This is a genomic window from Nocardia sp. NPDC051321, from assembly GCF_044455225.1.
Classification (GTDB): domain Bacteria; phylum Actinomycetota; class Actinomycetes; order Mycobacteriales; family Mycobacteriaceae; genus Nocardia.
Genome location: NZ_JBITEM010000012.1, coordinates 226,094 through 281,960, shown reverse-complemented (window position 1 = coordinate 281,960; position 55,867 = coordinate 226,094). Strand labels below are relative to the sequence as shown.

The following is a 55,867-nucleotide window of genomic DNA, read 5'->3' as shown; positions in this document are numbered from 1 at the left end:
GGCGGCCACGCCATCCCGCGCAGCGGGGTGCTGCCTACCGCCGTCAACGGGACACGATGGCACGGGTGCCAGCGCGTCCCCGCCACCATGTCCCGTCGGCGAACCGCTCTCCGTCGCCCAGCGGGACGTGAGGGCGGGGCGATCGGCGTGTCCCCGCCGCTATGTCCCGTTCGACGACCCGAATCCCTTGGCGGCCACGCCATCCCGCGCAGCGGGGTGCTGCCTACCGCCGTCAACGGGACACGATGGCACGGGTGCCAGCGCATCCCGCCACCATGTCCCTTCGGCGAACCGCTCTCCGTCGCCCAGCGGGACGTGAGGGCGGGGCGATCGGCGTGTCGGCGCCACCATGTCCCGTTCGATGGCGGTCAGCGGGAGAGGGAGTCGTTGTTGTCCTGGTCGGGGGCGGGCAGGAGGTCGGCGGCGGGCTTGTCGATGCGACCGCCCATCAGCGCGGCATCGAATTCGGCTCGGGACAACAGGGAGTCATCGAGCGGACAGTGCACACTGTCCGGATTTCCTTGCCGGAGAGCAGCTCAGAACAGATTTGCCGACCGGGACACAGTCGCGGTTCATTGCAGCCAAGTCCTCGTTCGGCGTAGACGTCGGATAGACGGCTCGGCACACGCCCTCGTCAGCTGAACGCCGGGGTGCTGCCTGCCATTGGGGTTGGGGCGGTGCGTTTTTCGTCGGCGGTGGCGAGCCAGAGGTAGATCGGTGGGAGGGCGACCTCGATGGCGGTGAGGGCGATCTGGAACCAGTGCGGCCAGCCGTAGACGGCGACGGAGATGAAACGGCCGAGGGCGCCGAGCAGCAATATGCCCGCGAGCCAGCGGATGACGGTGGACGGGATCGGGGTCTGGCGCGCGGCCCAGATCCAGACGACGCCGTAGCCGAGGAAGATCGCGCCGAAGAACCTGGTCTGGCTGTCGGCGGTGGCGCCGTCGTCGCCCATGTCGGGGATGCCGTCGATGCCTGCGGCCAGGTGGAAGATGCCGATCGCGACGCAGGCGACGCCCATCGTCATCGAAAGCCATTTGAGTGCGGTTGCCATGGTGCCCCTCCACGGGTTTGCGACGAATCCTGCTGGCAGACAGTGGATTCCCACTCTCACCACCGGCCGCGCGCAAGTTGACGTTTGTCTACTATCAGACCCTACGATGCTTAGTAGACAGACGTCAACTAGAGTTTTCGATATGAGTATCCGCCGCCGCCTATCCCCAGACGAGCGCCGTCAGGTGCTGCTGGAAGCGGGCGCGCGACTGTTCGCCGAGCGCGCCTACGACGCGGTACTGATGGAGGACGTCGCGACGGCCGCCGGGGTCTCCCGTGCCCTGCTCTATCGCCATTTCCCGAGCAAGCGCGACCTCTTCGCCGGGGTCTACGAGCAGGCGGCGGACCAGCTACTGGTCGCCACGCCCCTCGACGACGGAAGGCCGCTCGCCGAGCAGCTGACCGCCGGACTCAACACCCACTTCGACTACTTCGAGGCCAACGCCAACAGCGTGCTCGCGGCGAATCGCGTCCTCGCGGGGGACCCCACCATCCAGGCCATCATCGCGGGCGAACTCGGCGAACTGCGCCGTCGACTCCTGGACGCGCTCGGCGTCGAAGGAGGCACCCGAACCCAGGTGTCCTCGGTGCTGATGAGCTGGCTCGCCTTCGTGCGGGTATTGACGGTCGAATGGTTGGAGAACCGCCATTTCACCCGCGCCGAACTGCTCGACATCAGCGTCGGCTCACTCCTCGGCGCCCTGCAGCCGATCCTCGGACCCGATATTCAAGCAGTCGAGGCGAAGCAGACATGATCCAGAGCCTCGCCAGGTAGCGGACATCGGGATTACAGATTGGACGGGCGGACAACCATCACAGACGCCGCGCGCTTCCCGCTCTCCTGAAGCAGCGCGATCGCGCGACCTTCCGGATCGATCGCGGCGTAGACGCCGGGCAGTCCGATGGGTTCCAGCCAGCGGCCGTTGCGGAGGTCGTCGGTTTGCGCGGCGTCGATCTCTCTGTGCGGGAACGCGGTTCGCACCGCCTCGTCCATGTCGAGGCTGAGCATGGCGGCCTCGGATTCGGCGGCTGTCGCCAAATCGGCCAGGGTGCGGGCGTGTTCGAGGGTGAAGGGGCCAACCCTGGTGCGGCGCAGGGCCGTCAGGTGGCCGCCGACGCCGAGTGCGGCGCCGAGGTCGCGGGCCAGGGCGCGCACATAGGTGCCGGAGGTGCATTCGACGATCACGTCGAGGTCGACAAACGCGCCGTCCTCGACGTCGCGGCGGGTGCGGATGTCGAAGCGGGACACGGTAACCGGGCGGGCCGCCAGCTGCACTTCTTCGCCCGCGCGGTGCCGGGCGTAGGCGCGTTCGCCATTCACCTTGATCGCGCTTACCGTGGCGGGTACCTGTTCGATGTCGCCGGTGAGCTTCGCTGTGTGCGTGGCGATTTCGTCATCGGAGAGATGCAGCGCCGGGGCGGTGGAGAGCACCTCACCCTCGGCGTCGTCGGTGGTGGTGGCCTGGCCGAGGCGGATGGTCGCGGTGTACGCCTTGGTGGTCAGGGTGAGCAGGCCGAGCAGTTTCGTGGCCCGTTCCACGCCGAGCACGAGCACGCCGGTCGCCATCGGGTCGAGCGTGCCCGCGTGCCCGACCTTCTTGGTGTGCAACAGCTTCCGGCATTTCGCGACGACGTCGTGGCTGGTCATGCCGCTGTCCTTGTCGACGATAAGCAACCCGCCGAGACCGTCCATCAGGCGTGCACGATCGCGGTGAGGATGAACCCGTCGGCGATCAGCCACCGGCCGTCGAACGAAATCAACGGCACCCCACCATCGTTGGTCTGTCCCGGCACCAGCAGCTCGCTGCGGAAGGTGCCGTGGCCGGAATCCTCGGAGCTGTCCTGGATCTCGAAGGTGATGTGCGCGTCCTCGAAACCGAGCCAGCGATCGGTCAACGGCCACCACGCCTTGAACGTCGCTTCCTTGGCGCAGAACAGCAACCGGTCCAGGTGCAGCCCGGAATAGGTGGTGTTCAACCACTCTCGTTCCGGCGGCAAACTCACCGAATCCAGCACCCCCTCCGGCAGCGCCGCATGCGGCTCGGCGTCGATGCCGATGGAACGGAAGCGCATCTTGTGCGCCAGCGCCGCGGCCCGATACCCGTCGCAGTGCGTCATGCTGCCGACGATGCCGCGCGGCCAGATCGGCGCGCCCCGCTCGCCCTTGCCGATGGCCACCGGCGGCTCGCCGAGCTCGGCCAGCGCCAGCCGCGCACAGTGCCTGGCCCCGATGAAGTCCCGGCGCCGCTTCTCCACCGCCTTCGCGATGAGATGCTCCTCCGCCGGATGCGCCTTCAGGTCCTCCGGATACTCCAGCAGCTCAGCCGACGCGACACCCGCGGGCAATATGTTCTCGATCAACTCGTCCGCCTCCCCGAAACTTCAGGCCGAACTCGTGAGCCGCACACGTACGAATGGCGTCCGGCGGTCAACGAGTGGCTGAGTGTGCCCGCACCCGACGAGTTACCCATATACCCACCAAATCAGTAGTCGCGTTGGGAATCAAATTGTCATGCGTGAGCTGGCAACCGGTCACCCAGCGAGCTGCCAGGTCGACCGGCTGCACGACTCCCGCCACTGCTCACACCCCGCGGCGACGCTCGGCTTTGGCGCGCATCTCCGCGGCGGCGGCTTCCATCTCCGGGGTGACCTTGAAGTGTCCGCCCCAGTCGTTCAGCGAGCCCGGCGGGTATTCCGGGGCGGGGAGGATCTGCCGGAGCAGGCGTTCGGGGAGGCCACGGCGCTGCCATTCGCGGGGGTAGCCGAGGGACACCTCTTCGAAGCGGACGCCGTCGTAGTGCGAGGTGCGCGGGATGTGCAGGTGGCCGTAGACCGAACAGAGCACGTTGTAGCGGGTGTGCCAGTCGGCGGTCAGTTCGGTGCCGCACCAGAGCGCGAACTCGGGGTAAAACAGCACGTCGGTCGGCTGGCGGACCATCGGGAAGTGATTGACCAACACCAGCGGTGTGCCTTCGGGCAACGCGTCCAGCTTGCGCTTGGTGACCTGCACGCGGGCATGACACCACGCGTCACGGGTGAGGTAGGGGTCGGAGGAGAGCAGGTATTCGTCGGTGGCCACCACGTTGCGGTCCCGCGCGATGGCGAGCCCCTCCGCCTTGGTGGTGGCGCCCTTCGGCAGGAACGAGTAGTCGTACAGGAGAAACAGCGGGGCCACCGTCACCGCGCCGCCGTGCTGTTCGGCACCAGCACCCTCCCAGACCGGGAAGGGATCCTCCGGGGTCAGCACGTCCAGATCCCGGCAGATCGACACGAGGTAGTCGTAGCGTGCGACGCCGGTCATCTGCACCGGGTCCTTCGCCGTCGTCCACAGCTCGTGGTTGCCGGGCACCCAGATCACCTTGGCGAACCGGCCGCGCAGCAGCTGGAGCGCCCACCGGATGTCGTCGGTCTTCTCCCCCACGTCCCCGGCCACGATCAGCCAGTCTTCCGGCGAGTCGGCTTGAATCTGCTCGACCACCGGCCGATTCCCCTGGTGCCCGACGTGAATGTCGCTCACCGCCATCAACTTGGGTATCACCATATCTACCTTGGCACACCCGCCCCGATCTTCGCCTGCCACCCCGCCGCACGTCCGCCGAGTGGCACGTCGAGGCGAGCTGTGCGCCATTCGGGATGGACCGTCGAGAGCCCGGTCAAACCGAAATGAGGCATTTGTCTCGGAACCCGCTACCTCGCGGATATCGGCGAACGACCCGGTAGGTTGTCCGAACATGATCGCACGCAACACTTTCCGAGGGATTGTCGTGGCATCATCGGCCGCGGCCGCCATTGTCCTCGCCGTTCCCGCCCTGGCCGCGGCGACCGTCACGCCACCGAGCAGCGCGAAGCTGGAACTGGCCGGCGAGACCGTCGCCGCGACGCTGAGCCAGATCAGCACCGACGTCGCCGACGGCACGGTCCAGTGCACGCTGCTGATCGACGGCGATCCGCGGCAGAACGCGCTGTCCGAGCGCAGGCCAGCCCCGGCGGACTTCACACTCACCCGCCCGCTCGCCGCGGGCGAGCACCTGGCCCTCACCTACTGTGCCGACTTCCCGGCCGACAGTGATACGCCGAACTCGTACCCAACCCTCGCCTGCGCCAAAATAACGGTGCCCGCCGCAACGGTCGAGGCACTGCCGAACGACCAGTGCTTCCTGACCAACAGTTAACGGCGGAATCCGCACCCACACTCGGACCCGGACCGACTTCAGGGCCCTAGTGCGAATGCCGAGTCAGGGTGCGGATCCTCAGCAATACGCGAAACCTCGGGCGTTGTCCGGGGTTTCGTCAATTATCCGGCGTTGTGGACGGGACTTGGGACTTCGGCACCGACGCGAGCCCACTGGCCGGACCAGGCCCGCCAGGAGACGGCGACCAGACGCAGCAGCATGAAAGCGACCAGGCCGGACCAGATTCCGGCGATACCCCAGTCGAAGACCAGGGACAACCAGATCGCGGGCAGGAAGCCGAGCAAGGCCGAGCCGAGGGTCGTGGTGCGCAGGTAGGCGGCGTCGCCTGCGCCGAGCAGGACGCCGTCGAGGGCGAACACGATGCCCGCCACCGGAATGATGCACACGAAGAACCACCACGTGACGTAGGTGCGGTCCAGCACGGCGGGATCGTCGGTGAACAGTTTCGGGATCAGACCGGCTCCCGCGGCGAAACACGCGGCGAGCCCGAGCGCGAAGATTTCCGACCAGCCGGTGACGCGCCGGGCCAGCGCGCGGGCACCGGGCGCGTCGCCCGCGCCGAGCGCCGCGCCGACCAGCGTCTGCGCGGCGATGGCGAGCGCGTCCAGGGTCAGCGCAAGGAAATTCCAGAGTTGCAGCACCAGCTGATGCGCGGCGACCGAGGCGGCACCGAAGCGGGCGGCAACAGCGGCGGCGGAGACGAAGCAGGCCTGGAAGGCGAGGCTGCGGACGATCAGGTCCCGGCCGAGGACCAGCTGCGCACGCATCACCGACCAGTGCGGCGCGAGCGAAACCCGTTCCCGGACAAGGGCATTCAGAAACAACCCGGCCATCACCAGCTGACCGGCCACGTTCGCGACGGCGGAGCCGGGTAGCTCCAGCCGTGGCGCGCCGAGCAGCCCGTGCACGAGCACCGGACACAGCACACCCGAAACACCAAGCCCGGCAACAACATAGATAAGCGGACGGCGGGTCTCCTGCAACCCGCGCAACCATCCGTTGCCCGCCATGGAGATCAGGATCAGCGGCACCCCGAACAATGCGATCCGCACCCAGTCGAGCGCCTCGTCGGCGATATCCCCACCACCGGCGATCGCACTGGTCAGCGGCACCGCGAAAAGCTGAACCAGCACCAGGATCAGCAGGCCGACCGCGATCGCCAGCCAGGTCGCCTGCACGCCTTCGGCTACCGCACCGCGATCGTCACCCGCGCCGTGTTTGCGCGCCGCCCGCGCGGTCGTGCCGTAGGACAGGAACGTCAACTGCGAACTCGTCTGCGCCAGAATCAATCCGCCCACCGCGAGCCCGGCCAGCGCGAGCGCGCCGAGCCGCCCGACCACGGCGAGATCGAACAGCAGATAGATCGGCTCGGCGACGAGCACACCGAGGGTGGGCACCGCGATCCGGAGTATCCGCCCCGGCCCGGCCTCGGCCGCCGGGTCGAGCACGGCCGCACCGGTGGCCACCGCCGACGGCACCGCGCCCGCCGCCGGGTCGCCCTCGGCCGACAACTCGCCGCTCATCAAACCTCCCTCAGCACAACGCATCCAGCGCGCCGGACAGTCCGGGCCCACGATCTTGCGCGCACCCGGCAACGCGGGCCGGGGCAGCGACTACGCCCGTTACCCTGCCATGAGCCACCGACAGACCAGCGACTTCGCGCCTTCATCGCGGCCGGACGCCAGGTATATGCCGCAGCAGCAGCGAAAGGGCAGACGACAACGCGCCGCCGACGCTCACGCCAGCGCGGCAAGCAGCCCGGCGACCAGGTCGTCGGGACTGCCGTAGGCCGTATACCCGGCGGCGAACCGATGCCCACCACCCCCGAGCGCGGACGCTATCTCCGCAACGTCCACCCCATCGTCGGCTCCGGGCTGACTGTCGCGAGCACGCAGCGACACCGTCCATCGGTCCCCGCCGGTACTGGATTCCTTGAACACCGCCGCGATGCCCGCCTCCGAGGTGGTGCGGACGATGTCGATAACGCTCTCCGCCTCTTCCGAACTCACCTCGGCGATATCGGCGAGCCGCACGAACGCGTACACCAGCCCGATGCCACCGTGCACGCCCGGCACGAGCTGCGCGGTGCCGAGCACCCGGGACAGCATGGTCAGCCACCCGAACGGATGGGTGTCCAGCAGCGCCCTGGCGATCTCGGCCCCGTCGATTCCGGTGGCCAACAGCCGCTCGGCCAACTTGTGGGTACCCGGACGAACCCACCGGAACGAGCCGGTATCGGTCACCAGGCCCGCGTAAAGGCAATGCGCCACTTCCGCATCGATCGCCACGCCCCACACATCGAGCAACCGCACGATCAGGCTCGTCGTCGACTCCGCACCCGCGTCGACCACATTGATCGTCCCGAATCGGGCATTGGATCGATGATGGTCGATCACCAAAGTCTGTGCCGCACCGGGCATTCGGTCGGCCAGCGCACCGAGCCGACCGGCACTACCGCAATCGACCGCGATCAGCAGATCGACCTCGGCGGGCACGTCGGCAGGCGCAACCAGGTGCTGCACACCGGGCAGCGACCGCATTGATTCGGGCAGCTCGGCCGGTTCCGCGAACGACACCCACACCGGCAGCCCGCGCCGGTGCAGGACGAGCGCCAGCGCGAGGCCGCTGCCGATGGTGTCGGCGTCCGGTTGTACGTGGCAGACGATGGTGACCGAACGGGCGGCGTTCAACGCCTCGACGGCAGATTCGAGGTCGACCGCGTCCCGCATTATCGTCATCGTCTACCGCAGGTCACTCAGCGTCGTCGCGTTCGACCTTGTACGGGTCGGCGTCGCCCGCGTGCCTGGCGTTGGCGGCCACCTTCGCCACCTCTTCGTCCGCTGCCTTGGCCCTGGCCAGCAGCTCTTCCATGTCCTTGGCGACCTCGGGCACCTTGTCGAGCACGAACGTCAGGGTCGGCGTGAACTTCACGCCGGTGCCCGCGCCCACCTTGGAGCGCAGCACCCCCTTGGCCTTCTCCAGACCCGCTGCCGCGCCCAGATAGTCCGGTTCGGCATCCAAGGTTTCGCCGAGCACCGTGTAGTACACCGTCGCGTCGCGCAGATCGCCGGTGACCTTGGCGTCGGTGACGGTCACGAAACCCAGCCGCGGATCCTTGATCTCGTACTCGATCGCGGTGGCCACGATCGAGGAGATCCGCTTGGCGAGTCGGCGTGCCCTGGCTTGATCCACCATGGCTGAACCTTCCTCACTAGATAGTTAGTCTTCGGGTCCGAAGATCCTGCGGCGCACTGCCAGCAACTGTAACTCCGGACGTGCCGCGACATGCCGCTCACAGCGGTCGAGTACCTCGGTCAGGTGATCCATACCGGAACTGACCAGGGCAACCCCCAGCAATGAGCGACGATGGCGGTCTTGCTCGCCGCCCTCGGCGGCACTCACCCCGAAGCGCTGCAATTCGGCCAGAATCGGCCGGATCACGGAACGCTTCTCTTTCAGCGAGTGCACGTCTCCGAGGAGAAGGTCGAACTCGAGTGCCCCCAGGAACAACTACGCACCTCTTTGTGTCGAAAAGGCCCGAGCTATGCGGAGCTCATCCCGCACGTCACGCCGAGCGGGTGCCCGGCGTGACGTGCGGTGCGTGAACTCAGTCGCGCGGCTTCTCGCGCAGCTCGTAGGCCTCGATGATGTCGCCTTCCTTGATGTCGTTGTAGGTCAACGTCAAACCGCATTCGAAGCCCTCGCGGACCTCGGTGACGTCGTCCTTTTCCCGCTTCAAGGAAGAGATCGTGACCGTTTCGGCGACCACCACGTTGTCGCGGAGCAGGCGCGCCTTGGCGTTGCGCTTGACCGAACCCGAGGTGACCATGCAGCCGGCGATGTTGCCGACCTTCGACGAACGGAAGATCGCGCGGATCTCCGCCCGGCCCAGCTCGACCTCTTCGTAGATCGGCTTGAGCATGCCCTTGAGGGCCTTCTCGATCTCGTCGATGGCCTGGTAGATCACCGAGTAGTACCGGATGTCCACGCCTTCGCGGTTGGCCAGCTCGGTGGCCTTGCCCTCGGCCCGGACGTTGAACCCGATGATGATCGCGTTCGACGCCGACGCCAGGTTGACGTTGGTCTCGGTGACACCACCGACACCGCGGTCGATGACCCGCAGGCGAACCTCGTCGTCGATCTGGATACCGAGCAGCGCCTCTTCGAGGGCCTCGACGGTACCGGAGTTGTCGCCCTTGAGGATCAGGTTGAGCTCCGAAGTCTCCTTCAGCGCGGCATCGAGATCTTCCAGGCTGATCCGCTTGCGGCTGCGTGCGGCCAGCGCGTTGCGCTTGCGCGCATTGCGGCGGTCGGCGATCTGGCGAGCGATCCGGTCCTCGTCGACAACCAGCAGGTTGTCACCGGCACCCGGCACCGACGTGAAGCCGATGACCTGGACCGGCCGCGACGGCAGCGCCGCGATGACATCCTCGCCGTGCTCGTCGACCATGCGCCGGACGCGACCGTAGGCGTCGCCCGCCACGATCGAGTCGCCGACGCGCAGCGTGCCGCGCTGGATGAGCACGGTCGCCACCGGGCCACGGCCGCGGTCGAGGTGCGCCTCGATGGCAACACCCTGCGCGTCCATGTCCGGGTTCGCCCGCAGGTCCAGTGCCGCGTCCGCGGTGAGCAGCACAGCCTCGAGGAGGGCCTCGATGTTGATGTTCTCCCGCGCGGAGATGTCGACGAACATGGTGTCGCCACCGTATTCCTCGGCAACCAGGTTGTATTCGGTCAGCTGCTGCCGGATCTTGTCCGGGTTCGCGCCTTCCTTGTCGATCTTGTTGACCGCCACCACGATCGGCACGTCGGCCGCCTGGGCGTGGTTGATCGCCTCCACCGTCTGCGGCATGACGCCGTCGTCGGCGGCGACCACCAGGATCGCGATATCGGTGGCCTTCGCACCACGGGCACGCATGGCGGTGAACGCCTCGTGACCCGGGGTATCGATGAAGGTGATCAGGCGATCGTTCTCGCCGAGGTGCGTCATCACCTGGTAGGCGCCGATGTGCTGGGTGATGCCACCGGCCTCGCCCTCACGGACGTTGGCCTTACGGATCGTGTCCAGCAGTCGGGTCTTACCGTGGTCGACGTGACCCATCACGGTCACCACCGGCGGACGCTGCTCGAGATCGTCTTCGCCGCCCTCGTCCTCGCCGTAGGTCAGGTCGAACGATTCCAGCAGCTCGCGGTCCTCGTCCTCCGGGCTGACCACGTGCACGACGTAGTTCATCTCGCTGCCGAGCAGCTCGAGGGTCTCGTCGTTCACCGACTGGGTCGCGGTGACCATTTCGCCGAGGTTGAACAAGGCTTGGACCAGTGAGGCCGGGTTGGCGTCGATCTTGTCCGCGAAGTCCGACAGCGACGCGCCGCGGGCGAGACGGATGATCTCGCCGTTACCGCGCGGCAGCCGCACGCCACCAACGGCGGGCGCCTGCATGCTCTCGTACTCGGCGCGCTTCGCCCGCTTCGACTTACGGCCACGGCGAACAGCGCCACCGGGACGACCGAACGCACCGGCCGCGCCGCCACGTCCACCCGGACCACCGGGACGACCGCCGCCGCCACCGGGACGACCACGGAAACCACCGGCCGCGGGAGCACCGGCGCCCGCACCGGGCGCACCCGTGCCGCCACCGCCACCACCGGGACCGCCGCGGTAGCCACCGCCACCGCCGCCGCCACCGGGACGACCGCCCGGTCCACCCGGACGACCACCCGGACCACCGGGACGTCCGCCACCCGCGCCGCCGCCCGGAGCCGGACGAGCCGAACGAGCGGGCATGGCACCGGGGTTGGGCCGCGGCGGCATCGAGCCGGGGCTCGGCCGCGGACCGCCGGGACGGGGACCGCCCTGACCGGGCGCCGGGCGCGAACCCTGCGCCGGAGTACCCGGACGCGAGGAACCCTGTGCCGGGCCGGGACGCGGGCCACCCTGAGCCGGACCCGGACGCGGGCCGCCCTGACCGGGGGCCGGACGCGGCGCGGGACGCTCGGGAGCCGACGAATACGGATTGTTGCCGACCCGGGGGGTCTTCGGACCCGGACGCGGGCCCGAACCACCGGGACGCGGCGAGCCCTGTGCCGGGGCACCGGGACGTTGCTGCTGCTGACCCGGACGCGCGGCGTTCGGCGTCGGGCGCGGCCCGGCCGGTGTCGCGGGCGCGGAGCTCGCGGTCGCCTCGGTGGACGCCGCCGCGGCGGCTGCCGGTGCGACTTCCTGGGCGGGCGCGGGCTTGGCCGCGGGGGCCGGGGTGGGACGTGCCGCGGGTCCCGGCTTCACGGCCGGTCCCTCGCTGGTACGCGGGGTGTCACGGACGGTTTCCTGCTGAGCCGCCGCGGCCGGAGCGGGCGCGGGAGCCGACGGACGCGGGCCCGGACGGGGACCGTTTCCTGCGGGCTTCGCGGCCGGACGGGCCGACGAGGACGGGCCGGGGCGTGATCCCGACTTGGTGCCGTTCGCGGGGGCTGATTTGGATGCGAACGACTCACGCAGCCGGCGCGCGACGGGAGCTTCCACCGTCGAGGACGCCGACTTCACGAACTCGCCCTGCTCCTTGAGCTGTGCGAGTAGTTCCTTGCTGGTGACACCGAGTTCTTTGGCCAACTCGTGCACGCGGGCCTTGCCTGCCACTGCTCTCCTCACTGAGAGGTCGAGCAGGTGCACCCGTTGTTCAGGGACGGGGCCCGCACGACCTCGGGTTATCTCCGATGGACGTTCATCGTTGGTGCTTCACGGTGTGCTCATGAGTGCTCGTGCCTGTTCTCGAGGTACTTCTCCAGGGCTGAGATATCCAGATTTCCGGACACTCTTAGTGCTCTGCCGAATGCTCGGCGCCGTTCTGCCGCGGTCAGACAAGCCGAGACGGGGTGCAACCAGGCACCCCGTCCGGGAAGTCTGCGCCGCGGATCGGGAAGGATCGCGACGGAATTCGGCCCGTTTCCGGTATCCGTTTCCCGTGCCACGATCCGCAACAGATCGGCGGCCAACTCGCGCTTCCGGCATCCGATACAGGTCCGAATCGGTTGCGCGTGCTGAACCTGTGTCCACTCTACCGCCGACCCGGTCGGATCAACGAACCGCTCCCCCGCGGAAGTTACCAACATGTCATCCCGGCGGTCCGATTCGCGACCCGAGATGTCCAACGGACGGTGCGCCGCGTCGGTTCCGGTCAACTCCGGTGCGCCTCCGTCCGCACCGAGCCGCCGCCCATGTCCGGGGCGGCGTCGCTGCGGATATCGATCCGCCAGCCGGTCAGCCTGGCGGCCAGGCGGGCGTTCTGCCCCTCCTTGCCGATGGCGAGCGAGAGCTGGAAGTCCGGCACCACGACCCGCGCGGCACGCGCCTCGGGATCGACAATGGTGACCGACACCACTTTCGACGGCGACAGCGCATTGCCGACGAACGTCGCGGGATCCTCCGCGTAATCGATGATGTCGATCTTCTCGCCGGCCAGCTCGCTCATCACGTTGCGCACCCGCTGCCCCATCGGGCCGATGCAGGCGCCCTTGGCGTTGACCCCGGACACGGTGCTGCGCACCGCGATCTTGGAGCGGTGCCCGGCCTCGCGCGCCACCGCGACGATTTCCACCGAGCCGTCGGCGATTTCGGGCACCTCGAGCGCGAACAGCCGCCGCACCAGATTGGGGTGCGTGCGGGACAGGGTGATCTGCGGGCCGCGCGGGCCGCGCGAGACACCGACGACGTAGCACTTGATCCGGTCGCCGTGCTCATAGGTCTCACCCGGCACCTGCTCGGCGGGCGGAATCAAACCCTCGGCGCCGTTGATCTCGCTGCCGATGCGCACCACGATGGTGCCTCTGGCGTTGGCTCTGGCGTCGCGCTGCACCACACCGCCGACGATGTCGCCCTCGTGCGTGGAGAACTCGCCGAAGGACTTCTCGTTCTCGGCGTCACGCAGCCGCTGCAGCACCACCTGGCGGGCGGTGGTCGCCGCGATGCGGCCGAAACCCTCTGGGGTGTCGTCCCATTCGGAGACCATGTTGCCGTCGGCGTCCAGCTCGCGCGCCATCACCCGGACCGTTCCGGTCTTCTGGTTGATGTCGATGCGCGCGTTGGGCTGGTGGCCCTCGGTGTGCCGGTACGCGGTGAGCAGCGCCGACTCGATCGCGGAGATCACGGTCTCGATCGAGATCCCCTTGTCGGCGACGATCGCGCGCAGGGCTTCGATTTCGATGTTCATTCCACGATCCCTTCGGTCGGCGAATCGGACGCTGTTACTGATTCGGGTAGTAATGGTGTTGATCCTCGAACATCCGCGGCGTCGACCGCCGTCTCATCATCTTCCTGGCCAGGTACCGGGCGACCGGGGATGATGCCCCCGGCGAGTGCCAATTCCTCGGCGCCCGGTTTAGCGAATTCCACCTGCACGACCGCCTCGGCGATATCGGCGAGCGGGACGTGCACCACGTGTGGTTTGTGCTTACCGCCGAGCACCAGCGCCACCGTATCGCCGCTGAGCTCACCCACCCTGGCCTCGAACTTCGCCGATCCGCCCGGCTCGGGTGCCTGCGCACCCTCGCGTAGGTGGACACGCGCCTTGCGTCCGCGCGCGCGACGCCAGTGCCGGTCCGCGGTGAGCGGACGGTCGACGCCAGGGGTGGTGACCTCCAATAAATACGGCGTCTCGCCGAAATCGCCTGCCTCGTCGAACAACTCCGAGAGTTCGGTGCTGAGGGTGGCGATGGTGTCCAAATCGGAAGGGCCATCGCTGTCGACGGTCACCTTCAGTCGAGCCTGCGCGTCCGCATGCTTACCGGTCATCGAAATCTCGACGCCCTCGAGGTCGAATCCTCGGCGTTCGACGAGTCCAGCTATCAGCTGGCTCAGCCTTTCCTCGGTCGGCATCGGCATATGGGGCGGCTCCTGGTTCAGTTGTCACGGTGGTGTCGTTTCTTGCGCGCTGCGAGCAGTCGCAAGCGGTGGGAATTTTCTACCGAGGGTCTAGCGTAACGCGCCCAGAGAGTGTAAAGGACCAATGGGCAGGCACTACGCGCGCCACGTCTATGCCTGGTCCGGTGCGGTCTCGCGAATCTGGCACGATGGTGCCGTGCCTATCCGCCTTCCCGCGCAGCCGATCGTCCTGTGCACCTCCGGCATCCCCTCCGACCGGCACGATTCCCGGTTCGCCATGGACCGCCGCGGCATGTTACGGCTTGCCGGTGGCGGCGCGGTCGGTGTGCTCGCGCTCGGCGCCGTGACCGGCTGTGGCGACGACAAGGTGTACGAACCGGATCCGCTTGCCACCCAAGAGATTCAGGCCCGCACCGATGCCGCCGCGGCGACCGCGGCCATCGCGCTGGCACCGCAGCGGCACAGCGCGTTGACCGCGATCGCGACCGAAAGGACCGCGCACGCAGACGCTTTGAAGGCCGAGATCGATCGGCTGATCGGCGTTTACGGTGACGGCACCAAGCCGGTCCACCGGACCCGCGAGAACGGCCCGGGCCAGTCGTCCGGCCCGTCCGCGGTGTCGTCCGGAACGGCGATACCGCCGAGCCCACCGCCGACGGTCGAGGCGCTACGCGCTCAGCTCACCAAGTCACAGCAGGCGGCCGCCGATCTGGCCCGTGGCCAGTCCGGGTATCGGGCGGGGCTGCTCGCCTCGATCAGCGCGGCTTGCGCCGTGCACGCAGGAGTGTTGCTCGCATGACAGATGCCGAACGCCAAGCACTGCTCGAGGCGCTGCGTGCCGAATACGGGGCGGTCTACGCGTACGGTGTGATCGCCGCGTATGCCTCCACCGAACGCGGCCGCCTCGTCGCCGAGAACACCGCAGCACACCGTGCCCGCCGGGACGCCACCATCGACGCGCTCACCGCGGGCGGTGTCACCGCGCCACCGCCGGACGCCGCCTACACCGTCCCGTTTCCGGTCAACGACCCCATTCCGGCCGCTCACCTGGCCGCGACGGTCGAAACCGACACCGCCGTCGCGTGGCGCTCGGTGGTCGAACGTGGCGACTCCGAACCCATCCGCCGCATGGGCGTCGACGCGTTGACGGAAAGCGCTGTGCGGCTTGCTACTTGGCAGTCGATCCTGGGCACGAACCCGCCGACGATCGCCTTTCCCGGCAAAGCCTGACTCATCGAAAAGGCCGGTCCCGCAGTGGGACCGGCCTTTTCGCGGCAGCGACTACGGGCGCATCGCGTACGCACCGTCATAGGACGCGACCTCGGCCCAGACGCGGTCGAAGCGCGCGCGGTCGGCAACCGGCGGACGCAATGCCGAAGCGGCCCAACCCTGTTGGTCGGGAGTGGCGGACGGCTTGCCGTAGAGCGTTGTTGCGTAGGTGTTGAAGTCGCGGATCTGGAAGTCGAAGATCTGGTCGAGCAGATCGCGGTCCAGGCCGGTGATCGCCGCCTGCTCCAGGATCAGCTGGCCGTACACCACCAAGGAGAACAGGTGGCCGATGGTCAGCATGAAGTCCAGGTCCTGCTGCTGGTCGGCGCTCGGGGCGGCGGTGGACAGCAGCGTGCGCAGCGCCTGGGCCTGCTCGAAGAAGCGGCCGACGTTCGGGATGTCGGCGTGCTTCTCGTAGGCGGGGGTCCAGTCGGCGAACTGCACCTTGCCCGCGCCGCGCGCCGGGCCCTGCCGCCAGAAGAACCCGTCGTCGGCGGCGTCGCGCCGGGTGCCGATCTCCGGGTAGTCCTTCGGGTTGAACAGGTAGTTCGGCATGAACTTCAGGATCTGCCCGACGTTCACGTGCACCGTGCCCTCGAGCCGGGGCAGCGTGTTGATCAGCCGCGCCACTTCGGCGAAGTAGGTGTTCTTCTCGAATCCCTTGGCCGCGAGCACATCCAGCAGCAGCGTCATCACGGTCTCACCCTCGGAGGTCACCTTCGACTTCGTCATCGGGTTGAACAGCAGGTAGCGCCGGTCCTCCAGGCTGGCGCTGCGGAAGTAGTCGACGGCGCGATCGCTGAACAGCTTCATCGCCACGATGCGAGCGTAGGCGTCGACGAAATTCGTTCGCACATGCGGGAACTCGGTGACCGGGTTGCCGTAGAGGATGCGGTTGTTCGCGTGCGTGATCGCCTCGTAGAAGGAGTGCTCGACCATGCCGATGCCGCCGTGGCAGAGGTTGAACTTGCCGACGTTGACGGTGTTCAGTGCCGCGGAGAACGCCTCTGGTCCGGTGTGCAGGATGTCCTGCGCGCGCACCGGGTAGTTGTCCAAACGGAAAGTGCTGACGTACATCTGCTGGTGCACCACGTTGCCGAGCAGCTGATAGTTCTCGTGCCTGCTGTCCGCGGCGAACCACACGTAGCCGTCCGCGCCCTCGATGTCGTCGCGCCGCGAGAAGACCGAAACCATGCTCGCCACATTGCCGTTGCCGATGTAGTACTTCTCACCGTTGGCGCGGAACAGGATTCCGGCCTCGGCGTCGGCGCTGCCCGGCTCGCTCGGGGTCAGCACGAGGTCGGTGTTGTAGATGTCGGCGCCGTGCTCACGCTCGGACAGCCCGAACGCCATCACCTGGCCCTCGGCCAGGTCGGCGGCCGCCCGCCGCTTGGCCGCCTCGTTGTCGCTCTGCCAGATCGGGCCGAGGCCGAGGATGGTCACCTGCTCGGCGTACCAGTACGCCAGACCGTAGAAGCCGAAGATCTCCGACAGTGCCGCGTTGCGGGCCGCGTCCCAGCGCCGGTTCTCGTCACCGTCGGCGTACGCGGCGGGGGTCAGGAAGGTCGCGAACAGCTTTTCCTTCGCGACGAAGTCCAGGAAGTCCGCCGTCCACACCGCGTCCGCGTCGTCGGCCAGCAACTGCTGCTTACCCCGCGACTCGAACCATTCGATGGTCGCGCGCAGCAGCCGCCGAGTCTCGGCGTCGAACTGCTGCGGGTCGTAGGTGGCCGGGTTGAACAACAACGCGTCGGTGCTCGTCATGCCGTTAACTTACCAGCGGGTAATCGCACGCCGGAGCAGGTCTGTCCTACCTCACACTGCAAATCCCGCCTACGCCACCGTAGGTCCCCCGGTCTGTTCCACCAGCGACCAACTTCAAGATCATGAGGAAATGGTCCAGGCATCGCCCGAGAGGCCAACAGCACCAATTCCCCATGATCTTGGTCGACTTGGTCGGGGCCAGACCAGTGCGGCCCCGATGGATAGTCCATCGGGGCCGCATTTGGTTGTTGGTCAGCCGCGGACCTTGGCGACGACGGCGGCGACGGCCGAGTCGGCGGGCAGGTCTTCGGCTTCGCCGGTGAACCGGTCGCGGAGTTCGACCTTGCCCTCGGCCCAGCCGCGGCCGACCACGAGAACCAGTGGCATGCCGAGCAATTCGGCGTCCTTGAACTTCACGCCGGGGGACGCGGTGCGGTCGTCGAACAGGACGTCGAGGCCTTGGGCGTTGAGGCCGGCCACCACTTCCTCGGCGCCCGCGCGGGCGGCCTCGTCCTTGTTCGCGATGACGACGTGCACGTCGTAGGGCGCGACCTCGGCGGGCCAGCGCAGGCCCTTGTCGTCGTGCTGCTGCTCGGCGATCACCGCGACCATCCGGGAGACGCCGACGCCGTAGGAGCCCATGGTCAGGCGCACCGGCTTGCCGTTCTCACCGAGCACGTCGACGTCGAAGGCGTTGGTGTACTTCTGGCCGAGCTGGAAGATGTGGCCGATCTCGATGCCGCGGGAGGCGACCAGGGGGCCGCAGCCGTCGGGCGAGGGATCGCCGTCGCGGACCTCGGCGGCCTCGATGGTGCCGTCGGGGGTGAAGTCACGCCCGGCGACCAGGCCGACGACGTGCTTGCCCTTCGCGTCCGCGCCGGTGATCCAGGCGGTGCCGGTGACCACCCTGGGATCGACCAGGAAGCGAACACCGTTGGCCTGCAATGCCTTCGGGCCAATGTAGCCCTTCACCAGGAACGGGTTGGCGGCGAAATCGGCCTCGGTGAGCAACTCGACCTCGGCGGGTTCGACGGAGGCGCCGAGGCGCTTGTCGTCGACCTCACGGTCGCCGGGGATGCCGATGCCGACGATCTCGGACTTGCCGTCCGGATGGCGCAGCTTCACCATCACGTTCTTCAGGGTGTCCGCCGCGGTGACCGGGCGGCCGAACTGCTCCGCGATCCCGGCGCTGTTGGCCCAGTCGACGAGGGTCGCGATAGTAGGAGCGTCCGGGGTGTCATGCACCACGGCCTCGGCCTGTCCCTCGAGGGGCAGCGGCGCGGGCGCGGGCGTGATCACGGCCTCCACATTGGCCGCGTACCCGGATTCGACACAGCGCACATAGGTGTCCTCGCCGACCGGGCTGTCGGCCAGGAACTCCTCGGACGCACTGCCGCCCATCGCGCCGGACGTGGCCGCCACGATGACGTACTTGACGTGCAGCCGGTCGAAGATCCGCTGGTAGGCCTCGCGGTGCGCGGCGTAGCTGGCCTTGAGTCCGTCCTCGTCCAGGTCGAACGAGTAGGAGTCCTTCATGATGAATTCGCGCCCGCGCAGGATGCCCGCGCGGGGCCGTTCCTCGTCGCGGTACTTGTTCTGGATCTGGTACAGGATGACCGGCAGGTCCTTGTACGAGTTGTATTCGCCCTTCACGGTGAGCGCGAACAGCTCCTCGTGGGTCGGGCCGAGCAGGTAGTCCGCGCCCTTGCGGTCCTGCAGGCGGAACAGGCTGTCGCCGTACTCGGTCCAGCGGTTGGTGGTCTCGTACGGGTCGCGCGGCAGCAGCGCGGGCAGCGAAATCTCCTGGGCGCCGATCGCGTCCATCTCCTCACGCACCACGTTCTCCACGCGGCGCAGCACGCGCAGGCCCAGCGGCAGCCAGGAGTACACGCCCGGCGCGACGCGCCGCACATATCCGGCGCGGACGAGCAGTTTGTGGCTGGGCACCTCGGCGTCGGCGGGATCGTCGCGCAGGGTACGCAGGAAAAGGCGAGAGAGGCGGGTGATCACGGATGCACAGGGTAGTCGCTGGCCGAGCGGTGTTCACAGCGCATTACCGTTATCGCTCGTGCTGGTGCTGCTGCCTCCCTCCGAAACCAAGTCCGACGGTGGTACGGACGTTCCGCTCGACCTCGGCGAGCTGTCGATGCCGCAGCTCACGGCGGTGCGCGACCGGCTCGTCGATGAGCTGACCAAGCTAGCCACCGACCCGGACGCCAGCCGCGCGGTGCTCGGCCTCGGCAAGGGGGCTGACAGCGAGATCGCCCGCAATGCCGCCCTGCGCACCTCCCCCACCCGACCCGCGCTCGAGCGCTATACCGGCGTGCTCTACGACGCGCTGGACGCGAACTCGTTCAGCAAACCCCAGCGCGCCAAGGCGTACGCGCGACTCGGCATCGGCTCCGCCCTGTTCGGCGCGGTGCGCGCGAGCGACCCGATCCCGGCCTACCGGCTCTCCGGCGGCTCGAAACTGCCCGGCCTGCCCACCCTTTCGGCCGTGTGGCGCGACTCCCTCGCCGATGCATTGCTCGCCGAGGCCGCCGGTGACCTCGTTGTCGACCTGCGCTCGGGCACCTATCAGCAGCTCGGCCGGGTTCCCGGGGCCGTCACCGCCAATGTGCTCACCGAGCATGCCGACGGCAGTCGCACCGTGGTGAGTCATTTCAACAAGCATCACAAGGGTCTGCTCGCCCGTGCCCTGGTCCTCACCCGCGCCGAACCCACCGACGTCCGCGGCCTCGCGATGGTCGCGGACAAGGCGGGCCTGCGTACCGAAATCGCCTCGCCCACCGAGCTGTTGATCATCACCTGAGTGGCGTAGCCGGATACCGCCGTCGGCGGGCTCGCCCGAGTCGCGGATACGGCGCGTTCGGCGACCGAGATCGCTTCTCCCACGAAGCAGTCGATTCTCACCCGCTGGACGGCACACGCGGCGAGGGCAATTCGATCGCATCGCCACCGATCGTCGTACCGCGTCAGCCTGTCGATGCTGTGAGTTCCGTCAATTCACGCTCGAGGTTCGCGCGCGCCGCGGCCTCGAATCGCGCTCGGGCGGTGGCGGTTCGGAACAGCCTCGGCTGCCGAGCCAGGCCTTCGAGCACCGCCGCGCGTCCGGTGCGGAACAGATCGTCGGGCACGTCTCGGTACTCCGCCCTGACCGCGGCGGTGTATGCGGCGTAGCCCTGCGCATCGGCGGCGAGCACCGCGAGGTCGGCATCGCACAGCACGCCACCGTTGCGGTCGTCATCGGCCGGGTCGTGGGTGCCGGTGAGGCGCACCAGCCTGACCACCTCGCGGACGAGTTCCGCTGCGGCACCGAGTGATTCGAGAACCTCCTCGGCCAGCACGGCGCTGCGCTCCTCGTTGTCCGCGCGATCGACCGCGTAGATCGCGTCGTGGAAGAACGCCGCGTACCGCACCGCGTCGACGTCCTCGGCGTCCCCGGCCAGCTCGTCGATGACGCCAAGCATCGCGGCCAGGTGATCCACCGTGTGGTACCGCCGATGCGCTTCCTGATAACGCCGGATCAGGTCATCCCCGACCGCCTCGGCTTCCGCCCCCGCGAGTCCTGCCCAACGCGCACGCAGGTCCGTCTCCGTCGATGTCCCCATCCGCACAGTCTGACGAGCCACGCGGCCGCCGACAATGCGCGGACCCTGTGGCCTACGGCACGTGCGCGGAAATAAATGAGATGCGCCGACCCGCGGCGGTTCCGTACAGTGGCATCGGAGCTCGGGGTTGCCGGAACGGGAGGATTCGGCGGCCCCGAGCTGCATGCTGGTGCACCGCGCGGTAATGCGCGGCGAAGGCGCCACTTTCGCGGAAATACCGCTCGGGGCCCACCGCCATCGGCCTTGAGCCCCACAGACTCCCTCGCCGCGCGCGGGGGGAGCGCGGCAGCGCACAACTCGATCTGCGGCCAAAAGCTGAATCACACGGCGTCAGTGGGGGTTCGAGTCCCTCTCCGGGCATCCAGGTCCGGGTAGCCCAACTGGTAGCGGCAACCGTGGTCAACCTCAGACTCTCGCTCCAGCACGAGTATTCGCCGCCGCACACCACGGGACGAGGAAAGGACATCCCGCGACGAGATGCCGGTTCAACTCCGGCCTTCCGCGCCCATGCGGAGGTGGTCTAACCGTAAGACACGTCGCTGACCTCGGGCTCATCCGATCCTGACGCCGGGGTGTGCGATCGGGCGGCATTCTTGAACCCGGGAGCAGGCTGCGCTCCCGGGTTCTTCATATCCGGCGCCCTTGCTCACCCCGAGCCACTGCGCGCCTCGCCCTGCTCGACCACGATGCCCTGCGACACCTCGTCGTCTTGTTCCTCCGTGTTCGCGCCCGCGAGCGACTCCCGTCGATCGATGGCGTATTGCAACGCCAGCGCACCGAATACAATTGCGGCACCGGCAATCTGATGCGCGTAGAGCACATCGCCGCGCACTCCTACCCCGAGTGCCACCGCGACCAGCGGCATCAGATAGAAGGCGAGCCCGGCCTGCAACGGCCCGACCGCGCCGATCAACCAGTAGTTGAGCAGGAACGCCACCGCGGTGCCGATGCCCATCGCGATCAGCGAACCAGTCACCGCGGGAGTCGGATTCATGGTTTCCAGCAATTGCGGCGCGGTGACCACGAGCATCAGCAGACCGGCGACGATCGCCTGACTCGCCGCCAGCGCCACCTTGGAGTAGCCGAGCGTGCTGATCAAATGCTTGGCGTACGCATAGGCGACGGCGTAACAGACAGCACCGCCCAGGCACGCGAGCTGCCCCGGCAACGTCGAGCGGGACTGTTCGCCCCACGGCGCCATCAGCACGATGATCCCACCGAACCCCAGCACGGAGGCGACCACCTCGCCACGACTCCCCTTGTGCCGCAACAGCAGCCAGACAACGGGCAGTGACGCCAACGGCGTCACGCTGTTGTAGATGCCTGCCATGCTCACCGACACGTTCTGCTGCCCCCAGGCGAACAGCATCCACGGCAGCGCCTGCCCGAGCACCCCCATCAGCAACAGCCGCACCCAAATGCCCAAGCCGCGCGGCAGTTGCCGCCGCATCGCCACGCAGATGGCCAGCAGGATGGCGCCACCCAGCCACAGCCGTGCCGCCACGATCTGCGCCGGATCGGCACCATCCAGGGCCACATCGACCAGCAGGAAGTTGGAGCCCCAGATGGCCGCGAGTGCGATCAGAGCAAGGCGGCTAGCGGCGAGCACGTGAGCGCCCTTCCCGTCTCCACTGGATAGTTGTCGGTGAATATGCGCAGCCCGCCGTCGGCGTACCAGGACATGATCTGGCTATCCAGTCGAGCGCGCAGCTCGATGATATCGACGACCGCCTTGGCGCATTCGTTGAGTTCCTCGTGGCCGACGAAGGAGAATTCGGCGAGCAGGTCGAGGGTGACGGCCTCGTGCTCCTCGTCCTCGTTGACGCCGGAATGCGCGGCGATCGGCTTGGCGAATTCCTCGGACAGATCGTGCTCCCGGCAGCGGGTGAGGAACAGTTCGAGGAAATCGGGTTCCGGTTCTTCCATCGGGAACAGCGTGCTGATGATGCCGAGCGGGAACTGGTAGGCGTGCACACCCATTGTCGCCATAATCGACATGGTCGCGGGCAACGGCTGCATCCGCAGCAGCTGATCCCGGGTGATGCCAACGGCTTTCAGTGACTTTTCCAGCATGCGGTCGTGGTTGCGTTCGGCTTGATAGAACGCCATGAACTGCTGCCAGACCTCGATGCCGATATCGTCGCGCGCCAACAGTGGGGCCAGCGCGCGCGGGCACAAATGCGTGACGTGCCAGTATTCGATGGCGTAACCGATGATCTGGTCTCTGCTCAGCTCGCCGGAGACGAGCGCATCGCTGAACGGGCTGTTGATGGTCGCCCGTGCCGCGTCGGCCGCCCGCTTGAGGTGGGCGTAAGCACCGACACCGGTGGTTCCACTGGACCGATCGACCGCGTCCGAGTCGGCCAGCATGCCCTGCTCGTCGAGGGCTTCCAGGACCGCGTCGAACTCTTCCCGGCTGCCGGGGAACTCGGCGGCGAGATCATCGGCCGACCGGGCGCCGGACGCCAACGACAGAAAGAACTTTCGCGATTCGTCCGCGCGACCCTCGAGGTATTCGAGCTCGATCCAATGCTTGTCCGCCAGGTAGGACAGCCGGATGCCGTCGGCCGTCTCGGTCCGCTCGACCTCGCGGCGCAATGTCGGACGCCGCAGCATCTCATGACCGGCCATCTTCAACTCCTGCGGTGGTAGTGACGGCTGACGAGCCGATCGTGCGCACCAGCGGCCGACCCGGATCGCCGTAATATTCGAGAATTCCGTTGAAGAACTCGGCATAGGCCTCGACGAACAGGTGCGCCTTGCCGACCAGGCGCGCTTCGGTGCCGACGGGAAGCGGCGGCAGCGCCGCGAAGAACTCCCGGCTCACACTGCCGTGATCATGGCCGGCATTGACCTTCGCGTGCTGCCGCAGCGGCTCCACGAAATGCGGCGCGATACCCGCGGTAGCGCAGGCGCGCAGGAACGAATCATAGTAGGCGCCTTCGCCTTCGCCCTTTTCCAGCCGCCCTTCGAGAATGCCGATGGTGGCGATGAAGAACAGCGGATCGGTGCGCGCCCACCAGGACAGCAATTTGATCAAGCCCGCGGTGGTGGACAGCGGCCGGGCGGCCACCAGGTCCTGGCGACTGATGCCCAAGCCTTCGAATGCCCGGACCACGATGTCGTCGTGGCGGTGCTCCTCGTGATAGAAGTCGTTCGCCATGACGCGGATCGCGTCGCTGCTCGGATAAGACAGGATCGCGGAGTCGAATTCGCTTTCCCTGGACAGGAAGAACCAGTTCTCCAGTCCGAAACCGTAATACACGTTCGGCTCGACCTGTTCCGGGTGGTCCAGGATCGCGCGCCAGAACGGGCCGTCGTAGATCAGTTCCTCGAGCAGTCGATTCACCACGTGTTCGACGCTGCTCAGCACCGCCATCGGCGATTCGGCCTCGGGCACCGAGCGGTCGGCGAGCAGCCCGGCGATCTGCGCGGGTAGCAGGATCGTCGCGAGCTGGTCGGGCGCGACGCCGGTCTTCGCCGAGATCTCCGCGAGGGAAGTGGAACCATCGGTCGAGCGCAGTACCGCGCCGAGCTGCTCGGCGGTGATGTCACCTTCCGGCTCGACCTCGAATGTCACCTCCCCACTGCGCAATTCGAGAGTGTCGGCGGAGGTGTCCGATACCTCCGCCAAGAGCTGGGGCTTGCCCGGGATTGTTCGAGTCACCGCGCCGTCGACCTTTCCTACCATGGAATTCAAGGGGCGGGTGGGGCGCCCCGATACAGGGCCGCCCCATCCTTACTCTGCTGCTAACTCAGAGGTGAACTGCAGTCAGAGCGACAACCTTCGAAGTACGACGAATTTTCATGACAAAACCTCCCCTCGGAGACCATGCGCTGGTGCGCCGACCGCTGGGTGGGCTGACGCCGAGCGGCTAACGAAATGTCCGATATCGGACGCCCCAAGAATAACAGCGACCCCACAGAAGTGAAGCGAAATCTATTGCCCCCCTTATCGTTTAGAATATCCAACCCCAATTTTCGGGGCATGACACCGCGCATTCTGTCAGCGGTGCAAGCTCAACGCCCCTGTGCTTGCGCGGACTAGACAATCGGCACAGCAAAGGCGACGGAGGTAATTGAGTGGTCACTTACTCGTATCGAACCGAGTTCACCTGCACGGCAACGGATCAGGCGCACAGACGACGCCTGACATGACATCGAAAGGCCAGGTGACCCCGAACAGCACCGAACCCGGGAGCACCGCAACGCTCCCGGGTTCGCGATAGCCGATAGTGGTTGCCGTTACCGCTGGGCCGCGTCCACCAATGCGCGAATCTTCTCGGCGCCGGCAGGCGCGCCCGCGTTCTCCCAGAACGGAAGTGCCGACGAGTACACGTCCCCGTACACCGGCGTGTTCACCTGGAAGCGCCAGCCCTCGCGCAGCGGGCCGACGTCGACGATGTCGTACCCGAGTAGGTCGAGCAGATGTGCCGCAGCGGCTTTGGCCGCCGGGTCATCGCCGGCGATCGGCAGCGCCGTGCGATCCGGCGCGCCGACCGGCCGGGCCAGCTGGCCGAGGTGCGCGAAGTAGATGTTGTTGAACGCCTTCACAACCTTCGAGGTCGGCAGATGCTTCTGCAGCAGCTCGCTGCTCGTAGTCGACCCGTCCTCGATCTCGGCGAACGTGCCGTCCCGATCCGGATAGTAATTGTTGGTGTCGATCACGACCTTGCCCGCCAGCGGCGCCACCGGCACCTGCCGGTAGTTGCGCAGCGGCACGGTCACCACCACGATGTCGCCCGCCGCGCCCGCCTCCTCGGCGGTGGCCGCCCTGGCCCGTGGACCGAGCTCCGCGACCAGATCGGCCAGCGTCTGCGGACCACGCGAATTGCTGAGCACCACATCCAGCCCCGCGACGATGGCGAGCCGCGCCACGGTGCTGCCGATATTTCCGCTACCGATCAATCCAACGGTGGTCATACAGCGTCAAACGACGCCGCGACCTGCGATGTTCCCGCGCGCGGCGCGGGCAGCTCAGCGGCGTGAGCGACGTCACGCGGGGCCGCTACGGTACGTCGGCGGTGGCGGTGAGGTCGCGGATGAGCAGCGCGGCATGCAGCGACGTGCGGGACTCGCCGTCCTCGAGATCGACGGCGAGGATGCGCTCGATGCGGGCCAGCCGGTCGTAGAGGGTGGGTCTGCTGATATTCAGCCTGCGCGCGAGTTCGGTCTTGTTGCCCGCCAGATCCAGGAACTGGCGCAGGGTGCGGGTCAGGTCGGCGGTGTGCCGAATGTCGTAGCGCAGCAACGCACTCAGCTCGGTCTCGGCGAAGCGTTGCACGCCCGGTTCGTTGCGGATCAGCGAGAGCAGGCCGCGCAGCCGTACGTCGCCGCTGCGGTAGAACGGCCGCGGCGCCGAAGTCCGCAGCGAGAGCGCCACTTCCGCGACGTGCGCGGCGTGCGGTAGTTCGTGCGCGGTGTCGAGCAGCGAATCCGATTCCGCGCCAACGCCGATCACCACCCGCTCGACGCCGTCGACCCGGCGCACCTCGCCGGTGATCGCGGTGCAGGCGGCCGTCAGGCTGTGGTCCAGGTCGCCGCTGCGTGGCAGCGCCAGCACCATGCCGACCCGGTCACCCTGGTCGGCGGCGGCGAGCGCGGTCAGCTTCGCCAGCCCGAGGCCGTGCGTGATCGCGTCCAGGATGCCCGCGGCCCGGCGCTGCCGCGCCACCGGATCGGTCTCCGCGACCGCGGCGACATCGATGGCCAGCGGCACGTAGGCGGCGCGGCGGGCCAGTCCGAGCGCGGCAGCCCGCGCCACCGCGTCCCGCTCATCGAGCACCCGGCCGTTGACCATGTCGTCGATCAGGCCGGTCTGCGCCTGCCGATGCAGGCCGAAGCGGTCCTTCTCGATCATCCGATGCAGCGTGAGCGTCTGGGCGGCCCGTTCGAGCACCATTCTGGCGCGGGCGCTCGGCACGTCGGTGGCGGGCAGGATCAGCCGCCCCCACCGCTGGGTGTGCGGACCGACGGCCACCGCGTCCCACCCGTCGGGCAGCAGCCGCGAGGTGGTCTCCCAGTCGTCGAGCAGCGCCGAGGTGGACGCGTGCTTGGCGGTGAGCGTGAGCACCCGATGCGACAGGTCCTCCAGCACCACCGACGAATCGAGCATGTCCGCGGCGGTTTTCACGATCTCGGCGAGGGAAGCGCGGCGCACGCTGAGGTCGGTGAAGGTCTCGTGCACGGTGCGCGCGAATTCGAGCTCGGCGTACTGCTCGGCCACGATGACCCGGTGCACCGCCTCGGTGATCTCGACGAATCGGGTGATCTTGTGCAGCACGATCAGCGGAAGACCGAGCGCGTCGGCGGTCGCGGCGACGACCGGCGGGAGCTCGGGGACGTACCCGCCCAACTCGATGACCAGCCCGGCCACCCCGGCCGCTGCCAGCGCGGTCAGGTAGCCGACCGTGGCGATGTCGCCGTGACTCATGGCCTGCCCGGTGGTGAGAATCAGTTCGCCGCCGACCAGCAGCTGCGCCACATCCGCCACGTCGCTGACGTGCACCCAGCGCACCGGCCGGTCCAGCGATCCGCCCGCCACGACCTCGGGCTCCCCCGCGCACACCACCGGCATCGCCAGCACATCGGCCACGGAGGGAAGCACCGACGAATCGTAATACGAAATCGGAAATCACGTACAGATCGTCGGGCCATCGAGGAAGGTTGATGCCGGAGAGTAGTACCGAGGAGGCGTCCATCCCGCCGACGCACCGCCACGCTCACGGATCGAATCGAGGAGACATGCAGGCCCACCCGTCACCCGACCGCCACCCCCCACGGAATCGCTACGCGATGCAGACGATCGCGCACTGGCTCGACGGCAAGGCTTTCGCAGGCACCAGCGAGGCGACCGCGCCGGTGACCAATCCGGCCACCGGGGTGGTGACCGGACAGGTCGCGCTGGCGAATGTCGCGGACACCCGCGCGGCCGTCGACGCCGCGGCCGATGCCTTCCCGGCCTGGCGGGACACCTCGCTGGCGCGGCGCACCCAGATCCTGTTCCGGTTCCGCGAGCTGCTGAACGAGCGCAAGGACGAGGTGGCGAAGCTGATCACCGCGGAGCACGGCAAGGTGCTCGCCGACGCCATGGGCGAGGTAAGCCGCGGTCTGGAGGTCGTCGAGTTCGCCTGCGGCGTACCGCATCTGCTGAAGGGCGGCTACACCGAGAACGCGTCGACGAAGGTGGACATCTTCTCCATTCGTCAGCCGCTGGGCCCGGTGGCGGTCATCTCGCCGTTCAATTTCCCGGCGATGGTGCCGATGTGGTTCTTCCCGCTGGCGATCGCGGCGGGTAACACGGTGGTGCTCAAGCCGAGCGAGAAGGATCCGTCGCCGTCGCTGTGGCTGGCCGAGCTGTGGGCCGAAGCGGGTTTGCCCGCAGGCGTTTTCAACGTGCTGCAGGGCGACAAGGTCGCGGTCGACGAGTTGCTGGACAACCCGGCGATCAAGGCGGTCTCGTTCGTCGGCTCCACCCCGATCGCGAAGTACGTATATCAGCGTGGCACTACCGCGGGCAAGCGGGTGCAGGCGCTCGGCGGCGCGAAGAACCACATGGTGGTGCTGCCGGACGCCGATCTGGATCTGGCCGCTGATGCCGCGGTGAACGCCGGATTCGGTTCCGCGGGTGAGCGATGCATGGCGATCAGCGTGGTGGTCGCGGTCGGCGACGCGGCCGACGAACTGGTCGGCAAGATCACCGAGCGGGCCACCACCATCAAGACCGGCGACGGCACCCGCGGCACCGACATGGGCCCGCTGGTCACCCGCGCGCACCGCGACAAGGTCGCCGAGTACATCGCGGCGGGCGAATCCGCCGGTGCCAGTGTGGTACTCGACGGGCGCGGGATCGAGGCCGACGGCGCGGCGGACGGGTTCTGGCTCGGGCCAACGATTCTCGATCATGTCGACACGGAGATGAGCGTCTACACCGACGAAATCTTCGGCCCCGTCCTCTCGGTGGTGCGGGTGGACAGCTATGACGACGCGCTCGCGCTGATCAACGCCAACCCCTATGGCAACGGCACCGCCATCTTCACCAACGACGGCGGCGCGGCCCGGCGCTTCCACAACGAGGTGGAGGTCGGCATGGTCGGCATCAACGTGCCGATCCCGGTTCCCATGTCGTACTACAGCTTCGGCGGCTGGAAGAATTCGCTGTTCGGCGATTCGCACGCGCACGGGGCGGACGGGGTGCACTTCTTCACCCGAGGCAAGGCCGTCACCACGCGCTGGCTCGACCCGAGCCATGGTGGCCTCAATCTCGGCTTCCCCGAGAACAAGTAAGACCAAGTAACCGACAACCCCAGCGACGCAGGAGAACTCGCCGATGACGCTCCCGAACGGATTGACACCGGAGTCCGCCCGCGCGGCCGCCGAACATGCGTACGAGCTCGACCGCCGCCACGTCTTCCACTCGTGGTCCGCCCAGGCGCATCTCAACCCGATGACGATCAGTGCCGCCCAGGGCTGTTACGTCTGGGACGGCGAGGGCAATCGGCTGCTCGACTTCTCCTCCCAGATGGTGAACACCAATATCGGCCACCAGCACCCGAAAGTCGTTGCGGCGATCCAGGAGCAGGCGGCCAAGCTGTGCACCGTCGCGCCGCCGCACGTCAACGACGCCCGCTCGGAGGCGGCCAGGCTGATCGCCGAGCGGACGCCGGGCGAGCTGAACCGGATCTTCTTCACCAACGGTGGCGCCGAGGCCGTCGAGCACGCGGTGCGGATGGCCCGGCTGCACACCGGCCGTTACAAGGTGCTGGCGCGCTACCGTTCGTATCACGGTGGCACCGAGACCGCGGTCAACCTGACCGGTGATCCGCGACGCTGGGCCAACGATCACGGCAACGCCGGCGTGGTGCACTTCTTCGGCCCGTTCCTTTACCGCACACAATTCCATTCGACCGACGAAACCGAGGAAACCGAGCGCGCTTTGGCGCATCTCGAGCAGACCATCGCGTTCGAGGGGCCGAACACCATCGCGGCCATCGTGCTCGAATCCATCCCCGGCACAGCGGGAATCATGATCCCACCGCCGGGCTATATGGCGGGTGTCCGCGTGCTGTGCGACAAGTACGGCATCATCTTCATCGCCGACGAGGTGATGTCGGGGTTCGGCCGGACCGGAAAGTGGTTCGCGATAGAGCATTTCGAGGGCGTTGTGCCCGACCTGATCACCTTCGCCAAGGGCGTGAACTCGGGGTACGTGCCGCTCGGCGGGGTGGCGATCAGCCCGGCCATCGCCGCGACGTTCGACGACCGGCCCTACCCCGGCGGTCTCACCTACTCCGGTCATCCGCTGGCCACGGCCGCCGCGGTCGCGACGATCAACGCGATGGCCGACGAACACATCATCGAGAACGCGGCCGACATCGGCGCTCGGGTGCTCGGTCCCGGTTTGCGGGAGATCGCCGAGCGCCACCCGAGCATCGGCGAGGTGCGCGGCACCGGGGTGTTCTGGGCGCTGGAACTGGTCCGCGATCGGGCGACTCGCGAACCACTCGCGCCCTACGGCGGCACGAGTCCGGCGATGAACGAGGTCGTCGCCGCCTGCAAGGCCGCCGGGCTGCTGATGTTCGTCAACTTCAATCGGCTGCATGTGGTACCGCCGTGCATTGTCACCGAGGCCGAGGCGAAAGAGGGTCTGGCCATCCTCGACCAGACGCTGACCGTGGCCGACCGGCACGCTTCCTGACGACATCCTGGCGACGGCCGGGGCCCACGCCATCGTGGGTCCCGGCTTTCGCCGGAATGCCCTTGGCTCCCCGGGTGTTCCCTTTATGCGTGACCGATACCACTGAGCTTTCCGAAGACCTGAAGAAGTATCTGGACGAGTCGAAGGTGTTCGCGACCGCAGCGACCATCGGACCCAATGGGCAACCACATCTGACCGTCATCTGGCTGAAGCGCGATGGCGACGACCTCGTGTTCTCCACCACCACCGATCGCCAGCAGGGCAAAAACCTGGCGCGCGATCCGCGGATCACGGTGATGATCAACCCGCCGGAGGAGCCGTACAAGTACGCGGAGATCCGCGGCACCGCGACGCTGACGGCGGATCCGGACAAGACGCTGCCGGATGAGCTGTCGTCGAAGTACACCGGTCAGAAGTACCTGGACTTCAATCCCGCCTCGGTCAACGACGGCCCGCGGGTGATCGTCCGCGTGACGCCACGCAAGGTCGCGGGTCGCCTCTGAAACCGCAGGCCCGGCAGGTTCAGGCCTGCTGGGTCTCTTCCTGCGCGTGCTGCGCTTGCGCGACCTGCGCCGCCGTGTAGCGGATGGCGAGCGCGATCAGCAGGGTCAGTAGCACTCCGACGCCGCACAGGAACAGCGCGAGGGTGTAGCCACTGCTCAGCGCGTCGAGCTGGGCGGTGTTCATGGCGCTGGGCTTGATGGTGTCGCTGCCGCCCAGCGCCAGGCTGCGCGAGATCACGACCGGGCCGAGGAAACCCAGGGCCAAGGCCGGTCCGAACGCCAGCAACATCTGGCCGACCGCGCTCAGGGGGCCGATCTCGGTGACCTCGACGCCTACGATCAGGCACAGCGGCACGATGACCAGCACTATGCCGACACCGGTGCCGATCACGAGGAACAGCACGAGCAGCGTCGGCAGGTTCGCGGTGCGGTCCAGGGTCGAGCTGAACAGCAGGGCGGCGGCGGCCAGGCCCGCGCCGGCACCGATGAGGATCCGTGGCGCGAACCGCATGACCAGTTTGGAGGTCGACGCGCCGCCGATGCCCATGCCGATGGTGAACGGAATGAAGATCAGACCGGCCTGTAATGCGCTGTAGCCCAGCACATTCTGCACATACTGCGCGCCGAAGACCGAGATGCCGCCCATCACCCCGCTGGCCAGCAGCACCGCGACGAAGGTCGCGACCCGATCCTGGCTGCTGAACAGCGACCAGGGCAGCAGCGGATTGTCCACGTTGCGCTCGGTCAGGACGAAGGTGATCAGCAGGACGCCGCCGGTAACCAGCGAACCGATGATCGCGGGGTGCCCCCAACCCAGTACGGGCCCTTCCATGCCGCCGAACACCAGGGTGGCGACGCCGATCGTGGCCAGCACGGCACCGCGCACGTCGAGGGAGAGGCGATGATGTTCGGTGTCCCGCAGGCAGCGCAGCGCCCCTACGAAAACCAGCAGGCCGATCGGCACGTTGATCAGGAAGATACCGCGCCACCAGACATCGGCCAGCGCACCGCCGACCACCAATCCGCCGACCGAACCGACACCGACCATCGCACCGAAGATCGCGATGGCCTGATTGCGCGCCTTGCCCGGCGCGAAGGTCGTGGCGACCAGGGCCAGGGCCGTGGGTGAGGCGAACGCCGCACCGACGCCCTGCACGGCCCGCATACCGATCAGCATCCCGCCGTTGATCGCCAGACCACACAGCAGCGAGGACACGGTGAACAGGCCGACCCCGAGCAAGAACATCTTCTTGCGCCCGAACGCGTCACCGACCCGCCCGCCGAGCAGCATGAGCCCGGCATAGGTGAGCGCGTAGGACGTGATCACCCAGTTCGCGCTGGACGCGGACATCCCGAAATCCGCCTGCAACCGCGGGACCACCAGAATCATGACCGTGCCGTCCAGCACGCTCATCAGCTGCATCCCGCTGAGTACGAGAATCGCGAGCCCGAAAGCCCGCTCTGTCACTGGATACTGCATCCGCGCAGCGGGATTCTGGAGCACAGTGAGCCACTGTAGAGGATGGGCTACGCCGTTTCCGTGGTGCTTGGCGCGGAAAAGGCTGCGGTGGGGCCGATGACCACGATGGCGGGTGGGCGGATGCCTTCCGCTTTGACGCGGGCGGCGACGGTGCCGAGGGCGGCGCGCACGACGCGTTGGGTGCGCATGGTGCCTTCTTGGATGACCGTGGCCGGGGTGGTTGCCGGGCGGCCGTTCTCGATGAGGACGGTGGCGAATTGTTCGATGCGTTCGACGGCCATCATCAGGACGATGGTGCCGCGCAGGCGCGCCAGGGCGGGCCAGTCGACCAGGGAGTCGGGATGGTCGGGGGCCACGTGGCCGCTGACCACGACGAATTCGTGGGTGACGCCGCGGTGGGTCACCGGGATGCCCGCCGCCGCGGGGACGGAGATCGGGCTGGTGATACCGGGGACGACGGTGACCGGAATGCCCGCCTCGACGCACGCCTCGAGTTCCTCGAAGCCCCGGCCGAATACGTACGGGTCGCCGCCTTTGAGCCGGACCACGAACTTGCCCGCCTTGGCACCCTCGATGAGCGCGGCATTGATCGCGTCCTGGGCCATCGCTCGTCCGTACGGGATCTTCGCCGCGTCGATCACCTCGACGTCGGGACCGAGTTCGGCCAGCAGTTCCGGGGGGGCGAGGCGGTCGGCGACCACCAGATTCGCGCGGCCGAGCAGGCGGCGGCCACGCACCGTGATCAGGTCAGGGTCGCCTGGTCCACCGCCGACCAGTGCTACGCCCGGCGTGATCGGCGTCGAATCATCGGTCACCACACCGGATTGCAGCGCCTCCAGCAGGGCGTTGCGCACAGCGGCCGAGCGCCTGTGCTGGCCGCCCGCCAGCACGCCGAGGGTCATGCCGTCGTAGCGCGCGGTCGCCGGGGTGACCGCGGTGCCGAGCCGTGCGTTGTCGGCGCGCACGCAAAAGATCCGGCGGCGGGTGGCCTCCTCGACGACGGCCGCGTTGGTCTCCGGTTCGTCGGTGCAGGCCATCACGTACCAGGCGCCGTCCAGGTCGCCGTCGGCGTAGGCCCGCAACGCGACGGTGAGCTGCCCGGACGTCGCCATGCCCTCGACCGCGGGGGTGACCTCGCGGCTCACCACATGCACGTCCGCGCCGGAGGCGATCAGCAGCCCGAGCCTGCGCTGCGCGACGGTGCCGCCGCCGACCACGACGACGCGGCGGCCGTCGAGATCGAGCCCGACCAGATAGTTCGGGTCGCCCTCGTTGGGCGAGGCGGTATCGGATACCGCCTGGTCGGCGGTGTGGTCTGACGTGTTCGGCACAATTTTCGAGCCTACGGCCTCGGTTCGGCGCGACGGCAATCGACTCGGTCACCGCTGGTCGGCGGGCGGTGCGGCGGGAAACGGTAGCGGATCCGGTGCGCACCGAATCGGCCATCGGCTGATCGTTCCTATACTCGGGCGGATGAACCGCTCGAGCCGGACAGTACAGCTGGTGGCCGCCTCGATAGCTCTGGCTGTCGTGCCCGCCACAGCCGGTGTGGCGCACGCTGATCCGGCACCCTTTGTGCCGACGCAAGGTGTCGAGTCGAAGTATTTCCAGGCGGGTCCGGCGGCGGTGACCGAGCGGCTCGGGTTCGGGTGCTGTGACAGCACCGGGGCGAAGTTCGATGTCTGGTATCCGACGGATCTGGGTACCGAACGGCATCCGATCGTGCTGTGGGGTGACGGGACCGATGCGGTGCCGAGTCAATACGCCTATCTGCTGCGGCATTTGGCGTCGTGGGGCTTTGTCGTGATCGGCACCGAGAATCAGAAAACCGGGTCCGGGGCCGACATTCGGAAGTCTTTGGAGTACCTGCTCGCGCAGGGCGATGATCCGGCGAGCGTGTTCTACGGGAAGCTGGACAAGGCGGCGGTCGGCGCGATGGGTCATTCGCAAGGAGCCGCCGGAGTGCTGAACGCACTGCGCGATTCGGGCGGGGCGATCAAAACCGCGGTGCCGCTGGAGCTTCCGGCGCAGCACTTCTGTTCCACCGCCGAGACCTGTGCCGATACCCGTTCGCTGACAACGGGTTCGGTGTTCCTGGTGAACGGGACCGCTGATGGACTCATCTCGCCCTCGCAGCAGCTGGTGCCGTGGCAGGCGGAGGGGTTGCAGTCGAATCAGGCGTATTACGAGGCGACTCCGGCGAATCTGGCCAAGGCCTGGGGCACGCTCAACGGGCCGAATCACAACGACGTGCAGGGCCAGCCGGACTGCGCGGCCGCGTCGGTTCCGTGCGGGACAGGGGTGTACGGCTATCTCGGGTATCCGACGGCGTGGCTGATGGCGCAGTTGCGCGGCGATGCCACCGCGGGCGATGCCTTCCGCACCGGCGGCGAGTTCTTCACGCCGACCCCGAATTGGCGCAACCAGGTCGGCGCCGTCACCGGATGAGCCGGCCCGGACGGGCGAACTGTCCACTCCATGGCGCCGACTGGCGTACGGTTCGTCCGTTGCCCACCGGCCCGGGACCGACGAGTGTTCATACATGGCTTTAACCGACGACACGCCCTCGGCGTCCGACTACGCCGACCGCGTCATCGCGGTGGAACCGGGCGGCAACGAATACATCCCCGACGACGCCCGGCACGGCGGCCCGCGCCAGCTGTTCTGGACCTGGATGTCGCCGAACCTGGAATTCGCCACCGTCTTCATCGGCGTGCTGTCGGTCACCGCGTTCGGCATGAACTTCTGGCAGGCGACGCTCGGTCTGGCGGTAGGCGTCGGGCTCGGCGCGGCAGCGCATTACGTGTTGTCCGCGCGTGGGCCCGCCCACGGCGTACCCCAGATGGTGTGGGGCGCTTGGCGTTCGGGTATCGGGGCAACGCGCTGCCCGCGGCGTTCATGTCGATCATGTGCGGGGTCGGCTGGTTCGCCACCAACAGCGTCAGCGGCGCGTTCGCGTTGAGCACGCTGACCGGCGTGCCCAAGCTCACGGCGCTGGTCCTGATCGTGTTGGTGCAGACCGGTTTTGCCGCGTTCGGCCACAACCTGGTGCACGCGTTCGAGCGATTCGTGTTCCCGGTGCTCGCGATCGTGTTCCTGGTGGTGACCATCGTGATCGTCAGCAAGGCCGACCTCGGTGCCGCAGCGCCGTCGGGTGGCGTCGGCGGAATCGGTGGGTTCCTGCTGACGGTCGGCACCGCGTTCGGCTATGCGGGCGGCTGGAATCCATACGCGGCGGACTACTCTCGCTACCTGCCCAAGGCCGTGTCGCGGGTAGCCACCGGTGGCTACGCCGGGGCCGGACTGTTCGTCTCCTGTCTGTGGCTGTCGGCGCTCGGCGCGGCCTCGGCCACCATCGTCGGCTCGGCGCAGGGCAGCCCGACGGATGTGTTCACCGCGAATCTGCCCGGCGTGCTAGCGAAGCTGACCCTGCTTGCCATCGCACTCGGTGCCGTCGCGGCCAATGCACTGAATGTGTATTCGGGCGCCATGGCATTCGTGACGATCGGCCTCGAGCTGCCGGTCCGCACGCAGCGGGCCGTCGTCTCGATCTGCTTCGGCGCCATCGGTTTCCTCGTCGCCTGGTGGGCGCTGCCCGACGCCGCGGCCAGCTACGAGGCGTTCCTGCTGATCGTCGCGTATTGGATCGGCCCGTGGCTCGGCATGATGTTCGTCGACCAATACCTGCGCCGCGGCCGCAAGATCGACGACCTGCTCTACAACCGCGCCTACACCAATTGGCCAGGCATAGCGGCATTCCTACTCGGCCTGGCGATCTCGGTCCTGCTGTTCTCCAACCAGGCCAAGTTCACCGGCTACGTCGTCCGACAACTCCCCGACCTTGGCGACATCACCTTCTTCGCAGGCTTCGTCCTCGCCGCCGCGGCTTATCTCGCCCTCGCCCGCCGCCGTGTCACCGCCTGAGCACACAACAACGGCCACACTGGTCTGCCCAGTTTGCGAGCCCACTGGATCGCAATTGGCCACTGCCGCAACTAAGCGGGGGTAGTCAGGCGGTGGGCGCAGAGGGCGAGCAGGAGGGTACCAGTGAGGGCGGGGGCGGCCGGGTCGTAGCCGAGGAGCTCGCGGATGCGGTCGAGGCGCTGGTAGAGGGATTGGCGGCCGATGTGCAGGGCGGTGGCGCAGCGGGTGGGGCTGGCACCGTGGCGCAGGTAGACCTCGAGGGTGCGGGTCAGCTTGCTGTGATGGGTTGTGTCCCAGGCGATCAGCGGGGCGATGGTGGTGGCGATCAAGCGGGTTCGTTCGCCGGCGGGCATGGCTTCGACGACGAGTTCGGTGGCCAGTTCGCGGCAGGTGGAGACGGGACTGCCCGCCAGCCAGTCGCCGCGGTGGCGGGTGGCCAGGCGCAGCGCGGACCTAGCGGCGTCCAGCGATCCGGTGAGGGCGGCGGAGGTGAACTCGCACGGATCGCCGACCACCAGGGTGACGCCCTCGATGGTGTTGGTGGCGAAGGCGTTTCGGAGCAGGCGGACCGTTTCGCCGACCGGGTCGGCGATTGCCTCGTCCAGTGCGAGCACCCCGTAGGTGGTGGCGTGCACCTCGGCGACCAGACCGGCTCTGCCGAGTTCCTTTGCCGCGGTGTCGATCAGGCGGGTCGCGATGCGGGCATCGGGAGCGTCGACCGCCACCGGCACCAGCGTGCGCCCGGCGAGCGTCGGCACGCCCGCCCCGGCGGCCCGCACCTTCAGGTCGGCCTGCCGAATAGGCTTGCCGTCCAGCAGATCCGCGAGCAACGTGGTCGCCGCGAGTTGCGGGCGACCGGTCGGCGCACCCGAATGCGCCAGCGCTAGACCGAGACTCGGCGCGGATTGGTCGAGGACGGTGGCGAGGGTAGTGCCGTCCAGCGACGAGCCGGGCCCCGCGGTCAGCGTCCCCCAGGTGTTGTCCCTGGCCCGGATCGATGCGGAGGCAGTCGCGGATTCGACCGCGGCCCAGGCGGATCGATCATCATCGACGCCGTGCGCGGCGATCAACGCGCCATTGCCGCTCGTCACGATCAGCGGGCAACCCGTCACCTCGCCGATCCTGGCGAGTAGCTGGGCGAGCCCATTGCCCGCGGCCAGCTCGCCGGTCAGGTCCCGCGCCAGCTCGTTGAGCAGCCGCAGCGTACGCACCTCCCGCGACACGATCTCGGTATTCGCGGCCCGGCACAGATCGATGAACGGCACCACGGCGCGCAACGCGATCAGCGGCAGGCCGTGCCGCGACGCCTCCGCCACCATGTCCGACGGGATGGCGTCGAAGGTGCGGCCCAGCTCGACGGCCACCCCCGCCACCCCGCGACCGGCGATCTCCCGCAGGTAATGCCGCCGCGTCCCGGCGTCCATCCCGGCCAGGCCGAGCCCGGTGGTGAGCAACAGTTCACCACCGGACAGCAACGGGCTGATCTCGTATATCTCGCTCGAATGCACCCAGCGCACCGCCCGCCCAAGCGCGCTGTGACCGGCCAAGACGAGCGGATCGGCCGCGGCGAACTGATCGTCGAGCACTTCGCGCACGGTGGGCAACATACGGTCATCTTGTCATCCGCGCCGCAGGACTGTGCGGACGATCTGTACGTTGCGGTAAGGGCCGTTCCCTTGGAGGCTTGACCCATGACGCAGTCGATACCGGCACGACAACTGCTCCAGGTGGCCTACGACGAGGCGCAGCTCGGGCTCGCCGAGGGCGGCATCCCGATCGGCGCGGCACTGTTCGCCGCCGACGGCACGCTGCTCGGCCGCGGCCACAACCGCCGCGTGCAGTCCGGCGATCCCAGCATCCACGCGGAGACCGACGCCTTCCGCGCCGCGGGCCGCCGCCGTGACTACGGGTCGACGATCATGGTGACCACGCTGTCGCCGTGCTGGTACTGCAGCGGCCTGGTCCGCCAGTTCGGCATCGGCTCGGTGCTCGTCGGCGAATCGCAGACCTTCTACGGCGGCCACGACTGGCTGGCCGAGAACGGTGTCGCGGTAACGGTTCTGGAGGACGATCGGTGCGTCGAGATGATGACCAAGTTCATCACCGAGAACCGTGCGCTCTGGAACGAAGATATCGGCGTCGCCGATGAGGTCGAGGCACCTGACGTGCCGCAGCATGGAGTGAGACGTTGATGAACGCGATCGCATCGATCGATCTGTCCTGGTGGCGAACCGGCGGTGCCGCGGCCGCCGAGGTCGAGCGCGAGGTGGACGAGGGGTTGCGTCGCGCCGGGTTCCTGTTGGTCCACGGGCACGGTGTACCGGAGGGTCTGGCCGGGCAGGTGCGCGCGGCGGCGCGGCGGTTCTTCGCGCTGCCGGATGCGGTGAAGGAAAAGTACGCCGTCACGGTCGGTGGGCGCGGGTGGATCGGGCCGGGCAAGGAGGCCAACGGCTACGCCGAGGGCACCGAGACGCCGCCCGATCTGAAGGAGACCTTCGCCGTCGGCGCGGACACCGCGACCGGCGATCGACGGGTCGACGACGTCTGGTTCCTGCCCAACGTCTGGCCGGACGAGGTGCGCGAGCTGCGTGAATTGGCGACCGCCTACACCGCCGCCGTGCACACCCTTTCCGACGAATTACTCGCCCTGTTCGCGGCCGCACTTCACCTGCCCGCCAACCCATTTCAGGCCTTGGCCGCCCGCCCCACCTGGACCTGCAACATCAACCACTACCCGCCGATGACCGTGGTCGGCGCACCACAGCCCGGCCAGTTCCGGATCGGCCCGCACACCGATTTCGGCACCGTCACCGTGCTGGACCGCGAGCCCGGCGCGGGCGGCCTGCAGGTCTTCACCGAGGCGGAAGGCTGGGCCGACGCACCCTACGACCCCGCCGCCCTGACGGTGAATATCGGTGACCTGCTTGCCTATTGGAGCGGCGAACGCTGGCCGTCCGGGCGGCACCGGGTGCTCCCGCCGCAGGCGCAAGCGCCAGAGGAAGACCTGGTGTCGCTGATCTACTTCTACGAACTCGACCACGACGCCGTCGTCACCCCACTCGAACCACCGATCGGACGAGTAAGCGGCCTACCCCCGGTGGTCTCCGCGGACTTCCTGCGCACCCGCCTCGACGCCATCACGATCGGCTGAACACAACCGCACGCCCGTGGAGAGCGTGCGGCTGCGTTGGTCAGCTGAAGTGGGGGTAGTCCTGGACCCACTTGAACTCGGTGCCGCGCAACGGGAACGACTTCAGGTCCACCTGTTCGAGTGCGAGGGTCACGTGGTGGCCGTTGAGTTGGCCGTCCAGGTGCAACCGGTTCGGCGCGGGTTGGCTGTAGGTGAACGACGCGAGCTGGGTCGGCTGCGCTTGCGCGATACGCCCGGGCAAGGTGTCACCTGCCGCTTGGGACACCGTGAGGGTGTGTGCCTGGCTGTCGACGGCACCGACCACCGGCACCAGCGTGCCGTCCATCTTCTGATAGGTCATGCCGCCGATGTCGAAAACCACCCGCTGCCAACGGTCCTGGTCGGTGGTCAGCGGCGGGAGCGGCTGACCGTCCTGACTGAACTCCGACACCGTCCAGATCCCGTACAGCGCGGGCTTCGCGGCGCCGCCACTTTCGTTCCAGAACTCCATCCCTTGTTGCACTTGGCCGAGCAGCACCCACACGGCGAGCACCGCCTGCACACCGGCCGCGATCAGCCGGACGCGACGCGAACGGAACGGATCAGGCTGGGTGGCAGGATCCGACGACCGTTGCAGCACAAGCACGTTCGCCAGCCGCCCGGCCTGCGGCGCGAGCAGCACCAGCGAGATCAGCATGAGGTGACCGGCCAGGATCTTCACCGGCACATCGAAGGTCATGTTCAGGATGAACACCTGCATCATGCTCACCAGGCTGATCATCGCGCCGAGCGTCGCGGTCCGCGGCAGGAACAGCAGCAGGCCGCCGAGCACTTCCGCGCAGCCGAGCAGGATCTCGTAGACGGGCGAACTACCGACCTGCATCCAGAGGACGGCCGCCGGGGTGAAGTCGCCGTACTGGGTGAGCAGGGTGGCCAGTGGCGGCTGCGGCATCTGGGACGGAATGACCTTGGCCATGCCGTAGAAGAGCATTTGGCCGCCGAGGCACAGTCGCAGGAAGAGCAGGTACCAGGCGAGCAACCGCGGATAGTTCGGGCGATGGCGATCCAGCGCGGTCCACAGCACCGTCGCCAGCACGGCGACTACCAGGATGCTGAACAGGAATACCCAGATGATCGCCTGGTCGCCGCTGCCGGAATCCAGGTGCAGCGCAACGTCCGCGTCGAAGACCTGCCGCCCGACCCATTCCCAGACCGGGCTCAACGGATACAGGAATCCATTGATCGCGCGTTCGGGGAGCTTCGGACCGAGCACCCCGGCGTACACGAACAAGAACTGCGGAAATATCAGGCAGAACAGCCCGAAATAGGTGAAGCAGAACCGGAAGGCGATGCGGGTCAACAGGTTCCACCTCGAGTCCGCACTCTTGAGGTCCGAGGCTGGTGCGGCACTGTGCCGATCGACCGACTCCGTACTGACAGCACTCAAAACGAACCCTCCCGATCCGAACACTCTTGACGAACCGACGGTATCGAGGGTCACGGTGCGCAGACCTCCAGGAAATCCCTGGTCTTTGCCTCCCTCATCAGTCGTACGTGCCAGCCACACCTAGCCGGTGGTGCCAGCAGGCACAGGGCGAGCGCAGGCGCGGTACTCCCATGTCAAGGCCCGGTTCCGGCTAGTGAGCGGGTTCGCCGAACCTCGATCTTTTCCGCCCACGGCCCGACTGGAACGAGTTACTGTCGCGTATCGCGGCGGACCGCCGCCGATGTGGGCTGTGCGCAGGCACGCCCGCGCTTCATGGCGTCAGGAGGACAACGATGGCCGAAGATCCGGATCCCGCCAAGCGGCAGCAGCTGACCGTGAGCGAGCGCGATCTCGACGTGCTCGCCGAGGACTTGGCGCGCTGGCTGGATTCGAGGGTCTCCGCCGATCATCCGCCCAAGGTCGCCAACTTGTCGCGCCCGCAGGCGGGCGGGATGTCGAGCACATCCATCCTTTTCGATGCCGAGTGGAGCGTGGACGGGCGGCACGAGAGCGGGTCGTTCGTCGCCAGGATGGCGCCGGAGACCGGGTCGTTCCCGGTGTTCGAGACCTACGATCTGGCCACCCAGTACCACGTGATGGCAGGCGTCGCCGCGGCCACCGACGTGCCGGTGCCGGGGCTGTGCTGGCTCGAAGAGGACGAGAAGGCACTCGGCACACCGTTTTTCGTGATGAAACGGGTCGACGGACGCGTCCCGACGGACAACCCGCCGTACGTGTTCATCGGCTGGCTGTTCGACGCGACCGCGGCGGAACGCGCGCAGCTCACCGCGAACACCGTCGAGGTGATTGCGAAGGTGCACGCCATTCCGGATCCGGCGGTTCACTTCCCGGCCCTGCGCGGGCCGGGCCAGTCGCTGCGCAGGCACGTCGAGGCCCAGAAGGCTTGGTACCGCTGGGCTTTGGCCGACGACGGTTTCGAGATTCCGCTGCTCGAGCGGGCTTTCGCCTGGCTCGACGAGAACTGGCCCGCCGATCCCGGACCGGACGTGCTCAGCTGGGGTGACGCGCGGCCCGGCAACATCATCTACCGCGACTTCGAGCCCGCGGCGGTGCTGGACTGGGAGATGGCCGCGCTTGGTCCGCGCGAACTCGACGTCGCCTGGGTGATCTTCATCCACCGGTTCTTCCAGGACATCGCCACCCGGTTCGATCAGCCTGGCCTGCCCGACTTCCTGCGCCGCGCCGACGTCGTCGCGAAATACGAAGAGCTGACCGGTCATTCGGTGCGGAACCTGGATTGGCACATCGTCTACGCCGCGCTGCGGCACGGCATCGTGATGGCCAGGGTGAAGCGCCGGATGATCCATTTCGGCGAGGACACCGACACCCCGGACCGGGACGACTATGTGATGCACCGAGCCAGCCTGGAGCGGCTGCTCGATGGAACCTACGAGTGGGATTGAGATAAGCCATGCCAGTTCCGTTGGACGAGTACCCAATTCATCAGACCGGACTATCGCTGGCCCGGGTGGCCAGCAGCGACCGGAACTTCTATGACCGAAGCTATTTCAACGGTCACAATCGCGACGGCGGCACCTTCTTCATCACCGGGTTCGGGGTGTACCCGAACCTCGGCGTGACCGACGCCTACGCCCTCGTCCGCCGCGGCGACGTGCAGCGCAGTGTCCGCTTCTCCGACGCGCTCGGTGAGCGCGGCCTTGAGCAGCGGGTCGGCGGCTATCGCATCGAGGTGGTCGAGCCGCTGCAGCGACTCCGGGTGATTTGCGAGCACGACGAGCTGTCCTTCGATCTCACCTGGGAGGGCGCCTTCCCCACCGTCCAGGAGCAGCCGCACCTGATCTTGTCGGGCAATCGGCCGATCATCGAGGCGAGCCGGTTCGCCCAGGTCGGCTCGTGGGCGGGGACGCTGCACGTCGACGGGGACGACATCACCGTCGACCCGGCCGTGTGGACCGGCACCAGGGATCGGTCGTGGGGCATCCGCCCGGTCGGCGAGAGCGAGCCGCCCGGCCGGATGGCCAGTGAGCCGTCCGGCGGCTTCTGGTGGATGTATGTGCCGCTGCGGTTCGACGATTTCGCGATCGTGATCATCGTGCAGGAGGAGCCGGACGGCAAGCGCACGTTGAACGATGCCGTGCGGATCTGGCCGGACGGGCGCACCGAGCAGCTCGGCTGGCCGCGCATCTCGATCGATTACCGTTCCGGCACCAGGATTCCGGTCGGCGCGCGGCTCGAACTGACCACGCCGGACGGGAAGCCGCTGGAGATCGAGGTGACCACGGGCACCAATGTGCCGCTGCATGTCGGTTGCGGGTACGGCGGCGATCCGGACTGGCTGCACGGCCAGTGGAAGGGGCGCGACTGGTCGTCGTCCAGCACGTACGACCTGACCGACCCGGCCATCGCCGCCCGAATTCCCTACGGCGTCATCGATCACGTGGCCCACGCCCGCTGCGGCGACGCCGAGGGCTGGGGCCTGTTCGAGCACGCCAGCCTCGGACGGCACGATCCCACCGGCTTCGCCGACTGGGGTTCGGTCGCGCCGTAGGTCAGTACGCGGGCCGGGCCAGCTCGGGGCGCTTGAGGTAGTCGGTCAGGCCGATGACATTGCCCCATGGATCGGACACCTCGACACTCCACCCGGTCGCGACTTCGAAGGGCGCGGTGACCATTTCGGCACCGCGCTCTTCGAGCTCCGCCGCGGCCGCCTGCGCGTCGGGCACCTCGAGCCAGACCCGCATGGCGGGGGGAGCCCCCTGGCCTGCGGCCGGGTCGACCATCGCCATGATGCCCGGTGTTTCCGCCGCGACGCCGAACAGGGCGATCCCGCGCTCGGGCACCGTGAATCGCACCGAGAGCCCCAGCTGGTTCGCATAGAACTCCACCGCCGCGGCCAGGTCGCCCACGGGAACCAGCACGTTATCGATCCCTCGGATATCCACTCCGCTATCAAACCACTCGGTGACCGCGGGTTCACCTGATTCAGGGCGGCGGGGTCGCCAGGCATCGCGCTCAGCCCGGGATGCGCTGTGCCGCTGCGATAACCACGCCTTGCACAGTTTGCTTGGGCACAACCAGGGTGCCGCCACCGGCCGCGAGGATGGCCGCTGCCTCGGCGACACTCGCCGTGCCCACCGCGGCGGCGGTTCGCGGATCCGGGTTCGGCACAGGCACTTCGGCCAGTTCCGCGGCGGTGTAGGTCTGTATCGGCACGCCCAGTTCAGCTGCCGCTTCTAGCAGTCCCGGCTCGGCGACGCGTCGATCGATGGTCGCCAGGCAGCTGATCTCGTTGCAGCCCAACACCTTACGTACCCCCGCCAAGATCAGATCAGCGGAAGTGTCCGGGCGTAGGCCCACTCCGACAACGAGGTCAGCCACTGCACACCCTGGCAGCGGCGGCTGCGACGAATCGGGTTGTGGCTTCGGGGTTTCCGGCGGGGTGGGTGTGCAGGTAGGAGGCGTGCACTTGGTGAACTAGTGCGCCCTCCCTCATCCGCGTACCGTCGTTGCCGTGCCAACCCCAGGCGGGGGTGTCCGTGCCGGTGACGACCAGGCGAGTGCGATGGAATTCGTGCCCACGGACGCGTTCCCCGGCGCGCCACAGCGGGGAATCCGCCAGCGCCACCGCGTCTCGGTAGCCGAGGGTCAGGCGTGGGCCGAATTCGGCGTCGGCGTCGATCACCCCGGCCATGGGATGGCCGTCGAGTGAGCGTGTCAGGTACAGCAATCCCGCACATTCCGCATGCACCGGCATCCCCCGCCCGGCCTGCTCCGCCACGGCTCTCAGCAAGGCGGTATTCGCCGCCAGTTCCGCCGCGTGCTCCTCCGGAAAACCGCCGGGGAGCACTAAACCTGCTGTACCGCTCGGCAATTCGTCTCGTAGCGGATCGAACACCGCCACCTGTGCTCCGGCAGCCAGCAATAGCTCGCGGTGCTCCGCATAGCCGAATGTGAAGGCGGGGCCACCGGCCATCGCGATCAACGGGCCCGAGCGGGTGTCGTTCCACCCGGTCGCGCCCCGAGTCGAGTTGTCCGTCTCCGCCTGCGCGGCGACATCGGGACCGTGCGCCTCGGCAACCGGGTCCCAGGCCGGGCCTGCCGCGGTCGAACGCGCCAGCGCGGCAATGGCGGGCAGATCTACATGGGCCGCCACCAGATCCGTCATCGCTGACACGGCGGCGGTCGCGGCGGCCCCGTGCTCCACCGCGGGGATCAGCCCGAGATGCCGCGAGGGCACCTCCAATTCGGCCAGCCGCGGCAGCGAGCCGAGCACCGGCAATCCGACCCGATCGCACGCCGCCCGCAGCACCTGGTCATGCCGTTCGCTGCCAACCCTGTTCAGGATCACCCCGCCGAGCCGAACACTGCTGTCGAAGGTCGCGAAACCATGCAGCAGCGCCGCCAAACTCTGGCTGTGCCCGCGCGCGTCGACCACCAACACGACGGGCGCGCCGAGCAGACTCGCGACCTGCGCGGTGGACCCTTCGGCGACAGGACCGACATGGTTCTCATCGATGCGGCCGTCGAACAGCCCCATCACCCCCTCGACCACCGCCAGGTCACACTCTCGCGCACCGTGCTGATACAGCGGCACCACACGTTCCGCCCCAACGAGCACCGGATCGAGATTGCGTCCCGGCCGCCCCGCCGCCAACCCGTGATACCCCGGATCGATGTAATCCGGCCCCACCTTGAACGGCGCAACCCGATGCCCAACCCGCCTCAACGCCCCGATCAACCCCGTCGCCACCGTGGTCTTCCCACTCCCCGAAGCGGGCGCGGCGATCACCACAGCAGGCACCCCCGCACTCACCGGCCACCCCCCGCCCGACCGCGGCGGAATCCGCACTCCCTCTCGGGATCCGCACCGACCCTAGGGCCCCATACCGGGTGCGGATCCCGAGAAAAGGTGCGGGAGTTCACCATTCGATGCCTCGTTGACCCTTGCGGCCCGCGTCCATGGGGTGCTTGAGTTTGGTCATTTCGGTGACTAGGTCGGCGGCGTCGATGAGGGCCTGGGGGGCGTCGCGGCCGGTGATGACCACGTGTTGGTTGCCGGGGCGGTTGGTGAGGGTGTCCACGACCTCGTCGAGGTCGACCCAGCCCCATTTGAGCGGGTAGGTGAATTCGTCGAGGACATAGAAACGGTGCTGTTCGTCCTTCAGTCTGCGGGCGATCTCCTGCCACCCGGCCAGCGCGGCGGCGGCGTGGTCCTCGTCGGTGCCCGGCTTGCGGGTCCAGGACCAGCCTTCGCCCATCTTGTGCCATTCGACCGCGCCGCCCGCGCCGGTCTGCTCGTGCAGGGTGCCGAGGGTGCGGAAGGCGGCCTCCTCCCCCACCTTCCATTTGGCGCTCTTCACGAACTGGAACACCGCGACATCGAAACCCTGGTTCCAGGCGCGCAGCGCCATCCCGAACGCCGCGGTCGACTTGCCCTTGCCCGGGCCGGTATGGACCGCGAGCACCGGCTGATTCCGTCGCTGGCGCGTGGTGAGTCCGTCGTCGGGCACGGTCTCCGGAACACCCTTAGGCATCGAATCTCCTTGTCAGTCCACGACTCGTCGTCGAGCCGCTTACATCGTCGCGCCGATCCACCGACCGGTCCTCGCCAGCACCCTGACCGAACAGCAAGCGACCCACAACTACTCGAACGGTGCGCCTGACCGCTTCGATGCACGGGTGTCAGCCACCGACGCCGGTCTCGCGGCCGCCGAACTCCCACGTAATGACGCCCGGCCACCAGCCGCGCATCAAGCCGCGCGCACCGACGTCGACCGCCCAGCCCCCGCGCGCACCACGTCGGCGACCGAATCTCCGGTCAGCTCAGCCAACCTCAGGTACCCACCGCGCAGTTCGCGCGCCAGCTCGGCCGCGAGACCGAGCCGGATCATTCCGCGCTCGCAGTCGACCACGATCGAGGTGACTCGATCGTTCGCGAGCCGGGCAGCCGCCGCACGGGCGCGCGGCAGCGGGTCCACCCCGCCCGTGGCACGACCGTCGGTGAGCAGCACCAGCATCGGGCGACGACGCGGGTCGCGGACCCGCTCCCGCAGCACGATCTCGCGTGCCTTCAACAGCCCCGCGGCGAGCGGCGTCTTGCCGCCGGTGCGCATTGCCGACAGCCGGCGCACGGCGATATCGACCGAAGAAGTCGGCGGCAGCACAAGTTCGGCGTCCTGCCCACGCACCGTGATGACCGCGACCTTGTCGCGCCGCTGGTAGGAATCGCGGAGCAATGTGACGACCGCGCCGGTGACGGCGGACAGCCGATCCCTGGACGCCATCGACCCGGAAGCATCGACCACGAAAACGACCAGATTGCCTTCGCGCCCTTCGCGATACGCGCCACGCAGGTCCTCGGCAGCCAACTTCAGCGGGCCATCACCCCGGCCACGCGACCATTGATGCGGCGCGGCGGCGAACACGGTGCCTAGCAGGTGCAGACCGGTAGCGGTATCGGTGCTGGGACGAACGACCCGGCCGTGCCGCGACTCGGCGCGCGAGCGGCGACCGGGAGCTCCTTCACCGATGCCGGGCACTTCCCAGCGCGGCGCCGACGCGGCAGCGGAAGCCGGTGTGCCACTGCGTCCTTCGCGAGCGCTCGGCCGCTGCCCGCTGCCGGGACCGTCGGGCGGGGAGTCCGGGTCATCGTCCGGGTTCTGATCCCCGTCAGCGGCGGACTGATCGGTGCCGAAATCCTCGGACTCCGGCTGATTCGCCCGCTCCGGCCCCTGCTCGCTCGACTCGAATTCGTCTGTGTCGCTGGGCGACTGCGCCTCGCGGTCCACTTCCTCGGCGGCCTCGCGCATCGCGTCGTCGAGCTGGTCCTCGCTGATTCCCGGCTCGTCGAACGGATCACGCCGACGCCGATGCGGCAGCGCGAGTTCGGCGGCGATCCGCACATCCTCCTCGGTGACCGCGTCCGCGCCACGCCACGCGGCGTGTGCCGTCGCGGTCCGCGCGACCACCAGGTCCGCGCGCATGCCGTCGACGTCGAATGCGGCGCACAGCGCGGCAATTCGGCGCAATTCCCCGTCATCCAGCCCGACCTGCGCGACCCGATCCCGCGCACCGAGGATGCGCTCGGCGACCGCCCGGTCCTCGGCGGCGTAGCTCTCGGCGAACCCCGCCGGATCGGCTTCGTAGTCGAGGCGTCGCCGCACCACCGACATCCGGACGTCCACGTTGCGCGAGGCCGCCACGTCGACGGTGAGCCCGAACCGGTCGAGCAGCTGCGGGCGCAGTTCACCCTCTTCCGGATTCATGGTGCCGACGAGCACGAAACGTGCCGGATGCGAATGCGAGACGCCGTCGCGCTCGATGTGCACCCGGCCCATCGCCGCGGCATCGAGCAGCACGTCGACCAGGTGGTCGTGCAGCAGGTTGACCTCGTCGACGTAGAGCACGCCGTGATGCGCGGCCGCCAGCAGGCCGGGCCGGAACGCCTGCTCGCCGTCGCGCAGCACCCGCTCCAGATCGAGCGAGCCGACCACGCGATCCTCGGTGGCGCCGACGGGCAGCTCGACGAGCCGCGCGGGCCGCGCACCGGTCTCGTCCACCACCGGCGGCAGCAACTGTGCCAGCGCGCGCACCACGGTCGACTTCGCGGTGCCCTTCTCGCCGCGCACCAGCACACCGCCGATGCCGGGGTGTACCGCGCACAGGATCAGCGCCAGTTGCAGTCGCTCCTGACCGACCACGGCGGAGAACGGAAAACCGGCTTCCCCGTCGCCCGCCGGACGCGTGCGTGATCCGGTCGGCGAGTGCGGCGACGGCACTGTTTCGGCATGGGACAAAGACACGCCCCAACTCTATGCGCGCTCGCCCCGCCCACCGACGCTGCCCTGCCCCGAACAGCCAACCGCCCTCGTCGCAGGTCTGCAACGAGGGCGGCGGCCGGACGATCACCCTTTGCGCATCGGAATGTGCAGAATCCCGTCTTCGTCGAATTCCTCGCCGTCGGGCTTGAACCCGTGCTTGGCGTACATGTCGACCAGATAGGTCTGCGCGTTCAACCGCACGGTCGCCGAGCCGACCTCGGCGAGCGCGGCCTGCAGCAAGCGGGTGGTGTAGCCGTGGCCACGTGCCGGGACAACGGTGCAGAGGCGGCCGATGCGGAAGGACTTCACCCCGTCCTCGTGCTCCTCCAGCAACCGCAGCGTGGCGATCACCTCACCCTCGTCATCGAGCCAGAAGTGCCGGGTCTCCGGCAACAGGTCGAGCCCGTCCAGTTCCGGATACGCGCACTTCTGCTCCACGACAAAGACTTCTACGCGAAGTTTCAACAGCTGATAGAGGGTGGCGTTGTCGAGATCCAACGCCCATGACCGTTTGAGAGCAACCGTTGACATCATCGCCTGTTGCTATCACACCTAGCGGTTTGCCGCGACCCCCGCGTGCTTGGGCGTGTTATCTGTGCCACCCGTCAGGTTCAGCGTCTTGGACGTCCAATCCCATACTTCGTGGAACAACGCCTGGTCCTCGGACAGCTTGACGCCCAGTGAGGGAATCATCTCCTTGAGCTTCGGCGTCCAAGCCTGGTACTCGGTGGGGAAGCAACGCTGCATCACGTCGAGCATCGCGGTGACACCCGTCGACGCACCCGGCGAGGCGCCGAGCAGACCCGCGATGGAGCCGTCCGCCGCGGCCACGACGGCGGTGCCGAATTCGAGCACGCCGCCCGCGCCCTTGCGCCGGATCACCTGCACGCGCTGGCCTGCGGTGATCAGCTCCCAGTCCCGGCCGTCGGCGCGCGGGATGAACTCCTTGAGCGTGTCCACCTTGCCCGCCTCGGACTTGAGCAGCTCGCTCACCAGGTACTTGGTGAGCCCGAGCTCGGTGACGCCGACGCCGAGCAGCGAGAACAGGTTGTTCGGCTTCACCGACTTGAACAGATCGGTGAGCTTGCCCTCCTTGAGGAACTTCGGTGTCCAGCCCGCGTACGGGCCGAACAGCAGGCCGGGCACGCCCTTGATGACGCGAGTGTCCAAGTGCGGCACCGACATCGGCGGTGCGCCGACGGCGGCCTTGCCGTACACCTTGGCCTCGTGCTGCTGGATCAGGTCTGGGTTGGTGCAGCGGAAGAACTGACCGCTCACCGGGAAGCCGCCGAAGCCGTCGATCTCCTTGATGCCGGACTTCTGCAGCAGCGGCAGCGCGCCACCGCCCGCGCCGACGAAGACGAATTTGCTGATGAGCGTGCGGGTTTCGCGGGTGCGCAGGTTGCGCACCTTGACCAGCCATGACCCGTCGGACTGCTTGGACAGGTCGCGCACCTCGTGGCCGAAGGCCAGATCCGCGCCGCTGGCGCCGAGGTAGGCGAGCAGTTCCTTGGTGAGCGAGCCGAAGTCGATGTCGGTGCCGCCGTCGGTCCAGTTCAGCGCGACCGGATCGGAGTAGTCCCGACCGCGCGCCATCAGCGGGAGCCGACGCGCGAATTCGTCGGGGCTGTCGATGTACTCCATGCCCTCGAACAACGGATGCCGCGACAGCGCCTCGTAGCGCTTGCGCAGGTAGTCGACGTTGTCCGCGCCGTGCACGAAGCTCACGTGCGGAATCGGGTTGATGAACCTGGACGGGTCACCGAGGACGTTGTTCTCCACGGCGTAGGACCAGAACTGGCGCGACACCTGGAACCGCTCGTTGATGTCGATGGCCTTGCTGATGTCCACCGACCCGTCGGGGTTCTGCGGGCTGTAGTTCAGTTCGCACAGCGCGGAGTGTCCGGTGCCCGCGTTGTTCCACGGGTCGCTGCTCTCCGCCGACGCGGCATCGAGCCGCTCGAACAGGGAGATCGACCAATCGGGCTGCAGCTGGCGCAGCAGCGCACCGAGGGTGGCACTCATGATGCCGGCGCCGATGAGTACAACATCGGTCTTTTCAGTCATGGCAGCGTTCGGCACGGCTAGATCGACTTCCTTGTCCTTCTACGCGGGCCCACCGGGCGGGTGGACCTGCCTGGGCACGGTGCTTACGTGTTATTGCCTCGGTTCCGGTTCGTAAACCATGGCGGGAGCTAGGTTACCCGCCGTTCACCTAGCCCCAATTGTGCACCTCACCACGTCGATCCCCCGCGCCGAACCCGCCGAATGTGACCTAGATTGTGTATGTGACAAAGGAAACTTCACTTGCCGCTCCAATAACCGACACCCAGGGCGATGGCCAGTGGAAAGCCGATGTCCTCGGCGAGAAGTACCAGCAGCGCACGCTGAGTTTGGGCCCGGATCCCGACGGCGAAGGCGAGGCCGTTGCCACCCTGGTGCGCTATCTGCCCGGCGGAAAAGTCGAGGCCACCGCGGGGGCCGTGCTGTATGTGCACGGGTTCACCGACTACTTCTTTCAGGAACATCTCGCGGAGCATTTCGCGGCACAGGGGTACCAGTTCTACGCGCTGGATCTGCGAAAGTGCGGACGGTCACTGCGCGACGGGCAGACACCGCATTATGTGACCGATCTCGCACTGTATGACGCCGAGTTGAACGAGGCATTGCGAATCGTGCGCGAAGAGACCGGCGGGCCGATCGTTTTGAACGCGCATTCGACCGGCGGACTGATCCTGCCGCTGTGGCTGGATCGGCTCAACCGGACGGTCGGCACGGCAACGGCCGGTATCTCCGGCGTTGTACTCAACAGTCCCTGGTTCGATCTGCACGGGCCGTCCTACTACCGGACCGTCGGAACGCCGATCATCAAGGGAATCGGGCGTTTTCGGAAGATGTTCGAGCTGCCGAGCGCAAAGGTCAGCACCTACGGCGACAGCCTGCATCAGAGCGTGGCCGGCGAGTGGGACTACAACCTGGACTGGAAACCGTTGCACGGCTTCCCGGTTCGGTTCGGCTGGCTGCGGGCGATCCGCAACGGCCACGCGCAACTGCACGCCGGGCTCGACATCGGCGTTCCGTCGCTGATCCTGCGCTCCCGGATAACGAAGTTTGCCCGCCGCTACGGCCCCGCCGTCGACGTGGCCGACGCGGTGTTGGACGTCAAGCAGATTCAGCGCTGGTCGGGCTGCCTGGGCGACCGCACCAACATCGTGCCGATCGACGGCGCCAAGCACGACGTGTTCCTATCTTCGGCGGAGCCGCTCGCGCACGCCTTCGCCGAACTCGACAGCTGGCTGAAGTGGCTGACGGACTATCGAGCCGAGTCCAGCTCACCAGGTACTGGTGCGTAGCACGATCTCGGTGGCCAGCTCGTGGTCGGCCTCGGTCGCCACGTTGGTGACGTCGATGTCGACCACGCGGAACTCGCCGTAGACGAAGCGTCCGGAGGCGTCGGCCACCGAGCGCGGCAGGTTCTTGGTCACCAGCACCGTGGTCGGCAACTCCACTGGACGGACCGTAGCGTCGGCGACGGTCCCGTCCGGGCCGGGAGCCGCCGGATGGCCGTGATCGGCCACCACGAGGCTGATGAAGCGCCCGAAGCCGGCCGCGCAGGCCCGCCACGCCAGTTCCGCGCCGGTGCCGCGCGCGGCCACGTTCGCCCATGGCACGCCGATCTGGTCCAGGATCGCGGTGACGCCCGCGGCGTCGAGACCGTCGATCGACTCCAGCACGACGGTGCGCAGATCCGAATTGTGCAATCGAGCACATACCTGGTCGTAGACGTCCGCCGGGTCATTCGCGTCGGGCAACAGCAGCACGCTGTGCCGGGATTCCGGGCCGTCTACGCGCACGGTCCATGCCCGGTCGCCCACCGTGATCTGCCGAGATTTCATGCCGAATGACGCTACACGGCTCAGCTGAACGAAGTCCTGTCTTCGTGTCAGGCCAGTAGCCGCATACCGGCGCGTTCACCGGCGTTGTGGTCGAAGGTGACGGTGAGGTCGCAACCCGCCTCCTGGCCGAGTTGCTGGATGAGCGCGTCGGCGAAATCGGCGCCGTCGGCGGCCTGGCGCAGCGCCTGGCGCACGGTGTCGGCGCGTTCGACCACGATCTCGGTCGAGTCGAGCAGGCCGAGCAGCACGTCGGTGACCGCCTCCGGGTCCTGCTTGTAGCCGCGGCGCAGCACCCAGTGGATCTCGGCGAGCACGATCATCGTCACGTAGCCGGGCCTGCTCTCGCTGAGTCCGTCGATCACCTGATTGGCGCGCGCGGACTGCTCCGGATCGTCCTGGGTGAGGTATCGGATCAGCACATTGGCGTCCAGACCGATCATTTCTGCTTGCCTTCCACGACGTTTCCGGTGATCGCCTCGTTCATCTGCTCGAGGCCGATCGGCGAGCCGGACCAGCCGACTATGCCCTTGAGCGACTTGATGGTTCGGGTCTCCGGCACCAATTCGTAGGTGCCGTTGACGGTGGGCACGAAGGCGACCCTGACCCCGGCGCGCAGACCCATCGCGACCCGGACGTCGATCGGAATGGTGATCTGCCCCTTGCTGGTCACGGTCGCGGACACCACGTTTCCCGCCCTGCTGTTGGACTTCTTTTCTGCCACTTCGCTCACCGACCCGTGCTACTCCCACACCCATCGCCCCGTGCGCCTTACCCGGAGCCGAATTCCTTACTGAAAGGTAAGGGGCAGCGTACGTGGCGTCAACAGTTCAGGTACGCGAGATTGCCGAAGTGGGGAGCGCCTGGGTCGCCAGGGTGGGCAGATCGAGGGGCGCGCCGTCGGTGAGCAGGCGGTCGAGCCGGGCTAGATCGAGGTGATTCTCGATCAGGTCGGCAAGTAGATCGAGTTGGGTCGAGCGCACGGTGGCGACGGAAGTGTCTTCGGCGACAACGAAACCCGTGCGTCCGGCGGCCGCGGCCACCGAGCGGAGCCAACTGCGGCGGAATTCGTCCGATTCCAGCAGGCCGTGCAGGTGAGTGCCCCAGAGCGCTTCGCGCACACTGCCTTCCGGTTCCCCAGCGAGGTCGAGCCAGGATGGATCCGCATTCGTGGTTACTCGTCCGTGGTGGATCTCGTAGCCGTGCACCGGAATTCCCGTTGCGTCGTGACCGCTGGTGCGGCGCAGCACTTTCGGGTCGGCGAATTCGATCTCGACGTTGAGCAGGCCGAGTCCGTCGACCGAGCCCGCGCCCGACTCGATCGGGTCGATGATTCGCTTGCCGAGCATCTGGTAGCCACCGCAGATGCCGAGGATCGGCCCACCCGACGATGCCCGTGCGCGCAGGGCATCGGCAATCCCGGTGCGGCGCAACCATTCCAGGTCCGACACGGTCGCCTTGCTGCCGGGCAGCACCACGAGGTCGGCCCCGGCCAGCCGGGACGGCTCGCTCGCCCAGCGCACCGAAACCCCCGGCTCACAGGCCAGCGCCTCGATGTCGGTGGAGTTGGAGATGCGCGGCAGCCGGATGGCGGCGACGGTCAGCCACTCGCCGCCGACCGGCGGGCTCGGGCGACCGACCGGTGCGTCCGCCAGGGTGCTCAGGGAGTCTTCGGCGTCGATCCAGAGGTCCTCGGCGTACGGGAGCACGCCGAGGGTTGGCCGGCCGGTCAGCTCGGTCAGCCGGTCCAGGCCGGGACGCAGCAGTTCGACGTCGCCGCGGAACTTGTTGATCACGAATCCGGAAATAAGTTGCTGGTCTTCGGGTTCCAGGATGGCGACGGTGCCGAAGAGGTGGGCGAGCACACCGCCGCGATCGATATCGCCGACGAGCAGTACCGGAAGCCGGGCGGGTCGCGCGAGCCCCATGTTCGCCAGATCCGTTGCCCGCAGATTGATCTCGGCGGGCGAGCCGGCGCCCTCACAGATCACCACATCGAATTCGGCACGCAGCGAAGCGAGTTCGTCGGCGACCACCTCGCGCAGCCGCTGCCGGTGCTGGAAGTAGTCGCGTGCGCCGACCGTGCCGACCGCCCTACCCCGTACCACCAGCTGCGAGCGCCGATCGCTGCCCGGCTTCAACAGCACCGGGTTGAACCGCACGCTCGGCTCGAGCCCGCACGCCTGCGCCTGCAGTGCCTGCGCCCGCCCGATCTCGCCGCCGTCCAGGGTGACCACGGAGTTGTTCGACATGTTCTGCGCCTTGAACGGCGCAACCCGCACCCCGCGCCGCGCCAGCATCCGGCAGATGCCTGCCACCACAACGCTTTTGCCCGCGTCCGAGGTGGTCCCCGCGACGAGCAGCGCCCCCTTCACCGCGCCGACCGACAGCCGCACGCCTTCTGATGTTCCGCACCGGAATTCGCATGCGATTCCGGGTGCCGGAAATCAAGAGGCGTGCGGCTGGCGAGGTGCGTCACGGGAGGGTGAGAATTTCTGCGCCGGTGTCGGTGACCACCAGGGTGTGTTCGAACTGGGCGGTCCACTTGCGGTCCTTGGTGACCACGGTCCAGCCGTCGTTCCAGATCTCGTAGTCGATGCCGCCGAGGTTGATCATCGGCTCGATGGTGAAGGTCATGCCGGGTTCGATGATCGACTCGATGGCGGGCTGGTCGTAGTGCAGGATCACCAGGCCGCTGTGGAAGGTGGGGCCGACGCCGTGGCCGGTGAAGTCGCGGACCACGCCGTAGCCGAATCGGTTGGCGTAGGACTCGATGACGCGGCCGATCACGTTCAGCGCCCGGCCGGGCCGGACCGCCTTGATCGCCCGCAGCGTGGCCTCTTCGGTCCGCTCGACCAGCAGCCGGACGTCCTCGTCCACGTCGCCGGCCAGGTAGGTCTTGTTGGTGTCGCCGTGCACGCCGTGGATGTAGGCGGTGACGTCGATATTGACGATGTCGCCGTCCTCGATCACCGTCGAGTCCGGAATCCCGTGGCAGATCACCTCGTTCAGCGAGGTGCAGCAGGACTTCGGAAAGCCCTTGTAGCCCAACGTCGACGGGTACGCGCCGTGGTCGCACATGTACTCGTGCGCGATCCGGTCCAGCTCGTCGGTGGTGACGCCGGGCGCGACCGCCTTGCCCGCCTCCGCCAGCGCCTGCGCCGCGATCTTGCTCGCGATGCGCATC

General features: G+C 67.8%; 51 protein-coding genes and 1 pseudogene (1 of these 52 only partly in view). 15 read left to right on the top strand and 37 right to left on the bottom strand.

All coding sequences use genetic code 11. The features are described from left to right. Nucleotides 1-368: 368 nt before the first annotated feature. Nucleotides 369-506: a hypothetical protein gene (locus ACIA8C_RS29160; RefSeq protein ID WP_397140126.1), complete on the bottom strand. Its 138-nt coding sequence runs from the start codon at nucleotides 504-506 to the stop codon at nucleotides 369-371. Between the two features lie 128 nt (nucleotides 507-634). Continuing rightward, the gene (locus tag ACIA8C_RS29155; RefSeq protein WP_397140124.1) at nucleotides 635-1,054 is read right to left on the bottom strand and encodes a DUF4345 domain-containing protein; all 420 of its coding nucleotides are present in this window, start codon (nucleotides 1,052-1,054) and stop codon (nucleotides 635-637) included. 142 nt (nucleotides 1,055-1,196) lie between these two features. Here ACIA8C_RS29155 and ACIA8C_RS29150 point away from each other — a divergent pair, with 142 nt between their 5' ends. Next, entirely contained in the window at nucleotides 1,197-1,808 is a 612-nt protein-coding gene (locus tag ACIA8C_RS29150; RefSeq protein ID WP_397140122.1) for a TetR/AcrR family transcriptional regulator, read from the top strand. 32 nt (nucleotides 1,809-1,840) lie between these two features. On the opposite strand, the gene truB is transcribed toward ACIA8C_RS29150, so the two are convergent. The 3 genes from truB to ACIA8C_RS29135 form a co-directional block, all read right to left on the bottom strand. Next, nucleotides 1,841-2,746, bottom strand: a complete 906-nt coding sequence (truB, locus tag ACIA8C_RS29145) for a tRNA pseudouridine(55) synthase TruB (RefSeq protein WP_397140120.1) — start codon at nucleotides 2,744-2,746, stop codon at nucleotides 1,841-1,843. After that, entirely contained in the window at nucleotides 2,746-3,414 is a 669-nt protein-coding gene (gene npt / locus ACIA8C_RS29140; RefSeq protein WP_397140118.1) for a 4'-phosphopantetheinyl transferase Npt, read from the bottom strand. Before npt ends, truB begins: the two co-directional genes overlap by 1 nt. A gap of 220 nt (nucleotides 3,415-3,634) precedes the next feature. Continuing rightward, on the bottom strand, nucleotides 3,635-4,594 hold the full coding sequence (locus ACIA8C_RS29135; protein WP_397140116.1) for a metallophosphoesterase family protein: 960 nt from the start codon (nucleotides 4,592-4,594) through the stop codon (nucleotides 3,635-3,637). Nucleotides 4,595-4,817: 223 nt separating this feature from the next. Here ACIA8C_RS29135 and ACIA8C_RS29130 point away from each other — a divergent pair, with 223 nt between their 5' ends. After that, nucleotides 4,818-5,225, top strand: a complete 408-nt coding sequence (locus ACIA8C_RS29130; RefSeq protein ID WP_397140114.1) for a hypothetical protein — start codon at nucleotides 4,818-4,820, stop codon at nucleotides 5,223-5,225. Nucleotides 5,226-5,347: 122 nt separating this feature from the next. Here the strand turns inward: ACIA8C_RS29130 and ACIA8C_RS29125 are convergent, their stop codons facing one another. From ACIA8C_RS29125 to rimP, 8 genes are all read right to left on the bottom strand, one after another. After that, nucleotides 5,348-6,769, bottom strand: coding sequence for an MATE family efflux transporter (locus tag ACIA8C_RS29125; RefSeq protein ID WP_397140112.1), 1,422 nt, complete (start codon nucleotides 6,767-6,769; stop codon nucleotides 5,348-5,350). 213 nt (nucleotides 6,770-6,982) lie between these two features. Further along, nucleotides 6,983-7,984 (bottom strand): bifunctional oligoribonuclease/PAP phosphatase NrnA, encoded by a 1,002-nt coding sequence (locus ACIA8C_RS29120; RefSeq protein WP_397140110.1) that lies wholly within the window; start codon nucleotides 7,982-7,984, stop codon nucleotides 6,983-6,985. 13 nt (nucleotides 7,985-7,997) lie between these two features. After that, nucleotides 7,998-8,441: a 30S ribosome-binding factor RbfA gene (rbfA, locus tag ACIA8C_RS29115; protein WP_396992386.1), complete on the bottom strand. Its 444-nt coding sequence runs from the start codon at nucleotides 8,439-8,441 to the stop codon at nucleotides 7,998-8,000. 24 nt (nucleotides 8,442-8,465) lie between these two features. Continuing rightward, nucleotides 8,466-8,756, bottom strand: coding sequence for a DUF503 domain-containing protein (locus tag ACIA8C_RS29110; RefSeq protein WP_357378586.1), 291 nt, complete (start codon nucleotides 8,754-8,756; stop codon nucleotides 8,466-8,468). 97 nt (nucleotides 8,757-8,853) lie between these two features. Continuing rightward, the gene (gene infB, locus ACIA8C_RS29105; RefSeq protein ID WP_397140108.1) at nucleotides 8,854-11,880 is read right to left on the bottom strand and encodes a translation initiation factor IF-2; all 3,027 of its coding nucleotides are present in this window, start codon (nucleotides 11,878-11,880) and stop codon (nucleotides 8,854-8,856) included. Nucleotides 11,881-11,990: 110 nt separating this feature from the next. Next, on the bottom strand, nucleotides 11,991-12,350 hold the full coding sequence (locus ACIA8C_RS29100; RefSeq protein WP_397140311.1) for a YlxR family protein: 360 nt from the start codon (nucleotides 12,348-12,350) through the stop codon (nucleotides 11,991-11,993). Nucleotides 12,351-12,418: 68 nt separating this feature from the next. Beyond that, on the bottom strand, nucleotides 12,419-13,450 hold the full coding sequence (gene nusA / locus ACIA8C_RS29095; protein WP_150405716.1) for a transcription termination factor NusA: 1,032 nt from the start codon (nucleotides 13,448-13,450) through the stop codon (nucleotides 12,419-12,421). After that, the gene (rimP, locus tag ACIA8C_RS29090; RefSeq protein ID WP_397140105.1) at nucleotides 13,447-14,121 is read right to left on the bottom strand and encodes a ribosome maturation factor RimP; all 675 of its coding nucleotides are present in this window, start codon (nucleotides 14,119-14,121) and stop codon (nucleotides 13,447-13,449) included. The genes nusA and rimP overlap by 4 nt, the downstream gene beginning before the upstream one ends. 277 nt (nucleotides 14,122-14,398) lie before the next feature. Between rimP and ACIA8C_RS29085 the strand changes: the two genes are divergently transcribed. Both ACIA8C_RS29085 and ACIA8C_RS29080 read left to right on the top strand, forming a co-directional pair. Beyond that, nucleotides 14,399-14,920 carry a hypothetical protein gene (locus ACIA8C_RS29085; protein ID WP_397140309.1) on the top strand — a complete coding sequence of 174 codons (522 nt, stop codon included), beginning with the start codon at nucleotides 14,399-14,401 and terminating at the stop codon, nucleotides 14,918-14,920. Further along, nucleotides 14,917-15,351: a ferritin-like domain-containing protein gene (locus tag ACIA8C_RS29080; RefSeq protein WP_397140103.1), complete on the top strand. Its 435-nt coding sequence runs from the start codon at nucleotides 14,917-14,919 to the stop codon at nucleotides 15,349-15,351. Before ACIA8C_RS29085 ends, ACIA8C_RS29080 begins: the two co-directional genes overlap by 4 nt. Before the next feature lie 51 nt (nucleotides 15,352-15,402). Here ACIA8C_RS29080 and ACIA8C_RS29075 read toward each other — a convergent pair whose 3' ends face one another. Both ACIA8C_RS29075 and ACIA8C_RS29070 read right to left on the bottom strand, forming a co-directional pair. Then, nucleotides 15,403-17,154, bottom strand: coding sequence for an acyl-CoA dehydrogenase family protein (locus ACIA8C_RS29075; protein WP_397140101.1), 1,752 nt, complete (start codon nucleotides 17,152-17,154; stop codon nucleotides 15,403-15,405). Nucleotides 17,155-17,406: 252 nt separating this feature from the next. Beyond that, a complete protein-coding gene (locus ACIA8C_RS29070; RefSeq protein WP_397140099.1) occupies nucleotides 17,407-19,164 on the bottom strand; it encodes a proline--tRNA ligase in 1,758 nt (585 codons plus the stop codon). Nucleotides 19,165-19,222: 58 nt separating this feature from the next. On the opposite strand from ACIA8C_RS29070, the gene yaaA reads away from it, so the two are divergent. Beyond that, nucleotides 19,223-19,966, top strand: a complete 744-nt coding sequence (gene yaaA / locus ACIA8C_RS29065; RefSeq protein ID WP_397140097.1) for a peroxide stress protein YaaA — start codon at nucleotides 19,223-19,225, stop codon at nucleotides 19,964-19,966. A gap of 163 nt (nucleotides 19,967-20,129) precedes the next feature. On the opposite strand, the gene ACIA8C_RS29060 is transcribed toward yaaA, so the two are convergent. The 6 genes from ACIA8C_RS29060 to ACIA8C_RS29035 form a co-directional block, all read right to left on the bottom strand. Continuing rightward, nucleotides 20,130-20,765 carry a metal-dependent phosphohydrolase gene (locus ACIA8C_RS29060; RefSeq protein ID WP_397140095.1) on the bottom strand — a complete coding sequence of 212 codons (636 nt, stop codon included), beginning with the start codon at nucleotides 20,763-20,765 and terminating at the stop codon, nucleotides 20,130-20,132. Nucleotides 20,766-21,411: 646 nt separating this feature from the next. After that, a complete protein-coding gene (locus ACIA8C_RS29055) occupies nucleotides 21,412-22,374 on the bottom strand; it encodes a DMT family transporter (protein ID WP_397140093.1) in 963 nt (320 codons plus the stop codon). Continuing rightward, the gene (locus ACIA8C_RS29050) at nucleotides 22,347-23,396 is read right to left on the bottom strand and encodes an iron-containing redox enzyme family protein (protein ID WP_397140091.1); all 1,050 of its coding nucleotides are present in this window, start codon (nucleotides 23,394-23,396) and stop codon (nucleotides 22,347-22,349) included. The genes ACIA8C_RS29055 and ACIA8C_RS29050 overlap by 28 nt, the downstream gene beginning before the upstream one ends. After that, on the bottom strand, nucleotides 23,383-24,432 hold the full coding sequence (locus ACIA8C_RS29045) for a hypothetical protein (RefSeq protein WP_397140089.1): 1,050 nt from the start codon (nucleotides 24,430-24,432) through the stop codon (nucleotides 23,383-23,385). The genes ACIA8C_RS29050 and ACIA8C_RS29045 overlap by 14 nt, the downstream gene beginning before the upstream one ends. 578 nt (nucleotides 24,433-25,010) lie before the next feature. Beyond that, nucleotides 25,011-25,688, bottom strand: coding sequence for an NADPH-dependent F420 reductase (locus tag ACIA8C_RS29040; RefSeq protein WP_397140087.1), 678 nt, complete (start codon nucleotides 25,686-25,688; stop codon nucleotides 25,011-25,013). Between the two features lie 85 nt (nucleotides 25,689-25,773). Further along, nucleotides 25,774-27,342: a PucR family transcriptional regulator gene (locus ACIA8C_RS29035; protein ID WP_397140307.1), complete on the bottom strand. Its 1,569-nt coding sequence runs from the start codon at nucleotides 27,340-27,342 to the stop codon at nucleotides 25,774-25,776. A gap of 218 nt (nucleotides 27,343-27,560) precedes the next feature. Between ACIA8C_RS29035 and ACIA8C_RS29030 the strand changes: the two genes are divergently transcribed. The 3 genes from ACIA8C_RS29030 (at nucleotide 27,561) to ACIA8C_RS29020 (ending at nucleotide 30,965) form a co-directional block, all read left to right on the top strand. Further along, a complete protein-coding gene (locus tag ACIA8C_RS29030) occupies nucleotides 27,561-29,051 on the top strand; it encodes a CoA-acylating methylmalonate-semialdehyde dehydrogenase (protein WP_397140305.1) in 1,491 nt (496 codons plus the stop codon). 43 nt (nucleotides 29,052-29,094) lie between these two features. Next, nucleotides 29,095-30,462, top strand: a complete 1,368-nt coding sequence (locus ACIA8C_RS29025) for an aspartate aminotransferase family protein (RefSeq protein WP_397140085.1) — start codon at nucleotides 29,095-29,097, stop codon at nucleotides 30,460-30,462. Nucleotides 30,463-30,551: 89 nt separating this feature from the next. Further along, nucleotides 30,552-30,965 (top strand): PPOX class F420-dependent oxidoreductase, encoded by a 414-nt coding sequence (locus tag ACIA8C_RS29020; protein WP_397140083.1) that lies wholly within the window; start codon nucleotides 30,552-30,554, stop codon nucleotides 30,963-30,965. A gap of 19 nt (nucleotides 30,966-30,984) precedes the next feature. Here ACIA8C_RS29020 and ACIA8C_RS29015 read toward each other — a convergent pair whose 3' ends face one another. Further along, nucleotides 30,985-32,445, bottom strand: a complete 1,461-nt coding sequence (locus ACIA8C_RS29015) for an MFS transporter (RefSeq protein WP_397140081.1) — start codon at nucleotides 32,443-32,445, stop codon at nucleotides 30,985-30,987. 47 nt (nucleotides 32,446-32,492) lie between these two features. Further along, complete coding sequence (cobA, locus tag ACIA8C_RS29010; RefSeq protein ID WP_397140303.1) at nucleotides 32,493-33,698, bottom strand: uroporphyrinogen-III C-methyltransferase; 1,206 nt, start codon at nucleotides 33,696-33,698, stop codon at nucleotides 32,493-32,495. 220 nt (nucleotides 33,699-33,918) lie between these two features. Between cobA and ACIA8C_RS29005 the strand changes: the two genes are divergently transcribed. Then, entirely contained in the window at nucleotides 33,919-34,893 is a 975-nt protein-coding gene (locus ACIA8C_RS29005; protein WP_397140079.1) for a hypothetical protein, read from the top strand. A gap of 94 nt (nucleotides 34,894-34,987) precedes the next feature. Then, nucleotides 34,988-36,369, top strand: a pseudogene (locus ACIA8C_RS29000) (purine-cytosine permease family protein). Nucleotides 36,370-36,440: 71 nt separating this feature from the next. Here the strand turns inward: ACIA8C_RS29000 and ACIA8C_RS28995 are convergent. After that, a complete protein-coding gene (locus tag ACIA8C_RS28995) occupies nucleotides 36,441-37,976 on the bottom strand; it encodes a PucR family transcriptional regulator (RefSeq protein WP_397140077.1) in 1,536 nt (511 codons plus the stop codon). Nucleotides 37,977-38,060: 84 nt separating this feature from the next. Between ACIA8C_RS28995 and ACIA8C_RS28990 the strand changes: the two genes are divergently transcribed. Next, on the top strand, nucleotides 38,061-38,561 hold the full coding sequence (locus tag ACIA8C_RS28990; RefSeq protein ID WP_397140075.1) for a nucleoside deaminase: 501 nt from the start codon (nucleotides 38,061-38,063) through the stop codon (nucleotides 38,559-38,561). Further along, nucleotides 38,561-39,520, top strand: a complete 960-nt coding sequence (locus ACIA8C_RS28985) for an isopenicillin N synthase family dioxygenase (RefSeq protein WP_397140073.1) — start codon at nucleotides 38,561-38,563, stop codon at nucleotides 39,518-39,520. The genes ACIA8C_RS28990 and ACIA8C_RS28985 overlap by 1 nt, the downstream gene beginning before the upstream one ends. A 40-nt stretch (nucleotides 39,521-39,560) precedes the next feature. Here ACIA8C_RS28985 and ACIA8C_RS28980 read toward each other — a convergent pair whose 3' ends face one another. After that, complete coding sequence (locus tag ACIA8C_RS28980) at nucleotides 39,561-40,859, bottom strand: DoxX family protein (protein WP_397140071.1); 1,299 nt, start codon at nucleotides 40,857-40,859, stop codon at nucleotides 39,561-39,563. A 419-nt stretch (nucleotides 40,860-41,278) separates the two neighbouring features. Between ACIA8C_RS28980 and ACIA8C_RS28975 the strand changes: the two genes are divergently transcribed. Together ACIA8C_RS28975 and ACIA8C_RS28970 are read left to right on the top strand one after the other, a co-directional pair. Next, complete coding sequence (locus tag ACIA8C_RS28975; RefSeq protein ID WP_397140069.1) at nucleotides 41,279-42,409, top strand: phosphotransferase family protein; 1,131 nt, start codon at nucleotides 41,279-41,281, stop codon at nucleotides 42,407-42,409. Between the two features lie 8 nt (nucleotides 42,410-42,417). Next, nucleotides 42,418-43,515 carry a hypothetical protein gene (locus ACIA8C_RS28970; RefSeq protein ID WP_397140067.1) on the top strand — a complete coding sequence of 366 codons (1,098 nt, stop codon included), beginning with the start codon at nucleotides 42,418-42,420 and terminating at the stop codon, nucleotides 43,513-43,515. 1 nt (nucleotide 43,516) lies between these two features. Here the strand turns inward: ACIA8C_RS28970 and ACIA8C_RS28965 are convergent, their stop codons facing one another. The 7 genes from ACIA8C_RS28965 to mqo all read right to left on the bottom strand — a co-directional run bounded on the left by ACIA8C_RS28965 (nucleotide 43,517) and on the right by mqo (nucleotide 50,869). Beyond that, a complete protein-coding gene (locus tag ACIA8C_RS28965; RefSeq protein WP_397140065.1) occupies nucleotides 43,517-43,885 on the bottom strand; it encodes a VOC family protein in 369 nt (122 codons plus the stop codon). Nucleotides 43,886-43,979: 94 nt separating this feature from the next. After that, entirely contained in the window at nucleotides 43,980-44,345 is a 366-nt protein-coding gene (locus ACIA8C_RS28960; RefSeq protein WP_397140063.1) for a cobalamin biosynthesis protein, read from the bottom strand. Further along, nucleotides 44,338-45,780 carry a cobyrinate a,c-diamide synthase gene (locus ACIA8C_RS28955; RefSeq protein ID WP_397140061.1) on the bottom strand — a complete coding sequence of 481 codons (1,443 nt, stop codon included), beginning with the start codon at nucleotides 45,778-45,780 and terminating at the stop codon, nucleotides 44,338-44,340. The genes ACIA8C_RS28960 and ACIA8C_RS28955 overlap by 8 nt, the downstream gene beginning before the upstream one ends. A gap of 106 nt (nucleotides 45,781-45,886) precedes the next feature. Then, a complete protein-coding gene (gene cobO / locus ACIA8C_RS28950; RefSeq protein WP_396992360.1) occupies nucleotides 45,887-46,501 on the bottom strand; it encodes a cob(I)yrinic acid a,c-diamide adenosyltransferase in 615 nt (204 codons plus the stop codon). 216 nt (nucleotides 46,502-46,717) lie between these two features. After that, the gene (locus tag ACIA8C_RS28945) at nucleotides 46,718-48,745 is read right to left on the bottom strand and encodes a magnesium chelatase subunit D family protein (protein WP_397140301.1); all 2,028 of its coding nucleotides are present in this window, start codon (nucleotides 48,743-48,745) and stop codon (nucleotides 46,718-46,720) included. 126 nt (nucleotides 48,746-48,871) lie between these two features. Beyond that, a complete protein-coding gene (locus tag ACIA8C_RS28940) occupies nucleotides 48,872-49,321 on the bottom strand; it encodes a GNAT family N-acetyltransferase (RefSeq protein WP_396992359.1) in 450 nt (149 codons plus the stop codon). 18 nt (nucleotides 49,322-49,339) lie between these two features. Further along, nucleotides 49,340-50,869 carry a malate dehydrogenase (quinone) gene (mqo, locus tag ACIA8C_RS28935; protein WP_397140059.1) on the bottom strand — a complete coding sequence of 510 codons (1,530 nt, stop codon included), beginning with the start codon at nucleotides 50,867-50,869 and terminating at the stop codon, nucleotides 49,340-49,342. 206 nt (nucleotides 50,870-51,075) lie between these two features. On the opposite strand from mqo, the gene ACIA8C_RS28930 reads away from it, so the two are divergent. Then, entirely contained in the window at nucleotides 51,076-52,140 is a 1,065-nt protein-coding gene (locus ACIA8C_RS28930) for an alpha/beta hydrolase (protein WP_397140057.1), read from the top strand. On the opposite strand, the gene ACIA8C_RS28925 is transcribed toward ACIA8C_RS28930, so the two are convergent. The 5 genes from ACIA8C_RS28925 to map form a co-directional block, all read right to left on the bottom strand. Continuing rightward, entirely contained in the window at nucleotides 52,120-52,683 is a 564-nt protein-coding gene (locus ACIA8C_RS28925) for an alpha/beta hydrolase (protein ID WP_357378528.1), read from the bottom strand. The two genes, ACIA8C_RS28930 and ACIA8C_RS28925, sit on opposite strands and share 21 nt — an antisense overlap. A 47-nt stretch (nucleotides 52,684-52,730) precedes the next feature. Then, nucleotides 52,731-53,123: a PIN domain-containing protein gene (locus tag ACIA8C_RS28920; RefSeq protein ID WP_150405688.1), complete on the bottom strand. Its 393-nt coding sequence runs from the start codon at nucleotides 53,121-53,123 to the stop codon at nucleotides 52,731-52,733. Further along, nucleotides 53,120-53,413 (bottom strand): AbrB/MazE/SpoVT family DNA-binding domain-containing protein, encoded by a 294-nt coding sequence (locus ACIA8C_RS28915; RefSeq protein WP_397140055.1) that lies wholly within the window; start codon nucleotides 53,411-53,413, stop codon nucleotides 53,120-53,122. The genes ACIA8C_RS28920 and ACIA8C_RS28915 overlap by 4 nt, the downstream gene beginning before the upstream one ends. A gap of 97 nt (nucleotides 53,414-53,510) precedes the next feature. After that, the gene (locus ACIA8C_RS28910; protein WP_397140299.1) at nucleotides 53,511-55,055 is read right to left on the bottom strand and encodes a cobyric acid synthase; all 1,545 of its coding nucleotides are present in this window, start codon (nucleotides 55,053-55,055) and stop codon (nucleotides 53,511-53,513) included. A 100-nt stretch (nucleotides 55,056-55,155) separates the two neighbouring features. After that, nucleotides 55,156-55,867, bottom strand: partial view of a type I methionyl aminopeptidase gene (map, locus tag ACIA8C_RS28905; RefSeq protein WP_397140053.1) — the 3' portion only. 152 nt of this gene lie beyond the right edge of the window; only the last 712 of its 864 coding nucleotides appear in the window; the start codon falls outside the window, past its right edge; the stop codon is at nucleotides 55,156-55,158.

Bases quoted from the DNA above. Each gene is read 5' to 3' on its own strand.
- ACIA8C_RS29155 (WP_397140124.1), bottom strand. From the start codon at position 1,054: ATGGCAACCGCACTCAAATGGCTTTCGATGACGATGGGCGTCGCCTGC.
- ACIA8C_RS29150 (WP_397140122.1), top strand. From the start codon at position 1,197: ATGAGTATCCGCCGCCGCCTATCCCCAGACGAGCGCCGTCAGGTGCTG.
- truB (WP_397140120.1), bottom strand. From the start codon at position 2,746: ATGGACGGTCTCGGCGGGTTGCTTATCGTCGACAAGGACAGCGGCATG.
- ACIA8C_RS29135 (WP_397140116.1), bottom strand. From the start codon at position 4,594: ATGGTGATACCCAAGTTGATGGCGGTGAGCGACATTCACGTCGGGCAC.
- ACIA8C_RS29125 (WP_397140112.1), bottom strand. From the start codon at position 6,769: ATGAGCGGCGAGTTGTCGGCCGAGGGCGACCCGGCGGCGGGCGCGGTG.
- ACIA8C_RS29120 (WP_397140110.1), bottom strand. From the start codon at position 7,984: ATGACGATAATGCGGGACGCGGTCGACCTCGAATCTGCCGTCGAGGCG.
- rbfA (WP_396992386.1), bottom strand. From the start codon at position 8,441: ATGGTGGATCAAGCCAGGGCACGCCGACTCGCCAAGCGGATCTCCTCG.
- nusA (WP_150405716.1), bottom strand. From the start codon at position 13,450: ATGAACATCGAAATCGAAGCCCTGCGCGCGATCGTCGCCGACAAGGGG.
- rimP (WP_397140105.1), bottom strand. From the start codon at position 14,121: ATGCCGATGCCGACCGAGGAAAGGCTGAGCCAGCTGATAGCTGGACTC.
- ACIA8C_RS29085 (WP_397140309.1), top strand. From the start codon at position 14,399: ATGGACCGCCGCGGCATGTTACGGCTTGCCGGTGGCGGCGCGGTCGGT.
- ACIA8C_RS29080 (WP_397140103.1), top strand. From the start codon at position 14,917: ATGACAGATGCCGAACGCCAAGCACTGCTCGAGGCGCTGCGTGCCGAA.
- ACIA8C_RS29075 (WP_397140101.1), bottom strand. From the start codon at position 17,154: ATGACGAGCACCGACGCGTTGTTGTTCAACCCGGCCACCTACGACCCG.
- ACIA8C_RS29060 (WP_397140095.1), bottom strand. From the start codon at position 20,765: ATGGGGACATCGACGGAGACGGACCTGCGTGCGCGTTGGGCAGGACTC.
- ACIA8C_RS29050 (WP_397140091.1), bottom strand. From the start codon at position 23,396: ATGGCCGGTCATGAGATGCTGCGGCGTCCGACATTGCGCCGCGAGGTC.
- ACIA8C_RS29040 (WP_397140087.1), bottom strand. From the start codon at position 25,688: ATGACCACCGTTGGATTGATCGGTAGCGGAAATATCGGCAGCACCGTG.
- ACIA8C_RS29035 (WP_397140307.1), bottom strand. From the start codon at position 27,342: ATGCCGGTGGTGTGCGCGGGGGAGCCCGAGGTCGTGGCGGGCGGATCG.
- ACIA8C_RS29030 (WP_397140305.1), top strand. From the start codon at position 27,561: ATGCAGACGATCGCGCACTGGCTCGACGGCAAGGCTTTCGCAGGCACC.
- ACIA8C_RS29025 (WP_397140085.1), top strand. From the start codon at position 29,095: ATGACGCTCCCGAACGGATTGACACCGGAGTCCGCCCGCGCGGCCGCC.
- ACIA8C_RS29015 (WP_397140081.1), bottom strand. From the start codon at position 32,445: ATGCAGTATCCAGTGACAGAGCGGGCTTTCGGGCTCGCGATTCTCGTA.
- ACIA8C_RS29005 (WP_397140079.1), top strand. From the start codon at position 33,919: ATGAACCGCTCGAGCCGGACAGTACAGCTGGTGGCCGCCTCGATAGCT.
- ACIA8C_RS28995 (WP_397140077.1), bottom strand. From the start codon at position 37,976: ATGTTGCCCACCGTGCGCGAAGTGCTCGACGATCAGTTCGCCGCGGCC.
- ACIA8C_RS28990 (WP_397140075.1), top strand. From the start codon at position 38,061: ATGACGCAGTCGATACCGGCACGACAACTGCTCCAGGTGGCCTACGAC.
- ACIA8C_RS28985 (WP_397140073.1), top strand. From the start codon at position 38,561: ATGAACGCGATCGCATCGATCGATCTGTCCTGGTGGCGAACCGGCGGT.
- ACIA8C_RS28975 (WP_397140069.1), top strand. From the start codon at position 41,279: ATGGCCGAAGATCCGGATCCCGCCAAGCGGCAGCAGCTGACCGTGAGC.
- ACIA8C_RS28970 (WP_397140067.1), top strand. From the start codon at position 42,418: ATGCCAGTTCCGTTGGACGAGTACCCAATTCATCAGACCGGACTATCG.
- cobO (WP_396992360.1), bottom strand. From the start codon at position 46,501: ATGCCTAAGGGTGTTCCGGAGACCGTGCCCGACGACGGACTCACCACG.
- ACIA8C_RS28940 (WP_396992359.1), bottom strand. From the start codon at position 49,321: ATGATGTCAACGGTTGCTCTCAAACGGTCATGGGCGTTGGATCTCGAC.
- ACIA8C_RS28925 (WP_357378528.1), bottom strand. From the start codon at position 52,683: ATGAAATCTCGGCAGATCACGGTGGGCGACCGGGCATGGACCGTGCGC.
- ACIA8C_RS28920 (WP_150405688.1), bottom strand. From the start codon at position 53,123: ATGATCGGTCTGGACGCCAATGTGCTGATCCGATACCTCACCCAGGAC.